This window comes from Roseibium salinum (assembly GCF_026240905.1).
Taxonomy (GTDB): domain Bacteria; phylum Pseudomonadota; class Alphaproteobacteria; order Rhizobiales; family Stappiaceae; genus Roseibium; species Roseibium salinum.
The window spans coordinates 2,689,577-2,747,247 of the sequence record NZ_JAPEVI010000003.1 but is presented as its reverse complement, the minus strand read 5'-3'; the positions used below and the strand labels follow the sequence as shown (position 1 = coordinate 2,747,247).

45 protein-coding genes and 1 pseudogene (2 of these 46 running past the window's edge) are annotated in these 57,671 nt (G+C 61.5%); 30 read left to right on the top strand and 16 right to left on the bottom strand.

Annotation, left to right across the window (positions count from 1 at the left end; all coding sequences use genetic code 11):
* Window positions 1-417, bottom strand: the 5' end (the start) of a protein-coding gene (locus ON753_RS17245; protein WP_265963841.1) for an L-serine ammonia-lyase. Its footprint begins 978 nt before the window's first position; the window shows 417 of its 1,395 coding nt (coding positions 1-417); it begins with the start codon at window positions 415-417; its stop codon lies off the left edge, out of view.
* 276 nt (window positions 418-693) lie between these two features.
* Here ON753_RS17245 and kynU point away from each other — a divergent pair, with 276 nt between their 5' ends.
* The 11 genes and pseudogenes from kynU (at window position 694) to ON753_RS17190 (ending at window position 11,733) form a co-directional block, all read left to right on the top strand.
* Window positions 694-1,914 (top strand): kynureninase, encoded by a 1,221-nt coding sequence (kynU, locus tag ON753_RS17240; protein WP_265963840.1) that lies wholly within the window; start codon window positions 694-696, stop codon window positions 1,912-1,914.
* Window positions 1,915-2,226: 312 nt separating this feature from the next.
* On the top strand, window positions 2,227-2,997 hold the full coding sequence (locus ON753_RS17235) for an ABC transporter ATP-binding protein (protein WP_265963839.1): 771 nt from the start codon (window positions 2,227-2,229) through the stop codon (window positions 2,995-2,997).
* Window positions 2,994-3,695 (top strand): annotated as a pseudogene (locus ON753_RS17230) (ABC transporter ATP-binding protein); the annotation flags it as partial. The gene ON753_RS17235 and the pseudogene ON753_RS17230, both read left to right, overlap by 4 nt.
* A gap of 10 nt (window positions 3,696-3,705) precedes the next feature.
* Window positions 3,706-4,578, top strand: coding sequence for a branched-chain amino acid ABC transporter permease (locus ON753_RS17225; protein WP_265963838.1), 873 nt, complete (start codon window positions 3,706-3,708; stop codon window positions 4,576-4,578).
* A 13-nt stretch (window positions 4,579-4,591) separates the two neighbouring features.
* Window positions 4,592-5,557, top strand: coding sequence for a branched-chain amino acid ABC transporter permease (locus ON753_RS17220; RefSeq protein WP_265963837.1), 966 nt, complete (start codon window positions 4,592-4,594; stop codon window positions 5,555-5,557).
* Window positions 5,558-5,755: 198 nt separating this feature from the next.
* Window positions 5,756-6,961 carry an ABC transporter substrate-binding protein gene (locus ON753_RS17215; protein ID WP_265963836.1) on the top strand — a complete coding sequence of 402 codons (1,206 nt, stop codon included), beginning with the start codon at window positions 5,756-5,758 and terminating at the stop codon, window positions 6,959-6,961.
* Between the two features lie 136 nt (window positions 6,962-7,097).
* Complete coding sequence (locus ON753_RS17210; RefSeq protein WP_265963835.1) at window positions 7,098-8,276, top strand: BaiN/RdsA family NAD(P)/FAD-dependent oxidoreductase; 1,179 nt, start codon at window positions 7,098-7,100, stop codon at window positions 8,274-8,276.
* A gap of 99 nt (window positions 8,277-8,375) precedes the next feature.
* A complete protein-coding gene (locus tag ON753_RS17205; RefSeq protein ID WP_265963834.1) occupies window positions 8,376-9,434 on the top strand; it encodes a LacI family DNA-binding transcriptional regulator in 1,059 nt (352 codons plus the stop codon).
* A gap of 112 nt (window positions 9,435-9,546) precedes the next feature.
* Window positions 9,547-10,011 carry an Rrf2 family transcriptional regulator gene (locus ON753_RS17200; protein WP_265963833.1) on the top strand — a complete coding sequence of 155 codons (465 nt, stop codon included), beginning with the start codon at window positions 9,547-9,549 and terminating at the stop codon, window positions 10,009-10,011.
* A gap of 368 nt (window positions 10,012-10,379) precedes the next feature.
* On the top strand, window positions 10,380-10,595 hold the full coding sequence (locus tag ON753_RS17195; protein WP_265963832.1) for a hemin uptake protein HemP: 216 nt from the start codon (window positions 10,380-10,382) through the stop codon (window positions 10,593-10,595).
* Window positions 10,596-10,983: 388 nt separating this feature from the next.
* Entirely contained in the window at window positions 10,984-11,733 is a 750-nt protein-coding gene (locus ON753_RS17190) for a GGDEF domain-containing protein (RefSeq protein ID WP_265963831.1), read from the top strand.
* A 45-nt stretch (window positions 11,734-11,778) separates the two neighbouring features.
* Here the strand turns inward: ON753_RS17190 and ON753_RS17185 are convergent, their stop codons facing one another.
* Window positions 11,779-12,039, bottom strand: coding sequence for a hypothetical protein (locus ON753_RS17185; protein ID WP_265963830.1), 261 nt, complete (start codon window positions 12,037-12,039; stop codon window positions 11,779-11,781).
* On the opposite strand from ON753_RS17185, the gene ON753_RS17180 reads away from it, so the two are divergent.
* From ON753_RS17180 to ON753_RS17160, 5 genes are all read left to right on the top strand, one after another.
* Window positions 12,026-12,646 (top strand): L,D-transpeptidase, encoded by a 621-nt coding sequence (locus tag ON753_RS17180; protein ID WP_377047171.1) that lies wholly within the window; start codon window positions 12,026-12,028, stop codon window positions 12,644-12,646. The genes ON753_RS17185 and ON753_RS17180 overlap by 14 nt on opposite strands.
* Before the next feature lie 346 nt (window positions 12,647-12,992).
* Window positions 12,993-14,384 (top strand): TolC family protein, encoded by a 1,392-nt coding sequence (locus ON753_RS17175; protein WP_265963829.1) that lies wholly within the window; start codon window positions 12,993-12,995, stop codon window positions 14,382-14,384.
* A 63-nt stretch (window positions 14,385-14,447) separates the two neighbouring features.
* Window positions 14,448-16,559 carry a type I secretion system permease/ATPase gene (locus ON753_RS17170; protein WP_470424748.1) on the top strand — a complete coding sequence of 704 codons (2,112 nt, stop codon included), beginning with the start codon at window positions 14,448-14,450 and terminating at the stop codon, window positions 16,557-16,559.
* A gap of 4 nt (window positions 16,560-16,563) precedes the next feature.
* Window positions 16,564-17,895 (top strand): HlyD family type I secretion periplasmic adaptor subunit, encoded by a 1,332-nt coding sequence (locus tag ON753_RS17165; RefSeq protein ID WP_323054748.1) that lies wholly within the window; start codon window positions 16,564-16,566, stop codon window positions 17,893-17,895.
* Window positions 17,895-18,524, top strand: a complete 630-nt coding sequence (locus ON753_RS17160) for a ribbon-helix-helix domain-containing protein (protein ID WP_265963827.1) — start codon at window positions 17,895-17,897, stop codon at window positions 18,522-18,524. The genes ON753_RS17165 and ON753_RS17160 overlap by 1 nt, the downstream gene beginning before the upstream one ends.
* 288 nt (window positions 18,525-18,812) lie before the next feature.
* Here ON753_RS17160 and ON753_RS17155 read toward each other — a convergent pair whose 3' ends face one another.
* Complete coding sequence (locus ON753_RS17155; RefSeq protein ID WP_265963826.1) at window positions 18,813-19,895, bottom strand: transglutaminase-like cysteine peptidase; 1,083 nt, start codon at window positions 19,893-19,895, stop codon at window positions 18,813-18,815.
* A gap of 265 nt (window positions 19,896-20,160) precedes the next feature.
* On the opposite strand from ON753_RS17155, the gene ON753_RS17150 reads away from it, so the two are divergent.
* The 3 genes from ON753_RS17150 (at window position 20,161) to ON753_RS17140 (ending at window position 32,448) form a co-directional block, all read left to right on the top strand.
* Window positions 20,161-30,441 carry a DUF5801 repeats-in-toxin domain-containing protein gene (locus ON753_RS17150; protein ID WP_265963825.1) on the top strand — a complete coding sequence of 3,427 codons (10,281 nt, stop codon included), beginning with the start codon at window positions 20,161-20,163 and terminating at the stop codon, window positions 30,439-30,441.
* 204 nt (window positions 30,442-30,645) lie between these two features.
* Window positions 30,646-30,993, top strand: coding sequence for a hypothetical protein (locus tag ON753_RS17145; protein ID WP_265963824.1), 348 nt, complete (start codon window positions 30,646-30,648; stop codon window positions 30,991-30,993).
* A gap of 465 nt (window positions 30,994-31,458) precedes the next feature.
* Window positions 31,459-32,448, top strand: coding sequence for a type 1 periplasmic-binding domain-containing protein (locus ON753_RS17140; protein ID WP_265963823.1), 990 nt, complete (start codon window positions 31,459-31,461; stop codon window positions 32,446-32,448).
* Between the two features lie 224 nt (window positions 32,449-32,672).
* Here the strand turns inward: ON753_RS17140 and ON753_RS17135 are convergent, their stop codons facing one another.
* The 5 genes from ON753_RS17135 to betI form a co-directional block, all read right to left on the bottom strand.
* On the bottom strand, window positions 32,673-33,269 hold the full coding sequence (locus ON753_RS17135; protein ID WP_265963822.1) for a hypothetical protein: 597 nt from the start codon (window positions 33,267-33,269) through the stop codon (window positions 32,673-32,675).
* Window positions 33,270-33,629: 360 nt separating this feature from the next.
* Complete coding sequence (locus tag ON753_RS17130) at window positions 33,630-34,913, bottom strand: adenylate/guanylate cyclase domain-containing protein (RefSeq protein WP_265963821.1); 1,284 nt, start codon at window positions 34,911-34,913, stop codon at window positions 33,630-33,632.
* Between the two features lie 138 nt (window positions 34,914-35,051).
* Window positions 35,052-36,515: a betaine-aldehyde dehydrogenase gene (gene betB / locus ON753_RS17125; RefSeq protein ID WP_265963820.1), complete on the bottom strand. Its 1,464-nt coding sequence runs from the start codon at window positions 36,513-36,515 to the stop codon at window positions 35,052-35,054.
* 72 nt (window positions 36,516-36,587) lie between these two features.
* Entirely contained in the window at window positions 36,588-38,246 is a 1,659-nt protein-coding gene (betA, locus tag ON753_RS17120) for a choline dehydrogenase (protein ID WP_265963819.1), read from the bottom strand.
* 58 nt (window positions 38,247-38,304) lie between these two features.
* A complete protein-coding gene (gene betI / locus ON753_RS17115; RefSeq protein WP_265963818.1) occupies window positions 38,305-38,907 on the bottom strand; it encodes a transcriptional regulator BetI in 603 nt (200 codons plus the stop codon).
* Between the two features lie 430 nt (window positions 38,908-39,337).
* On the opposite strand from betI, the gene ON753_RS17110 reads away from it, so the two are divergent.
* The 3 genes from ON753_RS17110 (at window position 39,338) to choV (ending at window position 42,302) form a co-directional block, all read left to right on the top strand.
* Window positions 39,338-40,240 carry a choline ABC transporter substrate-binding protein gene (locus ON753_RS17110; protein WP_377047371.1) on the top strand — a complete coding sequence of 301 codons (903 nt, stop codon included), beginning with the start codon at window positions 39,338-39,340 and terminating at the stop codon, window positions 40,238-40,240.
* A 179-nt stretch (window positions 40,241-40,419) separates the two neighbouring features.
* Window positions 40,420-41,262 carry a choline ABC transporter permease subunit gene (gene choW / locus ON753_RS17105; RefSeq protein ID WP_265963816.1) on the top strand — a complete coding sequence of 281 codons (843 nt, stop codon included), beginning with the start codon at window positions 40,420-40,422 and terminating at the stop codon, window positions 41,260-41,262.
* Window positions 41,259-42,302, top strand: a complete 1,044-nt coding sequence (gene choV / locus ON753_RS17100; RefSeq protein ID WP_265963815.1) for a choline ABC transporter ATP-binding protein — start codon at window positions 41,259-41,261, stop codon at window positions 42,300-42,302. The genes choW and choV overlap by 4 nt, the downstream gene beginning before the upstream one ends.
* A gap of 117 nt (window positions 42,303-42,419) precedes the next feature.
* Here choV and ON753_RS17095 read toward each other — a convergent pair whose 3' ends face one another.
* Entirely contained in the window at window positions 42,420-42,632 is a 213-nt protein-coding gene (locus ON753_RS17095) for a cold-shock protein (protein WP_141188395.1), read from the bottom strand.
* A 642-nt stretch (window positions 42,633-43,274) separates the two neighbouring features.
* On the opposite strand from ON753_RS17095, the gene ON753_RS17090 reads away from it, so the two are divergent.
* The gene (locus ON753_RS17090) at window positions 43,275-43,664 is read left to right on the top strand and encodes a BA14K family protein (RefSeq protein ID WP_377047372.1); all 390 of its coding nucleotides are present in this window, start codon (window positions 43,275-43,277) and stop codon (window positions 43,662-43,664) included.
* A 141-nt stretch (window positions 43,665-43,805) separates the two neighbouring features.
* Here the strand turns inward: ON753_RS17090 and ON753_RS17085 are convergent, their stop codons facing one another.
* Window positions 43,806-44,267, bottom strand: coding sequence for a YaiI/YqxD family protein (locus ON753_RS17085; RefSeq protein ID WP_265963814.1), 462 nt, complete (start codon window positions 44,265-44,267; stop codon window positions 43,806-43,808).
* A complete protein-coding gene (locus ON753_RS17080) occupies window positions 44,264-45,487 on the bottom strand; it encodes a TIGR03862 family flavoprotein (RefSeq protein ID WP_265963813.1) in 1,224 nt (407 codons plus the stop codon). Before ON753_RS17080 ends, ON753_RS17085 begins: the two co-directional genes overlap by 4 nt.
* A gap of 181 nt (window positions 45,488-45,668) precedes the next feature.
* Between ON753_RS17080 and ON753_RS17075 the strand changes: the two genes are divergently transcribed.
* A complete protein-coding gene (locus ON753_RS17075; RefSeq protein ID WP_265963812.1) occupies window positions 45,669-46,859 on the top strand; it encodes an HD domain-containing phosphohydrolase in 1,191 nt (396 codons plus the stop codon).
* A 39-nt stretch (window positions 46,860-46,898) separates the two neighbouring features.
* Here the strand turns inward: ON753_RS17075 and ON753_RS17070 are convergent, their stop codons facing one another.
* Both ON753_RS17070 and ON753_RS17065 read right to left on the bottom strand, forming a co-directional pair.
* Window positions 46,899-47,708, bottom strand: a complete 810-nt coding sequence (locus ON753_RS17070; protein WP_265963811.1) for a glycosyltransferase family 2 protein — start codon at window positions 47,706-47,708, stop codon at window positions 46,899-46,901.
* Between the two features lie 132 nt (window positions 47,709-47,840).
* A complete protein-coding gene (locus ON753_RS17065) occupies window positions 47,841-49,511 on the bottom strand; it encodes an alpha-glucosidase (protein WP_265963810.1) in 1,671 nt (556 codons plus the stop codon).
* A gap of 563 nt (window positions 49,512-50,074) precedes the next feature.
* On the opposite strand from ON753_RS17065, the gene ON753_RS17060 reads away from it, so the two are divergent.
* The 6 genes from ON753_RS17060 to ON753_RS17035 all read left to right on the top strand — a co-directional run bounded on the left by ON753_RS17060 (window position 50,075) and on the right by ON753_RS17035 (window position 56,361).
* Window positions 50,075-51,241, top strand: coding sequence for an acetyl-CoA acetyltransferase (locus ON753_RS17060; protein ID WP_265963809.1), 1,167 nt, complete (start codon window positions 50,075-50,077; stop codon window positions 51,239-51,241).
* Window positions 51,242-51,538: 297 nt separating this feature from the next.
* Complete coding sequence (gene cysG / locus ON753_RS17055; protein WP_265963808.1) at window positions 51,539-53,002, top strand: siroheme synthase CysG; 1,464 nt, start codon at window positions 51,539-51,541, stop codon at window positions 53,000-53,002.
* Window positions 53,003-53,023: 21 nt separating this feature from the next.
* Window positions 53,024-53,323, top strand: coding sequence for a DUF2849 domain-containing protein (locus ON753_RS17050; protein WP_265963807.1), 300 nt, complete (start codon window positions 53,024-53,026; stop codon window positions 53,321-53,323).
* Between the two features lie 63 nt (window positions 53,324-53,386).
* Entirely contained in the window at window positions 53,387-55,045 is a 1,659-nt protein-coding gene (locus tag ON753_RS17045; protein ID WP_265963806.1) for a nitrite/sulfite reductase, read from the top strand.
* The gene (locus tag ON753_RS17040; RefSeq protein WP_265963805.1) at window positions 55,032-55,793 is read left to right on the top strand and encodes a phosphoadenylyl-sulfate reductase; all 762 of its coding nucleotides are present in this window, start codon (window positions 55,032-55,034) and stop codon (window positions 55,791-55,793) included. The genes ON753_RS17045 and ON753_RS17040 overlap by 14 nt, the downstream gene beginning before the upstream one ends.
* A 34-nt stretch (window positions 55,794-55,827) precedes the next feature.
* On the top strand, window positions 55,828-56,361 hold the full coding sequence (locus ON753_RS17035; RefSeq protein WP_265963804.1) for a DUF934 domain-containing protein: 534 nt from the start codon (window positions 55,828-55,830) through the stop codon (window positions 56,359-56,361).
* 81 nt (window positions 56,362-56,442) lie between these two features.
* Here ON753_RS17035 and ON753_RS17030 read toward each other — a convergent pair whose 3' ends face one another.
* The 3 genes from ON753_RS17030 to ON753_RS17020 all read right to left on the bottom strand — a co-directional run.
* Window positions 56,443-56,850, bottom strand: a complete 408-nt coding sequence (locus ON753_RS17030; protein WP_265963803.1) for an MAPEG family protein — start codon at window positions 56,848-56,850, stop codon at window positions 56,443-56,445.
* A gap of 61 nt (window positions 56,851-56,911) precedes the next feature.
* Window positions 56,912-57,292: a VOC family protein gene (locus ON753_RS17025; protein WP_265963802.1), complete on the bottom strand. Its 381-nt coding sequence runs from the start codon at window positions 57,290-57,292 to the stop codon at window positions 56,912-56,914.
* A 123-nt stretch (window positions 57,293-57,415) separates the two neighbouring features.
* A protein-coding gene (locus ON753_RS17020) for an RNA polymerase sigma factor (RefSeq protein ID WP_265963801.1) crosses the window boundary here: on the bottom strand, window positions 57,416-57,671 show its end. It continues 983 nt past the right edge of the window; only the last 256 of its 1,239 coding nucleotides appear in the window; its start codon lies off the right edge, out of view; its stop codon occupies window positions 57,416-57,418.

Sequence of the window (57,671 nt, the reverse complement as noted above, 5' to 3'; positions counted from 1 at the left end):
GGAGCCGGCTGCATCAAGAAGATGGAAGGTCATGCCGTTGGCATGCAGCGGCAGCGCCGGGCCGTAATCGAAAATGACGTCCTTGTCCGGGTCGAAGTGCAACTCCGGCAGGCCGGCAATTCTCAGGCGCTTTTCCTGCCGCAAATCCTCCAGCATCGGCTCCACGTCATCCGGGTCCAGCGTGTCCGGCCTGGCCCCCATGAGACCGAGGCAGACCGCCTTGTCGGTCGCGTGACCCTTGCCGGTAAAGGCGAGCGATCCGTGCAGGGCGACGGTGATGCGCGAAGCGCGCGCTTCCGCCCCCGCAAGCCCGCGGATACGGTCCAGATACCGGCGAACGGCCACCATGGGCCCGACCGTGTGGGAACTGGAGGGGCCGATGCCGATTTTGAATATATCGAAGACGCTGATGAACATCTCTGGTCTGGACTTCTGGTTTCTGGAATCTGGAGCCTGCGAGCTCTCGCTCAGGCCAACGGCACCGGTATAACAGATAGTGCTTTGTGCACAGGCATTCAAACGCGCATTTTTGTGTCAATTGCGACATCGGCCGCGACTGACCGCCCGGCAGGTCGGGGCCTGGGCGACATAAACACCTTGCGGAAAATGTTGTTCGCCGAATTTGGACTTGCTAGCTTGCGCAATCCTTCACGGGGCATGGCCCTGAAGTTCCCGCCCTGACAAGAGTTTTCGATGACCTCGCAGCATCCCTACGATCTAAACGACGTGTTGAGTTCCAAAAGAGGCGCCTTTCGAATTCCCGAAGGCGTCATTTATCTCGACGGCAATTCGCTCGGAGTTCTGCCCGCCCACGTGCCCGCCCGCCTTTCCGAGGTCATCAACGAGGAATGGGGCACAAGCCTGATCCGCGCCTGGAACACCCACAGCTGGATCGACCTGCCGGTTCGCACAGGCGCACGTATCGGCCGTTTGATCGGCGCCCCGGCCGGCACGGTGGTTGCCTGTGACAGCACCTCGGTGAATGTCTTCAAGGTCCTGTCGGCGGCCCTGTCCCTCAGGCCGGGCCGCAAGGTCATCCTGTCGGATACCGGGAATTTTCCGACGGACCTTTACGTCGCCTCCGGTCTGAAGCAACTCCTGGACAAGGGGCTTGAACTGAAGGTGGTCGCGCCGGAAGAGGTGAAGGCGGCGATTACCGAGGAGGTCGCCGTTCTGATGCTGACCGAGGTCGACTACCGCACCGGCCGCCTTCACGACATGAAAGACCTGACCAGGGCGGCCCACGAAGCCGGCGCCCTGGCGATCTGGGATCTCGCCCACTCCGCCGGAGCCATTCCGGTGGATCTTGCCGGGGCAGGTGCGGATTTCGCTGTCGGCTGCGGATACAAATATCTGAACGGCGGTCCCGGCGCTCCGGCTTTCCTCTATGTCGCTCAGGAACATCAGGACAAGGTGGCCTCACCGCTGACCGGATGGATGGGTCACGAGGCGCCCTTCGCCTTCGATCTGGATTACCGGCCGGTCTCCGGCATCGGCCGGATGACCGTCGGCACCCCGGCGGTCCTGTCGCTCTCCGGCCTCCATGCCGCTCTCGATGTGTTCGAGGATGTCGACATGGCCGATATCCGCAAGCAGTCGATTTCGCTCAGTGAGCTGTTCATTGCCGAGGTCGAAGCCAGATGTCCGCAGCTCGTCCTGGCCAGCCCGCGCGATCCACAGGCCCGCGGCAGCCAGGTGTCGTTCCGCTTCGAGGAAGGCTACGCGGTCATGCAGGCACTCATCGCCGCCGGCGTGATCGGCGACTTCCGGGCGCCGGACGTGATGCGCTTCGGCTTCACGCCGCTCTATCTCTCGCATCAGGACGTTGTCGACGCTGTCGGCATCCTGGCCCAGATCCTGGAGACCGAAAGCTGGAATCGGCCCGAGTACAGGACGCGCGCCAAGGTAACGTAACCGGCCGCGATCCCGCGCAGAGCCGGTCCGGACCCGGAATCATCCGAATACCGGCCGGTTTTTGAGATTATCCGTTTCCGCAACATGCGGATTTTGAAAAATCTTGCCCTATCTGCTGTTGAACCCGGTGATTATGAGTTGATTGCGCTGCCAATGAAGCTAGAAGGGCTAGGGTGCGGACTCACCAATCCGGACATCAGATGCTGCGCAGGAACTGGCCGTTTTGTGCCTGCTCCGCCAAGCCTGAACAACAAGGCAGACGTGGCCAAGACGAAGAAGAATGACCGCTTTGGGGGGCGGCGAGGAGCGTGAATGCTGGAGCTTGACGAGCTCATTATGGATTTTGGCGGATTCCGGGCGGTGAATGGCTGCTCGTTCCGCGTCGAAAAGGGCAGCATAACCGGACTGATCGGACCCAACGGGGCAGGGAAGACCACGCTGTTCAACATGATCGCCGGGGCCTTGAGGCCGACAAGCGGCAGGATCCGCTTTCTGGGGGAAGACGTCACCGGTCTTGCCAGCCACCAGCTGTTTCACAAGGGACTGGTGCGCACTTTCCAGATTCCGCAGGAATTTCACAGGCTGACGGCCCTGGAGAACCTGATGATGGTGCCGCCGTCACAGCCGGGTGAGCGCCTGTTCGCCAACTGGTTCGGCTGGGGCAGGGTCAGGGCCGCGGAAGGCGATGTCGAAAGGCGGGCCTATGAAACCCTGGAGTTTCTGGAACTGACCCATGTCGCGCACGAGCGGGCGGGCAATCTTTCCGGCGGCCAGAAGAAGCTTCTTGAACTCGGCCGCACCATGATGACCGACGCGAAGCTGGTGCTGCTGGACGAGCCGGCCGCCGGCGTCAACCGCACGCTGCTGCGCAAGCTCGAATCCAAGATCGAGATCCTGAACAAGGAGCGCGGCTACACTTTCATCCTGATCGAACACGACATGGAAATGATCGAGAAGCTGTGTGCTCCGGTCATCTGCATGGCTGAAGGCACAGTTCTGATCGAAGGGGACTTCCAGAGCGTGCGGTGCAATCCGCAGGTGCTGGAGGCCTATCTCGGCGAAACCGTGGGAGACGCCGCATGAGCGCGCTGCTTTCCATGGAAGACGTCACCGGAGGTTATGGCGACGCGGATATTCTGGAGAATGTCTCCCTGAATGTTTCCCAGGACGAGATCGTGGTGATCGTCGGACCGAACGGGGCCGGCAAGTCGACGGCCATGAAATCTGTCTTCGGGCTTCTGACGATACGCGGCGGCAGACTGCTGTTCGATGGCGACGACATTACCCGCTGGGCCCCCAACCGGATCGTCCAGCGCGGGATCTGCTACGTGCCGCAGGTCGACAACATCTTCCGGGAAATGTCGATCCACGAGAACCTGGAAATGGGCGGCTTCCTGAAAACCGGAGATCTGTCCGCAGCTTACGACCGCGTCTACAGCCTTTTTCCGGACCTGAAAGAACGCCGCAAGACCATGGCGGGCCGTCTTTCGGGCGGCCAGCGCCAGATGGTGGCGATGGGCCGGGCGCTGATGCTGGATCCCAAGCTGCTGCTGCTCGACGAGCCGACGGCGGGCCTGTCGCCGCGCTACATGGAGCAGATCTTCCAGATCTGCCGCGATGTGCGCGACGCGGGCGTTGCTATTCTGCTCGTGGAGCAGCACGCCAAGCAGGCGCTCGCCTTTGCCGACCGGGGCTATGTCCTGGCCGCCGGCAGGAACCGTCACGAAGGCACCGGAGCGGAGCTCCTGGCCGACCGTGAAGTCGCCGAAATGTTTCTGGGGGCTGAGCGGCATGGATCTCTTCGACCTTATCAATTTCTACGTCATTCCGGGCATCGTGCTCGGGTCCATCTACGCCCTCGGCGCGGTCGGCATCACGCTCATCTTCGCGATCATGCGGTATGCGCATCTCGCCCATGGCGACCTGGCCACCCTCGGCGCCTTCATCGCGCTGGCCGCCGTCACCAGCCTCGGCATTTCGCCGATGGCCGCCCTGCCGATCGCCATCATCGGAACCGCCGGCGTTGCCGTGGGCATCGACAAGCTGTTCTACGAGCATCTGCGCGAGCGGCCCAAGATCGTCACGGTCATGGCCTCGCTCGGCATCGCGCTGATGGTGCGCTCGGTCATCCAGGTCGTCTGGGGCGTCGACACGCAGACCTATTCGCGCGGCATCGTCCGCCCGGAAGACTATTTCGGCTTCAGGATCCGCGATCGCGAGTTCTATACGGTGATTGCCATGCTGGTCCTGGTCGGCGGCCTGCAGCTGTTCCTGACCAGGTCCAAATGGGGCAAGGCGATGCGGGCAATGTCCGACAACCCGAACCTGGCGCTGCTCTCCGGCATCGACAACAAGAAGGTCGTCATCCTCACCTGGATGATCGCCGGCGGCCTGTGCGCGGCGGCCGGGTTCTTTCTCGGGTTCAACACCGAACTCAAGTCGATGATGGGCTGGCACATGCTGCTGCCGATGTTCGCCGCCGCCATTCTGGGGGGCGTCGGCCGCGTCGAGGGCGCCGTTCTGGGCGGGCTCATCGTCGGCATCGCCGAAGAGCTGTCGGTGCTGGTGCTGCCGAGCGAATACAAGGCCGCCATGGCTTTTGCCATATTGTTGTTCATGCTTCTTGTGCGGCCCACCGGGCTGCTCAGGGGCAAGGTGCTGTAAGGGGGATCCGAACATGGAATTCCTGGGTCTCGTCAACTACGGCGTGTTCATGGCGACCTTCATCGCCATCTATGCGCTGCTGGCACTCGGCCTGAACATCCAGTGGGGCTATGCCGGCCTCTTCAATGCCGGCATTGCAGGCTTCTTCGCGGTTGGCGCCTACACCTCGGCGATCCTTTCCACGCCGGACGATCCCGGCCGCATCGGCGGCTTCGACCTGCATTTCCTGCTGGGCTGGATCGGCGCGATGCTCGCGGCGGCCCTGGTGGCCTGGCCGATCGGCAAGATCTGTCTGCGCTTCCGTTCCGACTATCTGGCCATCGCCTCCATCGGCGTCGCGGAGATCATCCGTCTGGTGATCAAGTCCGAACCGGGGCTCACCAACTCGGCGCGCGGCATTTCCGGGGTTCCCCGCCCGATGGGAGACCTCGGCTACATGGAATCGCAGATCGCCTACCTGATCATGGTGCTGGCGGTGCTGCTCGTGGCCTATCTGCTTGTGGAGCGCCAGTTCAATGCGCCCTGGGGCCGGATGATGCGGGCGATCCGCGACAATGAAGGGGCGGCCAATGCGATGGGCAAGGACGTCGAATTCCGCCGCCTGGAGGCCTTCATCTTCGGCTCCGCTCTCATGGGGCTGGGCGGCGCGCTTTTCGTCCATTTCAATCGTTCGATCACACCGGAAGCCATCGATCCGATGGTGGCGACATTCCTTGTCTGGATCATGCTCATCCTGGGCGGATCGGGAAACAACCGGGGCGCAATCCTGGGCGCCGCGGTTGTCTGGATCATCTGGTCGGTTTCAGAGATTGCAACCGACCAGCTTCCGGCAGAATATGCTATCAAAGCAAAATACATCCGCCTGTTTCTGATCGGCCTCATGCTGCAGCTTGTTCTGCGCTTCCGGCCCGAAGGGTTGCTTCCCGAGCCCTTGAGAGGGGACCTGCGGACTGCAAAATCAGGTTCGGACCGCAAATAGGCCCGTTCCGGCAGATCAACCTGCATTCAGGTGGCACAACCTGACCGCAGACAAGTTGATCGCCTTAAAAGGGATAGAGCATCCTGTCGGCGTTGTGCCGAGCGCAGGATGCTCTAGGCGCTCACTCGACCTGTGAGTGCAGCGTCAGGAAGTTTAAAAAAGCCCGGCGAAGACCGGATAATTGAGGAGGTATTTTACATGAAGACCAAGATTCTTGCGCTCGCAGCCGGTTTGATGACGGCAACCGCTCTGGCATCCGTCCCGGCACACGCCGACGTGAAAATCGGCCTTCTGGGAGGAATTTCCGGTCCGATCGCCGCCATGGCCCCGGCCATGATCGACGCGGCTCAGCTGGCCGTGCAGCAGGTCAACGAGCAGGGCGGTATCGGCGAGGGCGAAAAGCTGGTCGGTGTCGTCGGCGACAGCGCCTGCAACCCGCAGAACGGCACGGACGCCGCCACCAAGGCAGTGAACATCGAAGGCGTTGTCGGCATGGTCGGCCCGCATTGCTCGGGCGCCGTTCTGGCCGCTGCCGGTTCCGTCACCATTCCGGCCGGCGTGACCATGATCACCCCGTCCGGCACGTCTCCGGAAATCTCCAATCTGGAAGACAACGGCACCGTGTTCCGCACCGTTCCCTCCGATGACTTCCAGGGCCGTGCACTGGCACGTACCCTGAAAGAGCAGGGCTACGGCAAGGTCGCAGTCGCTTATCTCAACAACGACTACGGCACCGGTCTCGCCAATGCGTTCAAGGCGGAATATGTCGATGAACTCGGCGGCGAAATCACCGGTTTTGCGGCTCATGAGGAAGGCAAGGCGTCCTACCGCTCCAACCTCGCCGAACTGGCAAGCGGCGGCGCGGACACGCTGGTCATCTTCGACTATGGCGACGGCACCGGCCTAACCATCCTGCGTCAGGCCCTCGAAAACGGCTTCTTCGAGAAATTCGTTGGCGGCGACGGCATGAAATCCGACGCGGTCATCAGGGAACTCGGCGCTGAAAACCTTGAGAACTTCGTGTCGTCTTCCCCGGTGGGCGAAAAGTCCGAATCCCTGGACCTGTTCAACGAAGCCTTCAAGGCCATGGGCCAGGATCCGGATGCGATCTTCGCAACCACGTCCTATGACGCTGCCTTCATGATGGCGCTGGCCCTCGAAAAGGCCGGCGGCAAGAAGGAAGGCGTTGCAGACGCCATGATGGAAATCTCCAGCGGCGAAGGCGAGCCGATCCGTCCGGGCGAATGGCAGAAGGCCAAGGAACTGATCGCAGCCGGCACGCAGATCGACTACAAGGGCGCGGCAGGCGACCATAACTTCGATGAAAAAGGCGACGTTCCGGGCACCTACGCCCTATGGAAGGTCGGCGCCGACGGCTACGAAGTCATCACCGAAATGGAATAAGCTTCTTCGTCAGGAGAGCTTTTTGAGGAAGCCGGCGGCTCGGAAGGGCCGCCGGTTTTCGTGTGGAGGCAGAGCAGGCTGACCGTGCTTAAAGTTCTCCTTACTCATCAACCCCAACCCGTGTATAAGCCCGCCCATGCATGATCTGGATGTACTCGTGCTCGGCGGCGGGGCCGCCGGGTTGATGTGTGGGATTGAGGCGGCGAAGCGCGGGCGCAGGGTGCTGGTGGTCGATCACGCCGCAAAGCCTGCGGAGAAGATCCGGATCTCCGGGGGCGGGCGGTGCAATTTCACCAATCTCAACTGCACGCCGGCAAATTTCCTGTCCGCGAACCCCCGTTTCTGTATTTCCGCGCTGAAGCGCTATACCCAGCACGACTTTTTGGCGCTGGTGGAAAAGCACCGGATTGCCTGGCACGAGAAAACCCTCGGCCAGCTTTTTTGCGACGGCAGTTCGAAGGAGATCATCCGGATGCTGCTCGCCGAGTTGGCGGCGGCCGGCGGCGTACTGCAGCTGGACACGGAGATTAAGGCTGTCAGCAAGCCGGACGAGCGGTTTTCCGTTGCGACCTCAAGAGGAACACTGCAGGCAGCCTCGCTGGTCGTGGCCACCGGCGGGCCGTCGATTCCCAAGATGGGGGCGACCGGGTTCGCCTATGAGCTTGCCCGCCAATTCGGCCTGAACGTGATCGCACCGCGTGCCGGCCTGGTGCCGCTGACGTTCTCGGACGCCAACAAGGAACTTTGCAGCCGGCTTTCCGGCGTTTCGGTGGATGCGAAAGTCTCGTTCCAGAAAACCACTTTCCGGGAGGGCCTGCTGTTCACCCATCGCGGCCTCTCCGGCCCCTCGATCCTGCAGATTTCCTCCTACTGGCAGGAAGGCCGGCCGATTTCGGTAAACCTGGTCCCGGATACGGATGCCTTCGAAACGCTCCGCAGGGCGCGACAGGAAACGCCGAAGCAGGACCTGAAAACGGCCATCGGCCAGATGCTGCCCCACCGGCTGGCGGAAGAGCTTTCCCAGGCCTTTCAGCTCAAGGGAAGGCTGGCGGACCAGTCCGACAAGGTGCTGCGCCGCGCTGCGGAGCAATTGGGCAGCTGGCAGCTCACGCCCGTCGGCACGGAAGGCTACCGTACGGCGGAAGTCACTCTCGGCGGCGTGGACACCTCGGAACTTTCTTCCAGGACGATGGAAAGCGCCCGGGTGCCCGGGCTCTACTTCATCGGCGAAGGCGTCGATGTGACCGGCCATCTAGGCGGGTTCAATTTCCAGTGGGCCTGGTCTTCCGGGCACGCCGCAGGGCAGGTGGTCTGAGCGGCCGCCGGCACTGTGCAAAGGAATTTCACGCACTGCAGCATTTTTTGATGACCGTCCCTCATCCCTCGCTATACTGACCCGAAACAGGGAGGCGACATGCGGCGTGTGACGATCCATGACGTGGCCGATGCGGCCGGCGTCAGCCTTGCAACGGTGGACCGGGTGCTGAACGGGCGTCCGGGCGTTCGCAAGACCACGATCGAGAAGGTCAAGCAGGCGGCGGAAACGCTCAATTACAAGCCGGATGTCTTTGCCGCGGGCCTTGCCAAGAAACGGCTCTACAGGCTCTACTTTCTGCTGCCCAATGGCCCCAACGCCTTCATGGAGGACCTGACCCGCGAGGCCCTGTCGCACGCCGAGACGATGAGCGGCGACCGCATGCATGTCCATATCGAGCCGATCGACGCTTTCGACGGCCACCGGGTGGCCGGAACGCTGGCCGTGATCGACCGGACCGTCTGCGACGGGGTCGCGGTGGTCGCGCCGGCCTTTCCGGAAGTGCGGGCGGCGATCGACCGGCTGCAGGAGCGCGGCGTGCCCGTGGTGACGCTTGTCTCCGACCATCCTTCCTCGACCCGGCGGCATTTCGTCGGCATCGACAACATTGCCGCAGGCCGCACGGCGGGCCGCCTGCTGGGCAGGCTCGTGGCGGCACGGCCGGGCAAGATCGGACTGATCGCCGGCTCGCTGGGTCTGCGCGACCATGCCGACCGGTTCTTCGGCTGCCGGCAGGTGATCGAGGCGGACTATCCGCATCTGGAATTGCTGAAGGTCCGCGAGGGCAGGGACGACAACGAGCGCAACGCGGATCTGGTGCGCAAGCTCCTGGACGAGCATCCGGACCTCGCCGGCCTCTACAACATGGGCGCGGGCAACCGGGGCACCATCTCGGCCCTGACCGCCTCCGGACGGGCGCGCGACGTCGTCTTCGTCGGCCATGAATTGACACCCTACACCCGCGATGCCTTGCGGGCCGATGTCCTGGATGCGGTGATCGCCCAGGATCCCGGCCACGAGATCCGCAGTGCCATCCGGGTGCTCAAGGCGCTCTGCGATGGCGCGGCGATCATCGAGGGTCAGGAGCGGATCGGCATCGACGTGTTTCTGAAAGACAATCTGCCCGGCGACGCCGACACGGCGGAGGCCGCGGAATAGTCCTCACGCCGGGACGCGTGGGGGAGCTGCAGGGGGGTGCCTTCCAAAAAGTCGCATGCTACACTCAAATTTATGCATTGACGTTTGCACCCTGACACCGCATATCTAGATCATGCGTTTGACACAACAGACAAACTATGCCGTTCGCGCGCTGATGTATTGCGCGGTGAACCCGGACAAACCCAGCAAGGTTGCGGATATCGCTGCCAGCTTCGACATGTCCGAAACCCATCTGTTCAAGATCATGAAGGTTTTGGTGGATGCAAATCTCATCAAGACCATCCGTGGCCGTAACGGCGGTGTCATGCTGGCCCGTCCCGCAGAGCAGATCCTGGTCGGCGAAGTGGTGCGCGCGGCGGAAGAAAGCTTCCTTCTGGCGGAATGCTTCGATTCCGGCCGCAAGGATTGTCCGCTCATCATGTCCTGCGGCTTCAACGGCCTGCTGCATGAGGCGCTGGAAGCCTTCATGGAAGTGCTGGACACCAAGTCCATCGCGGACCTGTCGGAAGACAGATTCGGCATGCGCGATCTGTTGAAGATCGACGTGGCAAAGCCGCCGCTGGCTGCGAACGCCTGACAAATCATCTGACGAGAATTCAGGAGGCGCCACCGTCCGGGTCGGCGCCTTTTTTGTTGGCCGGGCGCCCTCGGGAGAGAAACGCCTGGCTGGCTGGCCGCTGAGGGAGAGGAGAGGGCGGTTGGCTTGCCTGGCATTTAAAACCTCCGAAGAGTTCGGAGGTCCTGTCTCAACCGGAACCAGAGGACGCGATTTCCAGTTCCGTTTCGATCAGGCATTGCCTTGATAGGAAAACTTGAGTATGAGTGTCAAGTATAAAATTGACTTTGATACTCACCTTGATGATCCGCTGTCGAAACGCTCACGCAGGTTCACCCGACAGGCCTGCCGCAGGTGAGCAAACTGAAGGCCAAGGACCGATTGTGCGCATGACACCGACCGCTAACAGCCAGAAGAACCGCCTTTCCCTCGCTTCCGCCGGCCGCACCCGGAACGCATTTGCCGTCAAGCCGCGGCATGAACCCAGGACGAATTTCGATTCCAGCGAATTGTTCGACGGCGTCCGCCAGATTCACATTCACCACAATGACGAAACCTACCGCCTGTCCATCACCAAACAGGGCAAGCTTATTCTGACAAAATGATTCTGACGGCCGAAGGGCGGATGAGCTCCCGCCCCTCGAGCCTCCTCACGCCATCTCCGGCAGGCGGCCGCGTTCAGCGCAGGCAATTTTGTGACAGCGTACCCCTGTGAGCATTTTTGCCCATGTCTCCGCTGGCCGTGAATGCAATCTTGAATTGCATGTGCGTTGTGCGGCTGACGCATGGATCCCGGCGGAGCAGTGTTTCGACGCGTCGAATAGATAGAATTTTAATGAGTTTTCTAAACGTTCGGTAGGCAATCCGGGTCTAGGTTGCCGGCAAACTACCGGTTGAAAGGTCGCTTTTCCTGTGGCGCGGCCAGCCGGAGATCTGTCAACATGACCTGGGTGCAGGTATCGTCGTTTGGAGCATGCGATGCGGGAAACCGGAATGCGATGGAAGGACATCGTCCTCTTTCTTGGAGGCGGGGCGTTGGCGTCTTTGGCTCTGTCGATCGGCTTGAACTACCTTTTCCTGTTTTCCGACGCGCTCACCCCCTTCGCCCGCAGCGCGCTTACTGCGGTCATCGTGCCGGTCAGCATCGCCGTTCCGCTGCTGGCATGGGTCCTGGTTCTCAGGCGCCAGGTGCTCCATCACCGGAACCAGGTCAATCATCTCGCTTCGCACGACCGGATAACAGGTCTTCCCCTTGGCGATGCCTTCTCCTCCATCGTCGACCGGAGAAGGAAATCTGGCCTGGCGCAGAATGACAATTCGGGGGCCTTCCTGCTCATTCGTGCCAATATTCCCGAAAACCGGTACGCCGAATATGGCTTTCATGCGAGCGACGAAGCCGTCAGCCTGACGGCCGCGACAATCGTTTCTGCGGTCAGATCGACCGACGTTGTCGGAAGACTGGGCCCGGATCTCTTTGCAGTCCTGTTGTGGGGCGCGGATGAGGAAGAGGCACGCATCGTCGGCAAGCGGATTTGCGAAAATGCCAGTCATGTTCAGCTGGTCGTGGACGCCCCCGGTGGAACGCTTGACGTCCGTGCAGGCGGTGTCCTGTTCGAGGGTGAACCCGATATCGATCAACTGTTTCGGGAAACCAGCGGCCAGCTGTTCCTAAAGAACGAGCAGATCAAGATCCCGTCCTACCTGTCCGCGGACAATTCTCCCATGAAGGTGGTCAGGCACTGATCGACGTCACTGCCGCCGGGGCTCGGGCGGAGCTGGTATCTTACGTCAGGCGAGCACGCCGAATGAGCTCGTTCCAGCGCCGGATTGATTCGGCGGCGAAGCGTCATCTGCGTCACATTGCATAATTTCGGAAGTCCGGGCTACATTGAGCAGGCTGGAAACGGTGCTGACTTTGCGGAAGAGATCGGCATTTGTAGTTTGCCTTTTTCGCACGCGGCGGAGAAGATCGGCCGTGATTTTTTGAAACAGTGGCGCCTTCATGAAAAATGTCTGTCTCTCTTTGAGAATTTGCTTGAGAATCGCCATAACGGCGGTGTTTGTGGTTCTCGCTCTGGGGCCGGATCTTCCCTGGCAGTTGCCAGCCCAGGCGGAATCGGTCCTGGTTTTTGATCCCGCCCGCAACGCCTGGGTCCGCAAGGAAGGGGAAAAAGTCCGCCCCGGATTCGGGGTCTACGGCAAGAGCCCGGTCGAGCGCGAAGTCGTGGCCATTGATGGCAGCTACAGGGCCGGAACCATTATAATCGACACTGCGGAGCGGCGGCTGTACCGCGTCGAAGGCGATGGAAAGGCCACCCGCTACGGCATCGGCGTTGGCCGGGAAGGGTTCGCCTGGAAGGGCAAGGAAACCATCTCGCGCAAGGCCGAATGGCCGTCCTGGACGCCTCCGGCCGAGATGCGCCAGCGGGAAGCGGCACGGGGCGTTACCCTGCCCGCCCGCATGGAAGGCGGCATTGAAAACCCGCTGGGGGCGAGAGCGCTTTACCTTGGCAACACGCTTTACCGGATCCACGGGACGAACCAGCCATGGACGATCGGCCAGGCCGTTTCGTCCGGCTGCATTCGCCTCACCAATGAGGATGTGGTCCATCTTTACAGCAATGTCCGGGTCGGCGACCTTGTCATTGTCCGCTAGGAGGACGGCCTCTCAAAGCTGAGCGGGCGGCGTCAGAACGGCAGGGAGCGGGGACGAGAAGTCCGAACCTTGATGCCGATGCACGCGGCCAAGCGCTCTGGTGCTGCTGCTTGCAGCCGTCTTGGCGTCCGTACCCTCGGGTAGGGGACAAGCCCTCTTTTTGCTTTTCTTGTGTTGTTTTATGGCCACAATGTTTAAACTTGTTGCAACGGCGCCTTGCCGCCGGTTGCCTTAACGGCAGCTTGCTGTATAGAAATGCTGTTCGATGATTATGTCTGATTCAGAGATTCTGGGGTTGGGATTCATGCCTAAGGGAATTAAGTGGACAGTGCTTACGGGTGCTCTGATGTGCTCGGTTGCACTCGGGACCCCTGCGGGTGCCATATCGCTCCACGAGGCCGTCGGCACTGCCGTCGAGAGCAACCCGGAAATCGGTCAGGCGGCTCAAAACCGCGAAGCCATTGAATTCGAACTTCGGCAGGCGCGCGGCCTGTACATGCCCAGGATCGATCTTGAAGGGTCGGTCGGCGTGCGGAGGCTGGACAACGACTCACGGCGGGCCCTGGGAACCGAAGATGACGCCCTGACGCCGACCGAGTTTTCGGCGGTGGTCACCCAGACGCTGTTCAATGGCGGCGGCCGCCTTGCGGAGAAAAATCGTCAGGCAGCACGTGTGGACAGCGCCTCTTTCCGCGTGATGGAGCGCAGCGAATATATCGGTCTGCAGGTCGTTCGCGAATATCTTGAATATCTTCTGCAGGTGAAAATTGTTCAGGCAACGGCAAGCAACCTGAGCTACCATCGCCGCATTCAGGAAAACATTTCCTCCTCCATTTCTGCAGGTACCCTTACGGAAGCCGATCGTCAGCAGGTGCTCGAGCGTGTCCTGGCCGCCGAAGCGCGTATGCAGGAAGCGGAGCGCGAGCAGGCGGCGGCGGAAATCCGCTTCCTGAAGCTTGTCGGCAAGCCGCTCGGCAATGCCAGCATGCCGCCGAGCGTTTCCAACAGGGTGCCGGGCACGCTCGCGGCCGCGATCGGCAAGGCCAGGTCGCAGAACCCGCGTGTCCACCTTGCGAATGCCGATATTGACGTTGCCGATGCTGAAGTCGATGCGGCGCGCGCCGGCCAGTTTCCGGAATTCTTCCTCGAAGGCCGGGCCCGTACCGGTTACGACATCGATGGCGATGACGGACGCACGCACGATTTCCAGGCACGGCTCGTCGGACGCTGGCGGATCTACAACGGCGGCATCGCGAAGGCCAATACGCAGGAACACGTTCGCCGTGCCAGCGAAGCGCGCCTGGTCCTGCACCAGACCCATCGCGAAATCGAGGAATCAGTCCGTGACGCCTGGGATCAGCGCAGCCGGATGGCGGAATTGGCCCAGACGCTGCGCCGCCAGGCCAACCAGAGCGCGTTGCTGGTGAACTCCTACAGTGAGCAGTTCGACGTGGGCCAGCGGTCGCTGCTCGATGTTCTGGATGCCCAGAACACCCGCTACAACGTGGAAGTTCTGGCCAATACGGCTCAATTCAGCTCCTACTTTGCGGATTACAAGCTCCTGGCCGCGACAGGCTCCCTGCTGACCACGCTCGGGTTGTCTTCCCGCCAGCAGGCAGAACCCTATGCTCGCGAAGAATTCAACGTACCGCCCACGCAGCCGACCGAAACCTATGCCCGGGTACCGTCCCGGCAGGAAAGCGGCCTGCCGTTGGATCTTCTGGCTCCGATCCGCTAAGGGCTAAGGGCTAAGGGCTGAGCGCGGGCCCGGCTCCGGGAAGGGCGATAGGTGTGGTTGAAATTGGATAACAACGCCGCGGAAATCGGCCCTGCTCGTTCTGAAATAAGCACAGAAAGCCTGAAGCGGGGCATACGCCGGATTGCCCGACATTTCGGCCGGCCGGACTCGGACACGATCCTGTTTTCGGGTGTGCCCGAGTTTCAGACCGATATTGCCGACAATATCGTCTGGCTGCTGGAGCGGATAGGCGTCGAAGCGCGTTTTTCCCCCGGCACCCGGCATATGTCGGATGCCTCGCATTATCCGTGCCTGGTCTGGTACGACGACGGAACGTTCCAGTTTGAACCGGCCAAGCCTGTTGCGCCCATGGCGGGGAACCGCCGTGTTCTGGGGACGTTTTCGCTCTTCCTCGTTTACCTGAATGACGCGGCGCGGGCCACTGCGGAAGGGTCGACGCGGATCGAGCGCAACCACTGGCTTTTCGGCCCCATGCAGCGCTTCTGGCGCGGCTATGTGAGCATCGGCGTTGCGGCTTTCTTCATCAACACGCTGGCGCTGGCCTCGCCGCTGTTCATCATGAACGTCTATGACCGCGTTTTGCCGAACAAGGCGACATCGACCCTGCTGGCCCTGGCCGTCGGCGTCGGCCTGGCGATGGTGTTCGATTTTCTGCTGCGGACCGCGCGCTCGTCCATTATCGACAAGACCGCCCGCGAGCTCGACCGCAATCTGTCCTACCGGCTGTTCGACAAGGTCTTGCACTCCAAGCTGGAGGAGGCCTCCTCCTCGACCGGGGAGTATGCCAGCCGAATCAGCCAGATCGAGTTCGTGCGGGAGTTTTTCGCGTCGAACACGCTGGTAACGCTGATTGATGCCCTGTTCATCTTCGTCTTCCTGGTGGTGATTTATCTGGTCGCGGGCTGGCTGTTCATCATCCCGGCGATCGCCTTTGTGCTGGCGACCGCTGTCGGGCTGGTGGCCCAGGCCCGGATCGGCCGCAAGGTGGCGCGTGCGGCAAACGAGTCGTCGCAGCGCCAGTCCCTTCTGGTGGAATCCCTTTCCACGCTCGAGACCATCAAGTCCCTGCGCGCGGAAGCCGCGCTGCTGGCAAACTGGACCTTGCTGACGAAAAACGCCTCCGGCACATCCGAGGAAATCAAGGGTTTGTCCTCGGGCGTGCTCAATCTGACCCAGCTCATCCAGCAACTGGTGTCCGTATTCGTGGTGATTGCCGGGGCTTACGAATTTTCCGAAGGCAATCTGACCACCGGTGCGATCATCGCAACCGTCATGCTGTCCAGCCGGACAGTGGCCCCGCTTTCCCAGATCGCGATGACGCTGGCCCGTCTGAAGCAGGCCATCCTGTCGCTGAAGATCCTTGACGGCATCATGTCGCAGTCCGAAGAACGACCCTCGGGAATCGGTTTCGTGAACAGGCCGGTCGTGTCCGGCGACTTTGCCTTTCAGAATGTGACCTTCAGGTACCCGCGAACGGATACCGATGTCTTGAACAAGGTCTCGTTTGCCGTGAAGACGGGGGAGCGGGTCGGGATTATCGGCAAGATCGGCTCGGGCAAGACGACGCTCGGGCGGATCCTCACGAATCTCTACAGTCCGGCGGACGGGCGTATCCTCATCAACGGCATCGATGCCCGCCAGTACCACCCGGCGGAGCTGCGGTCTGCGATCGCCTATGTCGGCCAGACGGTCGATCTGTTTACGGGCACGTTGAAATACAATCTGCAACTGGCGAACCCCGGTGCAAGCGACCAGGAACTCATCGAGGCCGCCCAGAAGACGGGCGTCGACGAGTTTGCCATGCAGCACCCGCGAGGATACGATCTCATGGTTGGCGAACGCGGATCGAGCCTGTCCGGCGGTCAGCGCCAGGCGGTCGCCTTGACCCGGCTTCTGCTGGCCAAGCCGAAAATCGTGTTTCTGGACGAGCCGTCGGGCTCGCTTGATCTGGCGACCGAACGCCGGCTGATCGGAAACCTCGCGCGCATATTCGGTCCGGACGTCTCGCTCGTCATTTCGACGCACCGCTACAGCCTGCTTGAGCTCGTCGATCGTCTGATCGTGCTCGACAGGGGCAACATCGTCGCCGACGGTCCCAAGGACAAGGTTCTGGAGGCTATGAAAGCCCAGGCCAGATCGGTGCAGGCGCAGTGAAGCCATGAAACAGGATGCCCACAAAACCCGCATGAGCAACGCGGAAGCCATCGTGGCAAAGGACGGCACGGCGCTGGCGTCCCGCCGCATCGTGGTCATTCTGTGCGTCCTGCTGCTGTCTGCCGTCACCTGGGCCTACTTTACCCAGGTGGAGGAGATCACCCGCGGCGAAGGCAGGGTCATTCCGGCCTCCCGGACGCAGCTGGTGCAGGCGACCGAACCCGGTGTCGTGAAGGACATCGCCGTGCGCATCGGCGAGACCGTGAAAGCCGGTGACCTGATCATCCGGCTGGACGACACGGTGTCCACGTCCGATCTCGGCGAGGTGCAGGCCAAGTTGCGGGCACTGAGGGCAAAGGTGGCCCGGCTCAGCGTGGAAGGGGCGGGAGACACGGTGGAGGCCTTTGTATGTCCGCAAACCGTTGCGTCGAGCGCCCCGCAGATCTGCGAAAACGAAATCAGCCTGATGGAAACCCGGCGCAACGCTTTCCGGTCCACGCGCGGCGTTCTGGAGCAGCGGTTGCTGCAGCGGCAAAAGGAACTCGATGAAACGAGAGCGGACCTCGCCCGGCTGAAGGGCAATCTGGTCATCAGCGAGCGGGAACTGGAAATGCTCGCTCCGATGGCCGAAAAACGCCTTATTGCGCAAACGGAACTCATCCGCGTGCAACAACAGGTGAACGACTATCAGGGGCAGATCAACGTCCTTGAGGAGTCGATTCCCAGGATCGAGGGCGCCATCGCGGAGGCCAGGTTCCAGCTTGAAGAGCTGGATCTCAAATTCCGGCAGGAAGCGCTGACGGAGAAAACCGCCGCGCTGGCCGAATTGTCGGTTCTGGAGCAGTCGGAAAGGGGCCAGTCGAACCGCGTTGAACGGACGGACATCCGCTCGCCCGTCGACGGCATCATCAACGCGCTGGAAGTGAACACCGTCGGCTCGTTCGTGAATGCCGGCGACCAGGTTGCCGAAGTGGTGCCGACGTCGGACGAGCTTCTTGTTGAAGCCCGGATTTCGCCCAAGGACGTGGCGTTCGTCGTGCCAGGGCAGGAGGCGCTGGTGAAGATCTCGGCGTTCGATTTCTCCATTTACGGCGGGCTCGAAGGCGAAGTCGTCAATGTCAGCTCCGATTCCTTTGTGGAGGAGCGCACCGGCGAGCCCTATTTCGAGGTCAGGGTGCGCACCAGGAAGGCCTACCTGGAACGGAACGGCCGGCGCTTCATGATCACCCCGGGAATGGTCTGCACGGTCGACATTCTCACCGGCCAGAAGACAATCCTTCAGTACCTCCTCAAGCCGGTGAACAAGGCCAGGGAAGAAGCATTCACGGAGCGCTGATGTCCGACGACTTCATGGCCGCCTTCCAGGAGCTGGTCGAACGCGCCCGCCCGGATGCGTCTGCCCCCGTTTTCAAGGCGCTGACCGTTCCGGACGGCCGGCGCGCCATGCGGCTGGAGCGCTCCTTCTGGACGGCCCTGGAATTCATCGCAACGGAATACCGGCTCTCGGTCGGTCAAGTCGTCGCTGCGATCGAGCAGGCGCACCTCAACGAGACAAATCTCACCTCCGCCGTCAGGCACACCTGCATTCATGCCTTGAGCGAAGAACTGGGGGAGGCGCGGTCGTGGTTCTCCGAAAACAGCGTCCAGCATCTGGTCAACGCCTGCCCGTCCCCCGTTTTCGCGCTGTCGGCGAGCCGCAAGCTGCGCTACACGAACCAGGCCTTCCTCAAATACGTGCGCAACAACTTTGTCGGCGCGGACACGCAAGCCCCCGACGCATCCCTGCGGCTGCAGATCGACACGCCCATGGAAGACCTGATCACCCGATTGCAGCAAGGCCGCAACCAGCCGATAACCGTCGGTTTCGCCATCGGCCTGAACGAACGCCGCGTGAGGGGCAGCATCAACGCGCTGCTGGCCCCGGAATGGCAGCATCAGACGATCCTGGGCTTCGTGGTCTCCTGAACGATCTTCCGGGAACTCGCCTCTAGGGTGCGGACCCATAAATGAGGACGAAATGGCATGAGAAATGGCGAAACGCCGTTAGGAAGGGTGCGCAGAGCGGGCTGTGTGCCCGGTCAAGCGCGCTGACGAAGCGGGGTGAAGCCATTTTCATGTCCTTCGGATTTGACCGGATTGCGCCTCCTCTACGTCGCGGAAGGCTTGAAAATGAACCACATTTCCTACGCTTCCGCTTCTTGAGGACGCGCAATCCGCCTCAAACCATTTCATCCTCATTTATGGGTCCACACCCTAGAAACGCTCGACCGGATAGATCTCCGACCAGTCGCTGCGGCTCAAAGGCAGCCGAGATGCGGACCGGTCCGTGCCCGGGGCGATCTGAGCAAGCGAGGAAACCCGTTGCGGCGCGGCATCCGTCGGCAATCCGTGAATCCAGGATCTGTCCGTGGAGAAGGAGAACATCGGCCGATAGTGCGGCACTTCCTTGTCCAGATAGACGCGGCTCGCCACGTTGTCGAGGATGAAATGACCCTTGTTGGTGCTCACCGCGAGAACGGCGTGAAACAGGTCGCGCTTGAGGTCCTTGAGAACGACCAGGGACATGCTGGAGGCCGGCACGCCGGCTTCGAGCAGCAGGGCGTATTTGAGGATTGCGAAGTCCTCGCAGTCGCCGGCGCCGTTGCGAACGGTCTCGTCGGCGGTCGCCCAATAGTCCAGGCGCTTGTAGGTGACCTGGTCTTCCCGGTATCTGATATTCTGGTTGACGACGCGGTTGGCCTTTTCCAGCGTCGCGAAGAACGACCCCTTGTCGGCCGAGCGCGAGAAACCGACAAGCACGACCGCCCGCTCCCTGCAGTCATCCGTTGCACAAAATTCCGGCCCGGTGCCGCCGATGCGCTGATGCTTCACCCGGTTCCAGTCCTTCGCCGAGGCGATGTTGCTGAAGCGGATTGCCTTGGTTCCGAAGAAACTCAGGCCAGCGGCCTGCCGGCTGGCATCGGACCGGCCCTTTTCGCGCAGGTGCCCGGTCGCAAGTCCGGCGCTGCGGACGGGTTTGGGTCTCGGCGTCACGATCCGGGCGGAACGGGTCTGCACCCGGCCGGGGGACCGCAGCGTGCGGGGAAGCATGAATGCCGGCTCAGTGCCGCTCAAGCGCTGCTGCGCCTCCTGCGGGAACGGAACCGCCGGTGTCGCCAGGTCCGCGCCCCGAAGGGTGATCGCAACGCGCATGGCGCTGTCCGGGCCTTCCTCGCGCATGTCGTCTGCCGCCAGCGCCGCGCTTCCCTGCGCGGCCAGAAGGGCGCCGGAGAAAAGGGTGCACGACACAATCAAGCAGAAACGGAATGCGCGGTTCGGTCCTGAAAATCGCTTCATGGAGTTCTGTCCTCGTTTGAGCACGAGGCTAGAAAAACCGCATTAACGTGTCGTTCAGAAACGTGGCAAATTGCAACTGAAGGTATATGCTAAAATTTTATGTAATTTTTTAGGTTAGTAACTGGGTATATATAATTATACGTTCCCATTAACTTTAAATTAAAATTGTAGGCTTTTGCATATCATAGTATGCTTTTACGTAAAGGAACTCTTGCAACGGACGCGAATTGGGATTTACCTGCCGTTAAGATTACGGAGGGTTATCATGTCCACAGAAAACACCAGCAGCGAATTCACTTCCAGCCCCGCATCGTGGGAGGAAACGGCCCCTCAGGAAGGCGCGCCGAGCCAGAGCGCCGAGAACGATTCGGCTGCCGGTGAGGCGCTCGTCGTTGCACAGGCGGATGGCGAGGATATTTCCCCCGTTGACGCGGAAGACGCGGCAGCCACGGATCAGCCTGCGGCCGAGGGCGAGGAAGGCTCCCAGCAGACCGTCTTCACTGCCAACGACCAGAACCAGGTCGTTCTGCCCGCCAATGTTTCTCTGGACAATGCCATCATCGAGGGCGCGAACCTCGTCTTCATTCAGCCGGATGGCACCGAAATAACCATCGAGAACGCCGCCCTCAACGTTCCGACCTTCCTCATTGACGGTGTCGAAATCCCGCAGGAGACGCTGGTCGCGGCTCTGCAGGAAAGCGGCATCAACGTCGCCGCCGGCCCCGGCGGCACCCTGGTCGCCACCTCGACCCCCGACAGCTCCGGCGGCGATTTCGATGTCGTCAACGCGAACCTCGGCGACGCCGGCCCCATCCTCGGCCTCCTGGGCCCCACGGCCCTGCAGTTCCCCGAGCTCACGGGCGAGGAACTGGCAACGGACTTTCTGCTTGAGGAAAGCGACCCGGTCATCACTCCGCTCACCATCATTTCGATTGATCCGACCGGAGATACGAATCCGGGGAACCTGTTCGATCCGGACCTTGACGCGTCGGGAACGAACCCCAGCGGCGACGGGGAAACCACGAGTTTCGTTGCGACAATCCAGGCAGGTTCGTCCAGCGTTACGGACGTGGTTTTCAACCCCTATAACGGCGGGACCGGTGATCTGTCACTGATGACGACCAACGTCACCGGCGAATCCCTCACGGCTGACTTTACGTATGAACTGTCGGTCGACGCTCACACCCTGACAATCCTTGCTGACGGCGTTCCGGTCGTCGAACTGGTCATCGACTTCACGCCGGGTGCGGACGATATCGCGCCGCAAACGGTCGGTACCGTCTCGATCAACGTGACGCTTCTTGAAGGCTTCCCGCACGAATACGCCACAGAACTGGATGCCTTGATCGAGGGTATCCGGATCCTGGCCGAAGACGCCAACGGCTTCACGGACGTGGGCACTTTTGATTTCACGATCGTGGACGATGTGCCGACAATCCAGGTGGTTCAGACCACCATACCGGCGCTGGTGACGGATGACTCGGATATCACCGACAGTGCAGGTCCGGTGTCGTTTGCTTCGCTGTTCACGTCAGTATTCGGCGCCGACAGCTTCAAGGACACTGACGACGACAACGTTCAGGACGTCGACGCAATAAGCTATGCGCTGAGCGTCAATGGCGGCGACGGTGTCGACAGCGGCCTGAACGACACGCTCTCCGGGAACAACATTCTGCTGCGCGTCAACGGCGACAGCATCGAGGGCTATCTGGAAGGCGCGACCGGTACTCTTGCGTTCGTGATTTCAGTTGACCCGGCTACGGGCGACGTGACTCTGACGCAGAACCGTTCGATTTTCCATGACAACAAAAACGATCCCGTCGAGACAGGTGTGGAAGCAGAGACGCTGAACGCGAACTTGATCCAACTGACGGCGACAATCACCGATGGCGATGGCGATACGGCCAGTGCGACGGCGGACATTACAGGTGCGTTTGCGTTTGAGGATGATGGTCCTTCTCTGACGGTTGTTGCCGATGCGAATGCGGGCGATTCCCTTGGAATGGAGCTCGACGAGACCGAAGGAACGGACCGGGCGAACGATAGCGGCGAAACCGCCGACGGCAACACGGATGACGACGGCCCCGGCCTTGGTCAGGTAACTACCAATGTGTCCGGCGGCCTGACGTCGCTGTTCACGACCGGAGGAGATTTCGGTTCTGACGGCGCGGGCACGACGGCGGGTTTGTTGAGTTTTGTGGGTCTTCCGACCAACGGTGATCCGGTTGCAACGACGCTTTCGGCGACGGATGGCGGTGCGATCGACCTGACCTACGTGTCATCGACGCAGATCAAGGGTGTCGACCAGGACGGCCACACGGTCTTCACGATCGAGATCGTGGATATGGGTGGCGGTGTCTATCAGCTTCAGACGACATTGCTGGAAGCGATCGACCACGGCTCTGACGGCAATCTGTTCGATGCGAATCTTGCACTTGAACTTGCCGATGCGGGCGCGGTGCAGCTCCAGTATGAAGTGACCCGGACCGATGGCGACGGCGACTCGGTTACGGTTGCGGAGCAGATCGACCTGGTGACCGATAGCGGCTCGCTGATCTCCTTCGACGACGATGGTCCTACCCTGACGGTCGAGGCGGTTGCCAATGCGGCTGACGAGCTTGTCATGGAGCTTGACGAGACCGAAGGAACGGACCGGGAGAACGATAGCGGCGAAACCGCCGACGGGAACACGGATGACGACGGCCCCGGCCTTGGTCAGGTAACTACCAATGTGTCCGGCGGCCTGACGTCGCTGTTCACGACCGGAGGAGATTTCGGTTCTGACGGCGCGGGCACGACGGCGGGTGTGTTGAGTTTTGTGGGTCTTCCGACCAACGGTGATCCGGTTGCAACGACGCTTTCGGCGACGGATGGCGGTGCGATCGACCTGACCTACGTGTCATCGACGCAGATCAAGGGTGTCGACCAGGACGGCCACACGGTCTTCACGATCGACATCGTGGATATGGGTGGCGGTGTCTATCAGCTTCAGACGACATTGCTGGAAGCGATCGACCACGGCTCTGACGGCAATCTGTTCGATGCGAATCTTGCACTTGAACTTGCCGATGCGGGTGCATTGCAGCTGCAGTATGAAGTGACGCGCACGGATGGCGATGGAGATACGATCACGGTTGCGGACCAGATCGACCTGGTGACGGATAGCGGCTCGCTGATCTCCTTCGACGACGATGGTCCTACCCTGACGGTCGAGGCGGTTGCCAATGCGGCCGACGAGCTTGTCATGGAGCTTGACGAGACCGAAGGAACGGACCGGGAGAACGATAGCGGCGAAACCGCCGACGGCAACATGGACGACGACGGCCCCGGCCTTGGTCAGGTAACTACCAATGTGTCCGGCGGCCTGACGTCGCTGTTCACCATCGGGGGCGATTTTGGCTCCGACGGCGGCGACAGCACTGTTGGCGACCTGACCTTCGTCGGCTTCCCGTCGAACGGCGATGGGCTGGCGACCAACCTGGAAGCCACGGATGGCGGGGCGATCGAACTGACTCTGAGTGTCGACGGCAAGACGATCACCGGAGAGGACACGGACGGCCATCCGGTCTTCACGATCCAGATCATCGACCTTGGCGGCGGCAATTATCAGCTTCAGACGACGCTCTTTGAGGCGATCGATCATGGTGACGACAGCAACCTTCACGACAGCGAGCTGGATCTTCTGCTGGACGCCGCCGGCGCGGTGCAGCTTCAGTATGAAGTGACCCGGACCGACGGCGACGGCGACACGGTCACCGAAGCCGACCAGATCGACATCATCACCAACAGCGGCTCCATCATCAGCTTCGACGACGACGGGCCGATCGCGAAGAATGATGCTTTCGTGCAAGCCGGTGAAAACGCAAATGTCACGGGCAATGTGTTGAGCAACAACGGCAATGGCGAGGACGATTTCGGGTCGGACGGCCAGGATACGCCGGCGGTTGAGCTTGTCGCGAACTCGCTTTCTTCGACAGACACGAATGGTCCTGGCATCCTGACGCTCAATGCGAACGGTAGCTTCACCTATGAGCCGATTGACGGTGAAGAAGGCACGGTCACATTCGACTACACAATTACGGATGGTGACGGCGACACTTCACAGGCGACCGTGACGATCACGCTTTCTCCCGACTCCACACCCACGGTCGAGAGCACGACCGACCTCGAAGTGGACGAGGACGGCTTCGCCTTTGCCAACGACGACACGACAACGCCGCGCAACGACGAAACAGACTCCACGGAAAGCCTGACCGACGGTTCCGGCGAAGCGATCGTCTCCTTCGGTGACGATGTTCCGGCCGATCTGCTGGGGTCGATCGTCCTGGTCGACACCGCAGGCCTGGACAACCAGTTTCAGACGCTGGACGGCCAGAACGTGACCTTCGCCCTGAACAGCGGCGATCTGGTCGGCACGGTCAATGGTGGCGCTACGGAAGTGATCCGCATCGAGATCACCGGCGCCACCGCCGGTCCGGCTGCGGACGAGGTGACCTACAGCTACTCGACGACCCTGTCCCAACCGGTCAAGCATGTAGACGGGAATGTCGAAAACAGCGAATTCCTCACTGGCGTCACCTTTGAAGTGACCGACAGTGACGGCGACAAGGCGCAGGGGACTTTCGACGTTGAGGTCGTGGATGATGTTCCCTCTGCGAGCGATGTGACGGCGACGCCGGTTCTGGACGACGATGCGCAGTCCGGCGGCAATCTGGGCGGCACTGGCGACGTTGACAACAACGCGACGGCGAGTGGAGCAGCGGGTGCGTTGTTCACGGCGGGTGCTGACGGCGTGCAGTCGATCTCCATCACGGGCCCGTCGATGACGGCGATCTATGTTGACGGCGATGGCGTTGCGACGCAGGAAGCCGTGAGTTGGAATGCGGTGACCAATGCGGACGGGTCGGTGACCTACACGGGCTCGAGTGCGAGCATAGCGACGGTTGCGGTTCTGACGGTCAATGTGGACGGTTCGTATGATTATACGCAGTCCGCACCCGTGGTCAGCAGCGCGTCCGGCACGCCTGGTACTGAAGAGACGGATGACTTCGTGTTCACGGTTACCGTTACGGACGGCGACGACGACAGCGACAGCTCCGATCTGACGATCCAGATCAATGATGACACGCCTGTTGCGAGCGATGTGACGGCGACGCCGGTTCTGGACGACGATGCGCAGTCCGGCGGCAATCTGGGCGGCACTGGCGACGTTGACAACAACACGACGGCGAGTGGAGCAGCGGGTGCGTTGTTCACGGCGGGTGCTGACGGCGTGCAGTCGATCTCCATCACGGGCCCGTCGATGACGGCGATCTATGTTGACGGCGATGGCGTTGCGACGCAGGAAGCCGTGAGTTGGAATGCGGTGACCAATGCGGACGGGTCGGTGACCTACACGGGCTCGAGTGCGAGCATAGCGACGGTTGCGGTTCTGACGGTCAATGTGGACGGTTCGTATGATTATACGCAGTCCGCACCCGTGGTCAGCAGCGCGTCCGGCACGCCTGGTACTGAAGAGACGGATGACTTCGTGTTCACGGTTACCGTTACGGACGGCGACGACGACAGCGACAGCTCCGATCTGACGATCCAGATCAATGATGACACGCCTGTTGCGAGCGATGTGACGGCGACGCCGGTTCTGGACGACGATGCGCAGTCCGGCGGCAATCTGGGCGGCACTGGCGACGTTGACAACAACACGACGGCGAGTGGAGCAGCGGGTGCGTTGTTCACGGCGGGTGCTGACGGCGTGCAGTCGATCTCCATCACGGGCCCGTCGATGACGGCGATCTATGTTGACGGCGATGGCGTTGCGACGCAGGAAGCCGTGAGTTGGAATGCGGTGACCAATGCGGACGGGTCGGTGACCTACACGGGCTCGAGTGCGAGCATAGCGACGGTTGCGGTTCTGACGGTCAATGTGGACGGTTCGTATGATTATACGCAGTCCGCACCCGTGGTCAGCAGCGCGTCCGGCACGCCTGGTACTGAAGAGACGGATGACTTCGTGTTCACGGTTACCGTTACGGACGGCGACGACGACAGCGACAGCTCCGATCTGACGATCCAGATCAATGATGACACGCCTGTTGCGAGCGATGTGACGGCGACGCCGGTTCTGGACGACGATGCGCAGTCCGGCGGCAATCTGGGCGGCACTGGCGACGTTGACAACAACACGACGGCGAGTGGAGCAGCGGGTGCGTTGTTCACGGCGGGTGCTGACGGCGTGCAGTCGATCTCCATCACGGGCCCGTCGATGACGGCGATCTATGTTGACGGCGATGGCGTTGCGACGCAGGAAGCCGTGAGTTGGAATGCGGTGACCAATGCGGACGGGTCGGTGACCTACACGGGCTCGAGTGCGAGCATAGCGACGGTTGCGGTTCTGACGGTCAATGTGGACGGTTCGTATGATTATACGCAGTCCGCACCCGTGGTCAGCAGCGCGTCCGGCACGCCTGGTACTGAAGAGACGGATGACTTCGTGTTCACGGTTACCGTTACGGACGGCGACGACGACAGCGACAGCTCCGATCTGACGATCCAGATCAATGATGACACGCCTGTTGCGAGCGATGTGACGGCGACGCCGGTTCTGGACGACGATGCGCAGTCCGGCGGCAATCTGGGCGGCACTGGCGACGTTGACAACAACACGACGGCGAGTGGAGCAGCGGGTGCGTTGTTCACGGCGGGTGCTGACGGCGTGCAGTCGATCTCCATCACGGGCCCGTCGATGACGGCGATCTATGTTGACGGCGATGGCGTTGCGACGCAGGAAGCCGTGAGTTGGAATGCGGTGACCAATGCGGACGGGTCGGTGACCTACACGGGCTCGAGTGCGAGCATAGCGACGGTTGCGGTTCTGACGGTCAATGTGGACGGTTCGTATGATTATACGCAGTCCGCACCCGTGGTCAGCAGCGCGTCCGGCACGCCTGGTACTGAAGAGACGGATGACTTCGTGTTCACGGTTACCGTTACGGACGGCGACGACGACAGCGACAGCTCCGATCTGACGATCCAGATCAATGATGACACGCCTGTTGCGAGCGATGTGACGGCGACGCCGGTTCTGGACGACGATGCGCAGTCCGGCGGCAATCTGGGCGGCACTGGCGACGTTGACAACAACACGACGGCGAGTGGAGCAGCGGGTGCGTTGTTCACGGCGGGTGCTGACGGCGTGCAGTCGATCTCCATCACGGGCCCGTCGATGACGGCGATCTATGTTGACGGCGATGGCGTTGCGACGCAGGAAGCCGTGAGTTGGAATGCGGTGACCAATGCGGACGGGTCGGTGACCTACACGGGCTCGAGTGCGAGCATAGCGACGGTTGCGGTTCTGACGGTCAATGTGGACGGTTCGTATGATTATACGCAGTCCGCACCCGTGGTCAGCAGCGCGTCCGGCACGCCTGGTACTGAAGAGACGGATGACTTCGTGTTCACGGTTACCGTTACGGACGGCGACGACGACAGCGACAGCTCCGATCTGACGATCCAGATCAATGATGACACGCCTGTTGCGAGCGATGTGACGGCGACGCCGGTTCTGGACGACGATGCGCAGTCCGGCGGCAATCTGGGCGGCACTGGCGACGTTGACAACAACACGACGGCGAGTGGAGCAGCGGGTGCGTTGTTCACGGCGGGTGCTGACGGCGTGCAGTCGATCTCCATCACGGGCCCGTCGATGACGGCGATCTATGTTGACGGCGATGGCGTTGCGACGCAGGAAGCCGTGAGTTGGAATGCGGTGACCAATGCGGACGGGTCGGTGACCTACACGGGCTCGAGTGCGAGCATAGCGACGGTTGCGGTTCTGACGGTCAATGTGGACGGTTCGTATGATTATACGCAGTCCGCACCCGTGGTCAGCAGCGCGTCCGGCACGCCTGGTACTGAAGAGACGGATGACTTCGTGTTCACGGTTACCGTTACGGACGGCGACGACGACAGCGACAGCTCCGATCTGACGATCCAGATCAATGATGACACGCCTGTTGCGAGCGATGTGACGGCGACGCCGGTTCTGGACGACGATGCGCAGTCCGGCGGCAATCTGGGCGGCACTGGCGACGTTGACAACAACACGACGGCGAGTGGAGCAGCGGGTGCGTTGTTCACGGCGGGTGCTGACGGCGTGCAGTCGATCTCCATCACGGGCCCGTCGATGACGGCGATCTATGTTGACGGCGATGGCGTTGCGACGCAGGAAGCCGTGAGTTGGAATGCGGTGACCAATGCGGACGGGTCGGTGACCTACACGGGCTCGAGTGCGAGCATAGCGACGGTTGCGGTTCTGACGGTCAATGTGGACGGTTCGTATGATTATACGCAGTCCGCACCCGTGGTCAGCAGCGCGTCCGGCACGCCTGGTTCTGAAGAGACGGATGACTTCGTGTTCACGGTTACCGTTACGGACGGCGACGACGACAGCGACAGCTCCGATCTGACGATCCAGATCAATGATGACGTTCCAACTAACAACTCGGCAATCGAAACGGTGACCGTTCATGAGGACGCCCTGAAGTTTCCGACAAACCTTTCCCAAGGCAATCGCGAGAACGCCTCTCAGACAACGACCGCTTACATCACCTCGAGTGCTCTCGCTGCACTGGTCATGTTTGGCGCGGATGGCGCAGGCGCATTCACTCTTAATACAAGCATCTCCGGTGATACCCAGCTTGATTCAAAGGGTGAAGATGTCATGTGGAACGTCAATGGCAGCACTATCGAAGGTGTTGCGGGCGTCCGCGTGGTTTTCTCCATCGAAGAGGTTGCCAATGGCACCCCGGAATACGATCAGGCGGTCGTTGACGGTTTGATTGTGGATGGTGATCAGTTGTTCCGGTTCGAGCTCAACGATCAGATTGATCACTTCCCGTCTGGAGCCGGGGACTCTGATACGGAGACGCTCGACATAGCCAGTGCCTTCGTTGCCACCGACGGTGACGGCGACTCTGTCGTGCTTGATGCCGGCTTGACAGTTGCCATCGAAAACGACGTGCCCGTATTTACACTCGTAAATGATGGGGACGGAGACGGAGTTGTCAGCCTCTCAGCTCTCAATCCATCAGTCGACACCACTTATTATGGTCAGTTCGCGGAATGGGATTATGGTGCAGATGAGTTCCAGTCCATAACTGCGACAGGAACAAATGTTTCGATTGCGTCACAGTCGGAAGGACAGATCGTCCTCAACCTACTTGAGAACGGTGACATCGTCGGTGTGCTGACATTGAATGCCGATGGTACGGATTCACTTGAAGTACTGCACCGTGATGGTGAGACCGAGTTTATCCCGATTACTGATCTGTCTGCGGTTGCAGGGGGTCCGATAAATCCGATAACGGTTGACCCTGGCACAGCTGCCGATTTCAACATAGTCATCAGGGGTAGCGACGGAGATGCCAACTTCCTGGAGGCGGACGATCAAGTCAACACCAGTAATCAAGGTTGGGGGGTCAAGGGAAGTTCCGGTCAGACACTCGACACGAATGAATCACTGAGATTCTCATTCGTAGACGATACAAATGGTACGCCATATTCTGTCGATGACTTCAGATTCGCAGCAACCGGTTTTACCGGTGGCGGCGGTACGTCGCGGACGGTTACCATCAGAGTTTACCTTGATGCCGCATTGACCCAGTACGATGAGGTGACATTGAGCACAACGAGTGGCGCTGTCCTTCAAGTAACGTCGATCGATTGGTCAGGTGCAGGCGGAAACGCTTCTTACATTTCGGGCAATGACATCTATGGCGTCGAAGTAATAAATACCGGAAGCGGCGGTTATCGTGTAAATGGCATTGAGATCGGCGAGCAATCCAACACTCCGCCAGCGGATCTCGACTTCGACGACATTGTCGTGACAATCACCGACGGTGATAACGATACAGACACCCTTTCTCTCGATGTTCATATCAGCGGAACAACAGGAGATGCATTGACGGTCGAAGCCACCGCAGGCACATCGGGTAATGATATATTGAATGGAACTTCCGGAAACGACGTCCTGATCGGTGGCGCTGGTAACGACACCCTGGACGGTGGCGCTGGTGAAGACACCCTGGACGGTGGTGCTGGTAACGACATCCTGAACGGTGGCGCTAGTGACGACACCCTGGTTGGAGGGTTTGGCGAGGACACGCTTGCCGGCGGCTTGGGAACCGATACTCTTTGGGGTGGTGAACTTAATGGCACTGGTGACGGTGCGGTTGACACCTTTGTCATCGATGACGCCACAGCCACAGACATCATTGGCGACTTTGAGGCAGGTATTGACGAAGTCGATCTGAGTGCGCTGCTAACGCTCGCGCTTGGTACCGACGTTGAAGGGGATGGCGCAGCCGGCGGGACGCCGGACTATGTCCACTACAACTCGGTCAATGGCGATCTGACCGTCGACCAGGCTGGCAATGCAGCCAGCGGTGGTGGGGATGTCGTTGCCAATCTGGGTGCAGGCCTGGGCAACGAGACCATCAAGATCCTCTTCGATGACGGCGCTGGCGGAACGGGGACCGACACCGTCTGACACAAACCAAATCAAACCACCGGCGCGGACGGGGAGGCCCGTTCGCGCCGGTGGTATTTTGGGGAAACTGTTGTCAATGAGCCACAGCTGCGGAATTCCGTATGCCGATCCGCCCCGGTTCCCGGGGTGGGAGGGCGTGGTCCGATTGACCTGGGAACTTACTTAAGGTTAAGTCCTGATAGATCTTAGGCGTGAGGGAATGGAATGAAGAGATTTTTATGTGCCCTGGCACTGCTGACCCTGACCGTGCAAGGGGCTGGTGCCGCGGATCTTTACGGCGGTTTGTGCCGGCTGGTTCAGCCGTCGCAGCTTCTGACCATCGACAACAACACGCAGCTGTCCGACGAGGTCGTCCGCATGATGACCGAGGCGGTGAACGTTGCCGACGACGACAAGTGGGTCGCCTCGACCAGCCCGACATTCACCTGGGCATCCGAGGCGAAGGCGGCGTGCGGCATCGCCTATGGCTACCTGCGCACCAGCACGCGTGACGAGGATTCCCTGAACCGGTGCGAGTGCTTCCATCAGCGGATGGTCAGCTACATGTACTGACCCGATCGGGGAAGCGGTACGGTCAGGATCGATCATGCGTTTCCCTGAGGGACTTTCGTTCCGGCGAGGAACGCGGGAGAAAGGCGGTGCTGCATCGGCGCTGCCGGCGGACGCTGGAGCGTGACCGGTCGCCCGCGCGGGTCGCGGCGATGCCTTTCAGGCGAATTGCCGTCGGGCAGCGTCAGGGCTGACTGATTTGCGTGCCGCCGGGGAGTTGACAGGTCTCCCTCCGGCGGCTTTTCTGCGAAGGGGCGGCTGCGGACGGTCAATCGCCGGATTGTGTACAAAAACAGAGGCAATGGGCCTGCCGGACCTCTCTTGGACAGTGCAAACCTGAAAACCCGACAATTTCCATCAGAGACAGAACCGGTCATTTCCAAGAACATGAAAATCCACCTGCGGCCGATAGCGGCCTTTCTGTCCCTGATCTGGCTGTCTGCGTGCCAGTATGCGGGGGAGACGACGGTGAGCGAGCCTGAGGATGTGGGCCCGCCGCTCAATGCGGAAGTGATCGGCGGCGGCGAGACCACCCTTGCCCTCGTCCTGCCCTTTGCCGGCAGCGATGCCCTGACCGCCAAGCACATCCGCAACGGCGCGCTCCTGGCCCGGGAAATGCTGTCCGACAACAAGCTCGCCCTCGCCGTCGAAAACGGTGCAAACCCGGATTACGAAGCCCTGAAGAACCCGGCCCTGGTCGCGCTCTACGCGCCGGACGGGAAACTCTCCGAAACGCCGCCGCAGAGGTCCGTGACGATCACCATCGGTGAGGCGCCGCTGCGCGAGGGCGGCCTGTCGCTCGTTGCCAGCGACATGGACAGTCTGATCGCCGGCTTGCGGTATGCCGCCCCTTCGGGCGCGCCGGTCGCCGTTCTCGCGCCGGAAAGCCAGTCGGACGCAAGCCTGGAAAGAATGGCAAAGGCCATCGGCGGAACGGTCCAGGTCGTCACATACAAGTCTTCCGAGAGCGCCGGCGATCTTATCGAACTGCTGAAGGGCGCAGAAGATGTCGCCGCCGTCGGCTTCGTGGAGAGTGACCGGAAGATTGCCGAAGTGGCGGCCGCGCTCAAGAGCCGGAAGTCGGCACCGCTGGTCGTCGGTCATACCGGCTGGGGAACGGCGCTGGTCGGCGACCCGAAGCTTGAAGGCGCCGTTCTCGCCCGGCCCGGAACGTCCGGTCACGCCGTCGTCTCCGAGCGTTACAGCGAAAAGTTCGGCAGCGCACCGACCGAGATGAGCCTCTACGGCTTCGACATCGTCGCCGTTGCCTCGGGGCTGGTCCGCCAGCACGGCAGCAAGGCGATCACCCGCAAGCGCCTGACCAACAGCACCGGCTTCAAGGGGGCCACGGGGACTTTCCGGTTCCGGGAGGACGGAACGGTCGAGCGGCTTTACGAGATCAACAAGATCGTCGGCGGCAAACTGAAAGTCATTCAGTCGGCTCCGTCCGGGTTCTGACGCATTGCTCCAGTGAGATCGATTCGAGGTGAGTCCATCCCTCGCACGCCCAGGCTCATCGCGCAGCTGCAAGGTCTCGACGTGAACTCTTGTCGCGTGAGTTCGTATGTCTGATTGCAGGTCAGCGTGTCCGCGCAATGCGACGCGGACACGAAAGTTGGCCAGCCATGCTCAGGAGATTCCCTCACCTGGAGAGGCTGGATGTGTGGCTGGTGCACCATGGCCTACTGCATCGCCTGGCACATCTGGACGAGGTCCCGATCCCAGCTGTTGGCATTGCTCAGTATATCCGCGCACATCACCTTGTAGCGGGCGATCTGCTTGTCCGTCAGGCCGTCAACTGCGCGCCGTGCCGCATCGTCGCGGTCGCCAGCGAACATTCTGCTGAAGAAGCCACTGTTGCCACTGCCGCTTTCCCCTTCTTCTCCGCCGGTGGTGCCGATGGTGAGATTGGCATTTGCGCTGCCGGTGCCGACCGAGGCGCCGACATTGGCCGAAGTGATGCCGACAGACGCCGTGGTATTGGAACTGGCCAGGTTTTCACTGCCGCCCACAGTTGTGCGGCTGTTGGCTGAAAGTGAGCCGACATTGGCGTTCGTGTTGGAATCGACGAGGCTGCCGCTGCCGCCAATGCTGTTGCTTGTGCGCGCACTGGCGCCGCCAAGATTGGCACCTGCATCGACATTGACGCCGTTAGCGGTGCTTACCGAAGCATTGGCCACGCCGAGATTGAGATCGATTGCAGCCGCTGGCAGGATCAGAGCGAAGAAGAAGCCACTGCTGAATAATCCTACGAAACATTTTCCAAGAAGACGGTTCATAACATCCCTCCTACTAATATGATGCGAAACATGACGTAGAGTTAAAGAAATAGTACGTAATAAGATTAGGTAAATGGCAAAATTGGAATTTGGTTAATTTGCATGCCAGTTCATGGTTGTTCATTCATGAGATGTTGCGGAACCTTAATCATGTTTTCGACCAGGTAATTGCTTTTCATATGGGTTCAAAAAAACGTGAAATGGCCGCCTTGGGATTGCGTGGTGGTATTGTTCGCGGCATGTCCGGGGCCTTTGCCGATATTCCAGCAAGGATGCAACAGTCTCTCGGCCGCGGCGCCGCCGGCCTTTTCAAATGCACCGGCGTTCGCTCGAGTGAAGCCGGCTCACTCGCAGCCTCGATCAGGCGGAGAAGATCGCGACCGGCTTGCCGACACCGCGCAGCACATGTTTGCCCATGGCGACCAGGCCGGTCTGCAGCTCCCCTGACAGGGCATCCCGCACCGGTGCCGTCAGAAGCAGTTCCTGGCCCAGTGGCTTGCAGAGGGATTCCACGCGGCTGGTTTCGTTCACCGCCCGTCCGATCACGGTAAAGTCCAGCCGTTCCCCGCCGCCGACATTGCCGAAGAAGATCTCGCCGTGATGAAGGCCGATGCCGATCTTCAACGGGTGCCAGAGCGCAGGGTCGGGCAGGTCCTGCGGCGGGGCTTCGTTGAGGGCGTCGATCGACGCCAGCGCGGCCTTGGCGGCCGTCACGGCCGCGTTGGCCGCCGCGGTCTGACCGAAGGTCTTCTGGTCGAACACCGCCAGGAGGCCATCGCCGATGAACTTCAGAATATCGCCGCCATGGTCCAGAACGGCGCTGGAGATCCGGTCGAAATAGGCATTCAGGAGGGCGGTGACTTCCGGCCCGCTCAGCCGGTCGGCAAGCTGCGTGAAGCCGCGCATGTCGGACATGAAGACCACCGCCCTGATGGCCTCGCCGTCGCCGCGCTTGATCTCGCCGTCCAGCACGCGCTTGCCGGCAATGGGGCCAAGATAGGTATCGGCGACATTGCGCGCGATCCGCCGCACGATATGCCGCTCCACATGGAGCGCAAGCAGATCGATCAGTCCGCGGATCTGCTCCTTCTGGTCCGGCGGGAAACCGCCCGGAACCATCGTTGCCAGCGTCATGGCATTGCGCTTTTCGCCCGACGAGCTCAGCGGCAGGGCGATATAGCTAGTATATCCCTCGTCGGCGAGTTCGCGCATCAGCGGGGCGGAACCGGCGCCCTCGTCGCTCTCCAGGTCCACCTTGATCGTCCGCCCCTCGTTGATCACCCTGGAAAGCGGGTTCAGCGTGAATGCCTTCTGGTCGACCGCGCCGGCGTCGGCGGCCACCTCGTCGCACAGCTTGTCCTGGCTGTTCCAGACCCAGGAAAAGCCGATGACGCGCGGATGCAGGGTGCCGATATGCAGGGTGGAACGGTCGATGCTGAGCCCGGCCGCCTTGCAACGCCACATGAACTCCTCGAACATCAGCATCACGTTGTCGATCCGGGCCGCCTCATGCAGCAGCCACGAGCGGACATCCTCAAGGCTCTGCTCCGCCGGCGCACAGTCAGGCCCCCGGCCGGACCGGTCGAGCAGATAGACATGAGAAACGTAGCTGCGCGGCGAGGGGTCAAGCACAGGTCGGGTCATGCGGTCTCCGGAAGATGAGGTATCAGCCTAATCTGGCTCCGGGACCGGGCAAGTTCAATCTGGAAAGACAAATAAGGGTCTGCCGTCACCCGGCGGCCCGGGTGACAGCCGAAACCAGATAGGCAAGCGAAAAGCGCCTTAAAACGCCGCGTCCACGCCGCCCATTTCCACATAGACGCTCTTGATCTGGCTGTAATACTCGATGGCCGCATGGCCGTTTTCGCGGCCGATGCCGGACTTCTTGTAGCCGCCGAACGGCATTTCGATCGGCGTCAGGTTGTAGGTGTTGATCCAGCAGGTGCCGGCCTGCAGCTGGTCGACCACCCGGTGGGCCCGCTGAATGTCTTTGGTGAAGACGCCGGCGGCGAGGCCGAAATCGGTGTCGTTGGCACGCGCGATCGCTTCGTCTTCGTCGGTGAAATCGAGCACGCTGAGCACGGGTCCGAAGATTTCCTCGCGGGCAATGCGCATGTCGTCCCTGACATCGGCAAAAACCGTCGGCTGCACGAAGTAGCCGTCCGGGAAGCTGTCGACCGTGGCCGGTCCGCCGCCGCAAACGAGGCGCGCGCCTTCCTCCTGGCCTGCCTGCATGTAGTGCAGCACCTTGTCCAGCTGCTGCCTGGACACCAGCGGGCCGATGTTGGTGGCCTCGTCCAACGGATCGCCCAGAACGGCGCCCGACGTGCGCTCCGCAAGGCGGGCAAGGAACCGTTCCTTGATGGCGGCCTGCACGAACACCCGCGTGCCGTTGGAGCAGATCTGCCCGGTGGAATAGAAATTGGCGTTGATTGCCGCCGAGACCGCATTCTCGATATCCGCATCGTCAAAGACGATCAGCGGAGACTTGCCGCCGAGTTCCAGCGTGGTCTTCTTCAGGTGTTCGCCGGCCAGCGCAGCGACCTTTGCGCCGGTCGGCACGGAGCCGGTCAGCGACACCTTGGCGATATCGGGATGCGAGACCAGCCTGGCGCCCACATCGCCGAAGCCCTGGATGACGTTGAAGACGCCGTCGGGCAGTCCGGCCTCGGTCAGGGCCTCGGCAAGCTTCAGGGCGCTCAGCGGCGTGATTTCCGACGGCTTGAAGATCATCGCATTGCCGCAGGCAAGGGCAGGCGCCGCCTTCCAGCAGGCGATCTGGATCGGATAGTTCCAGGCGCCGATGCCGAAGCAGATGCCGAGCGGTTCGCGCCGGGTATAAGCAAAGGACCCGCCAAGGTCGATATGTTCGCCGGTAAGCGTTGCCGCCAGGGCGCCGAAATACTCCAGGCAGTCCGCACCCGAGGCCGCGTCGGCAATCAGCGTTTCCTGCAAGGGCTTGCCGGTGTCCAGCGTTTCCAGAACCGACAGCTCGTGGTTCCTCGCGCGCAGGATTTCAGCCGTCTTGCGCAGCACCCGGCCGCGTTCGGCCGGCGGGGTCGCCGCCCATGTCTTCTGGCCTTCCTTCGCCGTCAGGATGGCCGCTTCGATAACCGCATCGTCCGCGGCCTTGATGCTGGCGATCACTTCTCCCGTTGCCGGATAAAGGGAGTCGAAGGGCGTTCCGCTCTGGCTCTCCAGATATGAGCCGCCGATATAGTGCGAGGCTTGCGGTTGGGCGCGCATGAGGTGAGCTCCTGATTGTTGTCTGCGGACCGGCCGGGCCGGGTATTCATGATTGCTCGATCTGCTTGTGGTCTAGCGCTGACTGCTTTCCCAGTCCGGATGGATCCACGGCTCCTGATTGGAGGCCGGCAGCGGATCCTTGCCGAGGATATGGTCAGAGGCCTTTTCTCCCACCATAATCGACGGAGCGTTGAGATTGCCATTGGTGATCTGCGGGAAAATGGAACTGTCGGCGACGCGCAGGCCCTCCACCCCGATCACCCGGCACTGCGGATCGACCACGGCCATCGGATCGTCCTTGGCGCCCATCTTGCAGGTGCCGCAGGGATGGTAGGCGCTTTCCACATGTTCGCGGATGAAGCCGTCCAGCGCCTCATCGCTCTGCACCTGGTCACCCGGCTGGATCTCCTTGCCCCGGTAGGGCGCAAAGGCTTCCTGGGCGAAGACCTCGCGCGTCAGGCGGATGCAGGTGCGGAAATCTTCCCAGTCCTCTTCATGGGACATGTAGTTGAAGACGATGGACGGCTTGGCGCGCGGATCGCTGGAGGTCAGCTTCACATGGCCGCGCGACTTGGAGCGCATCGGCCCGACATGGGCCTGGAAACCGTGGCCTTCGGCCGCCGCCTTGCCGTCGTATCGCACGGCAAAGGGCAGGAAATGGTACTGGATGTCCGGATACCTGACCCCGGGCTTGGAGCGGATGAAGGCGCAGCTTTCGAACTGGTTGGAGGCTCCCAGCCCCTGTTTCAGAAACAGCCATTGCGCCCCGATCACTGCCTTGGACAGGAGGTTCCAGTGCTTGTAGAGCGTGATCGGCTGGGTGCAGGCCTGCTGCAGGTAGAGTTCCAGGTGGTCCTGCAGGTTGGCGCCGACGCCGGGCCGGTCGGCAACCACCTCGATGCCCATTTCGGCAAGGTGTGCGGCCGGGCCGATGCCGGACTGCATCAGGATCTTCGGCGAGTTGATGGACGAGGCCGCCAGGATGACCTCGCGGCCTGCCTTCACCTCGCGGATCTCGCCGCCGGTCTCGAATTCCACCCCGACGGCGCGGCCGTTCTCGATCAGCACCTTGCGCACCAGCGCGCCCTTGATCAGCTCCAGATTGCCGCGCTTGAGGGCGGGTTTCAGATAGGCATTGGCGGCCGACCAGCGCCGGCCCTTGTGAACCGTCATTTCCATGTCGGCGAAGCCTTCCTGGCGTTCGCCGTTGTAATCGGCGGTTACGCCGTAGCCGGCCTGTTCGCCCGCGCGCTTGAAAGCGTCGAACAGCGGGTTCCAGCCGGTACCGCGCTGGACATGCAGCGGTCCATCGGTGCCGCGCCAGCCCTCCTGGCCGCCATGGCTGGTTTCAAGGCGCTTGTAATAGGGCAGCACATGGCGGTAGCCCCAGTCGGAGGCGCCCAGTTCTTCCCAGGTGTCGAAATCGCAGGCATGGCCGCGTACATAGACCATGCCGTTGATGGATGAAGAGCCGCCGATCACCTTGCCGCGCGGTGTTGCCAGGCGCCGTCCGCCCAGATGCGGCTCCGGTTCGCTCTCAAGCCCCCAGTCGTAGAGGGCCATGTTCATCGGATAGGAGAGGGCGGCCGGCATCTGGATCAGCGGCCCGGCATCCGTGCCGCCGAATTCCAGCACCAGCACCCTGTTTCCCGGGTCTTCCGAAAGCCGGTACGCCATGGCGCAGCCGGCCGAACCCGCGCCTACGATGATGAAGTCAAACTGGTCTGTCATTACGTCGTGCACTCGAGACTGTGATTGAACGGATCGGGGGCGGATCGCGCGGCGCCGATCAGTGGTCCGCATCCGGCCCGCGATGTGCGGCGATCTGGGTTTCCACATAGTCCTCGACCATGCCGATCGCGGCGCTGCGGTCCGTCTTGGCGCCGCTGAGCGCCTGCCGGATCCAGACGCCGTCGATCATGGAAGCCGTGCCTTCCGCGACGCGGCGCGCCTCGGCCTGGGACATGAAGGCCCGCAGGTTGAAGGTCAGGTTGGACGCCAGACGGGACGCATAGACCCGCAAGAGGCGCTTGTTGTTTTGCGTGGTCCGGGACTGCACGTAAAAGGCCAGCCAGGCCGCAATGACCGCGGGCTGGAACTGATCCACGGCGAAGTTGCCTTCAATGATTGCCGAGATCCGTTCGCGCGGGGTCTGCGCCCTGGAAAGCCCGTCGCTGATGGCGCGCCCGAGCTCCGTCAGCAGGTGGCGCATGGTCGCGGCAAGTAATTGATCTTTCGACCCGAAGTAATGATGTACCAGGCCGCCGGAGACGCCCGCGCGCTTTGCGATCTGCGCCATGGTTACGTCGCTGTAGCCATGCTCGTGAATGGCATCGACGGTCGCGTGGATAAGGCTCCGTCGCCTTTCGGCCTCCATTCCGACTTTCGGCATATCAATCTCCTGTCGAACTACTCGAGTCTTATTTTTAATTGATCAATCAATCAACAAAAACTTGCAAAATTCTGTCCAAGATGTTTGGATCGTGTCCGGGTCATGGTGAGGATCTAACCAATTTGCCGGTTCGCGTGAAATTGTTCAGGATCGGTGCAGGATGAGAAATTGGCCTGTCCTGAACAGATCTCACGCAATTCCGGTCGGGATGCAGCGCCATTCGCGCTCTTGCTGGCTCGAGACGGACCAGGCCGGCACAATGGTCAAATCCTCACCAGGACCTGGGCAGATTGTCGATGGAGAAAAATGACAGGCTGAAACGCCGGGAACGTTATACGCTCCATCCATTCGTAACCATAATCAACTTTCCGAAGGAGGTATATCCATGAATATCGCAGCGAAACTCGCTGGAGGTCTGGCGCTTGGGCTGATGCTTTCAGGCACCGCCGCACTCGCGAACGATCCGGAGAGCTGCAAGACCGTGCGCTTCTCCGATGTCGGCTGGACCGATATCACCGCCACCACGGCCGCCACCTCGGTGGTCCTGGAAGCCCTCGGCTATGAGCCGGACGTCAAACTCCTGTCCGTTCCGGTGACCTATGCATCCCTGAAGAACAAGGACATCGACGTCTTCCTCGGCAACTGGATGCCAACCATGGAAGGCGACATCAAGAAATACCGTGAGGACGGTTCGGTCGAAACCGTGCGCGCCAACCTGGAAGGCGCGAAATACACCCTCGCCGTGCCGCAATACACCTATGACAAGGGGCTGAAGTCCTTTCAGGATATCGCCAAGTTCAAGGACGAGCTGGACGGCAAGATCTACGGCATCGAGCCGGGCAACGACGGCAACCGTCTGATCATCGAGATGATCGATCAAAACACCTTCGGCCTTGAGGGCTTCGACGTGGTCGAGTCGTCCGAGCAGGGCATGCTGGCCCAGGTATCGCGTGCCGCCAGGCGCGAGAACGACATCGTCTTCCTCGGCTGGGAGCCTCATCCGATGAACGCGAATATCGACATGGCCTATCTTGAAGGCGGTGACGAGGTCTTCGGCCCGAACTATGGCGGCGCCACCGTCTATACGAACGTGCGCGCAGGCTATACCGAGGAATGCCCGAACGTCGGCAAGCTCCTGGAAAACCTCGAGTTCTCGCTCGCGATGGAAAACGAGATCATGGGCGCGATCCTGGACGACGGGCAGGACCCGAACAAGGCGGCTGCCGCCTGGCTGAAGGCGCATCCGGAAGCCTTCGAAAGCTGGCTGGAAGGCGTAACCACCTTTGACGGCGGCGAAAGTGTTCCGGCAGTCAAAGAGGCGCTCGGCCTCTAAGACCTGCAACTTCTCGGGACGCCGGCTCGCGAGCGTCTCGTTCGCGTTCTGATGAACGCGGATGAGATGCTCGAGCACTCCAGCGATCTGCTTTCCTGTGTTCAGCTCATTCGACCTGGACACAGGCCGATCCGGCGCCGGCGTCTTCGTTTCAAACAATGGAAATAAGAGGTGGCGGATTGAACTGGCTGACGGACAACAAGCTGCCGATCGGGCGTTGGGCTGAAACCCTTGTCGATTGGCTGACCGCAAACGCTGCGTGGGTGTTTGACGGGATTTCTGCTTTTCTCGCGACGTTGATCGATGGAATCCTGTGGCTTCTTCAGGCTCCCCATCCGCCGATCATGGTCGCCATCGTAACGATATTGGCCTATGTGGTTCACCGTACCATCGGCTTTATGGTGCTGGTGGCGATCTCGCTGCTTCTCATCATCAATCAGGGCTATTGGGAGCAGACGACCGAAACACTGGCCCTTGTCATCGCGGCTTCCGTGGTGTGCATGGCGGTTGGTGTTCCTGTGGGGGTTCTTGCAGCCCACAAACCGCGGTTTTATGCGGTCCTGCGTCCCATACTCGACCTGATGCAGACGCTCCCGACCTTCGTCTATCTGATCCCGGCTCTCATCCTGTTCGGCCTCGGCATGGTGCCGGGCCTGATAGCAACGGTTATCTTCGCAATCCCCGCTCCAATCCGGCTGACCCAGCTCGGCGTCTCATCGACACCGACCGCGCTCCTGGAAGCCGGCGAGGCCTTCGGAGCAACCAAGTCCCAGCTCCTGTGGAAGATCGAGTTGCCTTACGCCCTGCCGCAGATCATGGCCGGTCTCACGCAAACGATCATGTTGTCCCTGTCGATGGTGGTGATTGCGGCTCTTGTCGCCGCGGACGGCCTCGGCGTGCCGGTCCTGCGCGCGCTCAATACGGCTAACGTCGCATTGGGGTTCGAAGCCGGTGTGTGCATCGTCCTGATCGCCATCGTGCTCGACCGGTTCTTCCGTACACGTGAAGGAGGCAAGCGATGAGCGAAGTGGAAAGATCACCGATCGTCTCCTTCAAGAATGTCGACATTGTCTTCGGTGAAAACCCGCAATCGGCCCTGCCGCTGATCGATGCCGGCAAGACCCGGCAGGAGATCAAGGTCGAAACCGATCAGATCCTCGGCGTGACCGGAGCCACGTTCGACATCTACGAAGGCGAGGTCCTCGTTCTGATGGGACTTTCCGGATCCGGCAAGTCGACCCTGCTCAGGGCTGTGAACGGCCTCAATCCGGTCATCCGGGGCGAAGTCCAGGTCCATGACGGGCAGGGTTACGTCAATCCCGAAACCTGTTCGGAGCAGGACCTCAGGCAATTGCGCCGGCACCGCATCGGCATGGTGTTTCAGCAGTTCGGCCTTCTGCCCTGGCGCACGGTTGCCGAGAATGTCGGACTGGGGCTGGAGCTTGCGGGCATGCCGGTCAAGGAACGGGCCGCGAAGGTCGAGGCGCAGCTGAAGCTGGTCGGCCTCACCGGCTGGGGCGAGAAATATGTCCATGAGTTGTCCGGCGGCATGCAGCAGCGCGTCGGCCTTGCCCGTGCCTTTGCCACCGATGCTCCGCTTCTCCTGATGGACGAGCCTTTCTCGGCGCTCGATCCACTGATCCGGGACAAGTTGCAGGACGAGCTTCTGGATCTTCAGAAGGAATTGAACCGGACGATAATCTTCGTCAGCCACGACCTGGATGAAGCGGCCAAGATCGGCTCGCGCATCGCGATCATGGATGGCGGACGGGTGATCCAGCTCGGCACGCCGCAGGAAATCGTCAAGAAACCGGCCAACGACTATGTGGCCGACTTCGTCAGCCACATGAACCCGCTGAACGTCCTGCGTGCCCGAGACATCATGGTGCCGCCGGGCAGCCTGCCGGGGTCCCTGGCAAACGGCCTGACCTGCGATGCCGACACCCCGGTCCGGGACGTCGCCAAGCTGAAAAAGTCCAGTGCGGAGCCCATCGTCATCCAGTCAAACGGCAAGATCGTCGGCGTGGTTGGCGAAGGGGAACTGCTGGACTGCATGCTTTGAGCGGGAGCCCTGCTTGACGTCGGTCAAAAAAAACGGGGCCCTCGGGCCCCGTTCTCATGAGGTCGTTCGCGCCGGGTGAGGCTGGATGCCGAACCGTCGCAAACAAGGTTGCAAAGCTTAGAGCAGCTCGAGCTGAGCGGCCTGCTTGCCGCGGCCGCGGCGGTCGTCTTCAGCGACGAAAGAAATCTTTGCACCTTCAACAGGCGTTCCGATCCCGGCCTGCTCAAAAGCAGTCACGTGGACGAACACGTCCTTGCCGCCGTTTTCCGGTGTGATGAAGCCGAAGCCGCGGTCGTGGTTGAAGAATTTAATGGTGCCGTTCTCACGCATGGAGAAACCTTTCCGTCAGTTGGGTGCGTCTGCCCGTTCCCGGTCAGAGCGCGGATAAACGAGCAGTCAATTAGAAACGGAAAGCTTGGAATTTCAGAGCAAAGCTTGATGGAGCATTGCCGAAGTCAGTCTAACCGGGTCTACGTCATGTCCCGTACGGCACAACGCGTGCCGATGCCGGGTAATGTAGGTCGCCGCGGGCCAACCGGCAAGTAAAAGATGTGAACGATTATCAAACATGCGCTTCAAGCGGCACAAAACAGGGAGATTCCGGCACGCCGCCAGCCTCCTGAGCACCGCAAAAACCTCGCCCGAACGGATCCCGAGGTCCGCCCGCGGTCCTCAGGCCGGAATGTCATCGGGCCAGAAAAGCTGGTTGCCCCGGCTGTCTGCTTGCGGTGCGATACCGGAGATGCCGGGCGGATATCCTGCCTGGCCGGCCATGTCCGTTTTCCTCCTTGCCACGAAATGTCTGAAAATGGGCCACAATTCCAGCGTTTTCGATTTCTACAATACCGGCAAAGGCTCAGGACCGGTTTTCAAAGCGCAAACTTGTGACCTCGATCACAACGCTTGTGACGCAACCGGGATAGGGTTCTCATGAATTAAAGCGACGGCATGGCCTCGCAGACACGAACGGACATAGACATGTTCAAGAAGATCGCAATCACGACAACGGCGCTGGCATTGATTGCTGGTGCAGCCCTGACCACACAGACCCAGTCCGCACACGCCGCAGAAGGCTGGCAAGTCGGGGTTGGTATCGCTGGCGGCCTGGCCGCGGGTGCGATCCTCGGTTCCGCACTGTCGCAGCCGCGCTACTATGGACAGCCGCGTTACTATGCGCCGCCGCCGCCTCCGGTCTACGCAGCTCCGCCGGCCTATTATCCGGCTCCCGCTCCGGTGGTCGTCTACCGGCCGGCCCCGTGGAGCCCGGCCTGGTATGAGTACTGCAGCCGCAAATACCGGTCGTTCAACCCGAATAGCGGCTATTTCCTAGCTTATTCCGGTGAATATCGCTTCTGCCAGTGATGCGGAGTACCTAATCAACAGGGGTCGGTCGCCTTCATGCATTCCTGGACGAAAGCAAGACCACCGATCCCGACGATCTTAAGCCGGTAAGATCCGGCTGCTCCCTGCAAGGTGACCTTCCTCCCCAGCCTTGCGGGGAGTTCATTTGTCTTCGGCCATCCGCCGTGCCGCCCGCATGACCGTTTCCAGCTGATTGAGAAAACGCGACCGGTCCCCCTTCGAGAAGGCCGGACCGCCTTCCCGGATTTCGCCCGTTTCCCGGAGATGCGTGTTCAGATCGCGCATGGCGAGGCGCATGCCGATGCCTTCTTCCCGGAAAGGCTTTCCGGTGTGTGAGAGGACAAGGGCGCCGTTCTTCACGCAGCGCGCAGCCAGCGGAACGTCGGCAGTCACCACCACGTCGCCTTTGCCGGCCCGCTCCGCGATCCAGTTGTCGGCCTCATCGGGGCCTTCCGGGACCACGACCCGCTCGATCAATTCGCCCTCGGGCAGGCGCATCCAGCTGTTGGACACGAACCTGATCGGCACCTTGTGCCGCTCGCCGACCCGGATCGCCTCGTTTTTCACCGGACATGCATCCGCATCCACGTAAAGCACCGTCATCTTGCCTCTACTCCGTCGCCGGTCTTCAGATAGGCGGCAATGCCGGCCGCGGCCCTGTGCGCCGTAGCAAAGCAGGCCTGCAGCAGATAGCCGCCGGTCGGCGCTTCCCAGTCCAGCATTTCGCCGGCGGTGAAGATGCCGGGCAGTTTCCGGAGCATCAGAGCGTCATCCACTTCCTCAAGGGATATGCCGCCGGCGGATGAAATCGCCCGGTCGATGGCATATGGCGCCTCGCACCTCAGCGGAATGGCCTTGATCCCGGCCGCAAGGGCGGCGGGATCCTGCGGGATCGGTCCGGCTTCGCGCAGGAGTGCCTGTTCCACCGGATGGAGATTGAGCACCTTTCTGAGATAGGTCGACATGGATTTCTTGCCGCGCGGCTGCGTCAGCTTCTGCACCAGGTCCTCAACGCTCATGGCGGGGCGCAGGTCGATCTGGAGGTCCGCGGATCCCTGCCGGTTGATTGTCTCGCGTATCTGCGCGGAAAGGGCGTAGACGGCACCGCCTTCAAGGCCCTGCCCGGAAACCACAGCCTCCCCAAGGACCGGATCTCCGCCGAGGCGCAATGCGATGCGCTTGAGCGGCGTTCCGGCAAACCGCTCCTTCATCAGCGCGCTCCAGGCGACCTGAAATCCGCAATTGGCAGGCTGGAAGGGTGTGATCCGGACGCTCCTTTCCTCCATGTACGGGACCCATGCGGCATTGGAGCCGAGCTTCGGCCAGCTCGCCCCGCCGAGGGCGAGCAGAACGGCACGGGCGGGGAGGGCGATAGGCAGCCCCGCCTCGGGCCGGATGAGCGCCGTTCCGTCCTCGGAAAGCCCCTCGAAACCGTGCCGTGTCATCAGTCTCACACCGTTGTTTTCCAACCGGCGCAGCCAGGCCCGCAGCAGGGGCGATGCCTTCATGGACCTGGGAAAGACCCGGCCGCTGCTGCCGACAAAGGTCTCCTCGCCGAGTTGATGGCACCAGTCCCTTACGGCCTCGGGCGGGAAGTCGCGGATCATCGGCGCGAGAAACGCCTCCGCCTCACCGTAGCGGCTGAGGAACGTGTCGAGCTCTTCGCTGTGGGTCAGATTGAGGCCGCCCCGCCCCGCCATCAGGAACTTCCTGGCCGGGGAGGACATACGGTCGGCCACCGTGACGGACAATCCTTCGGCAGCGAGCCGGTCCGCTGCGTAGAGTCCGGCCGGGCCGGCACCGATAATCAGAACATCAAGCATGGCGTCTTATAATTCGGCGGAACCACAAAAGACCACCACAGAATTGCGGGCCCCCGGAACACGTCCCCGACCCAAGAGAACCTGCAAGCATTTGTTATTGATCTTGTGAGAAAATCCCTCTCAGGTTGAAAGCGGGACATGTGCACCATCGGTCCTGCTTTGCCGCAAATGGAGCCCGTGCATGGACAAGCCCACGGACCTGATCGTCGTCGCGGACCCGGACCCGAATGTACAATCCGGCTTCCAGCGCCTGTTCGGCGAACGGTTCGATATTGCCTGCTTTTCCGATTCAGACGAAGCCCTTGCCTATCTGAGGCAAAATCACGGCGTTGCCGTCATCTTTTCCTGCTACAATCTGCCGGGCTGCGGCGGGGCGGCATTTTTCCGCGTCGCCGAAACCATCCTGCCGCAGGCCGCAAGGGTCATGCTGACGCGCGAGAAATCCATTGAGGCGGTCAAGAGGGCCCTGAACGAAGGCCATGCCTTCCTCTTCCTGGAAAAACCCTGCCAGCCCAATGATCTCACCGCTGCAATGGAAGCGGCGCTGAACCATCACCGCCAGCAGGCCAAGGACCGCGCCCTCCTGGAGCGGACGGTCGCCGGTTCGGTGAAGCTCCTGATCGACATGATGGTCCTGTTTCACCCGGAAGCCTTCCGGCGAACGGGAACGGTGCGCAAGCAGGCGCTCAAGCTGGCCAGACGGCTGGGCATGAAAAAGACCTGGGAATTGGAAATGGCGGTGATGCTGTCGCCGCTCGGCGAAGCGCTGCTGCCGAAACAGATCCTCGCCCGCTACCGCGCCGCCCGCAGCCTGACGGAACAGGAGCGGGACATCCTCAACAGGTCTCCCGCGCAGACCCGCGAACTCCTGAAGAACATTCCGCAGCTGGAAAGGGTATCGGAGTACCTCTATCTGTCCGCCCGCGGCTTTGACGGTTCCGGTTTCCCGAAGGACGGGCCCAGGGGCAAGGACATTCCGATGGTCGCCCGCATCATCAAGCTGCTGACGGACCTGTGGCATGCGAGCCCGGAAGGCGGCCCGGATGCCGCCGCCTTCGAGGCCCTGACGATCAACAAGCGCAAATATGATCCGATGCTTCTGGAAATTGCCCGCGAGGCCCTGATGGACGACATCCCCGAGGGCAAGAAGAAGCTCATCGCCCAGTGCCACATCCGCTCGCTCCAGCCGGGCGACGTTCTGGTCGACGACGTCCTGACGGAGAACAGCCACGAACTCGTCCTGTCACGCGGGCACCCGCTGACTCCGACCACGATCCGTCGCCTCGAGCATTTCCACCAGACCTCGGGCGTGCGCCAGCCGATCCGCGTGGAACGTCACCCCTCGGAAGAGGTTATGACCAGCACCGCGTGAGACATGTTGGGCAAGGCCTGCAGCTTGCCGCCGGTGCACTCAAGTCTGTGGGCCCGCATCCTTCGGTCTTCCGTTCCGCTGAAGGAGTTCCGCCTCATACGCCTTCGCCACGCGCAGGAAACGGGCGTGGGCGTAGTTCATCGACAGGATCAGGCCCCACCAGCCGTATTTGCGGTACTTTCGCACAAAATAGGCCTTGAAGAAGCTCACCGGAAATTCCGTCAGAAGGCGGCTGCGGGGCAGTTTGCGGCCCCGGACGCGCATGTCCTCCACCTGCACGGCCGAGTAGCGGTTGTATTTGGAAACCTGAAAATCCAGCGAACGGATCGAGCGGTGCGCCATGATCCCGGAGAGGTTCGCGATTTTCGCGCCTTCCTCGGGCCGGACCGTGTCATGCACGATGGAGTCCGAGAACCGGCCCTGGCGCCGGTCGTAAAGACGGATCTGGTGATAGCCGTAAGCCCAGGGCGCCGGGGCATTCTCGTGGGCATACATGTCGCGGATCATGATGCGCCAGCCATCGGCCTCCCGATAGCTTCCGTCGGCGAACTTCGCCCGGATTTCAGCCGCCAGTTCCGGCGTGACTTCCTCGTCGGCGTCCAGGTTGAGAAGCCAGTCGTTGCGGCACTGGTCCTCACCGAAGCGTTTCTGCGGACCGTATCCCGCCCACTCGTTGTGAACCACCTTCGCCCCGAGGCGCTCGGCGACCGCAATCGTCCCGTCGGTCGAGCCGCTGTCGATGACGACAACCTCGTCGACCCATCCCCTGACGCTTTCGATCGGCCGCGCAATCCGGTCGGCTTCGTTCCTGGCGATAATGAAGGCGGAAAGCGGCAGGCGGTCTGTCATCGGATGTCCGGCGTTGGTTGTTTGACCGCCGGAACAGGTCCGGCGCGACTATTTAGAGCCTTTCCCGATCAAATTGAACCATTGATCGGGAAACGCTGTCGCCGCGCCGAAAGATGTTTGGAAGGGTGGAAATCAGGATTTTACCCTGGCAAACAAAGCGTCCAGACCGTCCAGTGTGATGCTGTTGCCGCCGACCGTGCCGGTGAAACCGGGCGCATTCAGGTTCTCAAGGGTAAGTTCCTCGAGAGTGAAGGTCTCCTGAGCATCGCCCAGATTGAAGGCGCACAGCACTGTCTCGCCGTCAAAGCTGCGGGTGAACACCAATGTTTCTCCCGGGCTATCGAGGAAGGTCATGTCGCCTTTCTTCAGCGCGTTCTGACCTTGCCGCCAGGCATAGAAAGCCCGGTTGCGATTGAGAACCGAGGCCTCGTCCTTTTCCTGTTCGTCGACGGCCTGCTCCAGGTGCTCCGGGGCAACCGGCAGCCAGGGCTCGGCATCGGAAAAGCCGCCATTGGGCTGGTCCTTGGCCCACGGGATCGGCGTGCGGCAGCCGTCGCGGCCCTTGTATTTCGGCCAGAAGCGGATGCCGTAGGGATCCTGGAGCTTTTCGAACGGGACGTCTGCCTGTCTGAGACCAAGCTCCTCGCCCTGGTAAAGGCAGGGCGTGCCGCGCAGGCAGGCGCACAGAGCCGTTTCCAGCGGTGCAAATCTTGCAATGTCCAGACCTTCGCCCCAGCGGCTGGCCACACGGGGGACATCGTGATTGGACAGGGCCCAGCTGGCCCAGCCGGATCCGATCCCGCCGTTCATGTTCTGCACGCAGCCGCGGATATATCCGGCCGAACACTGCGGCGTCAGCAGCTCGAAACTGTAGGCCATGTGGATGCGCTTGTCGGCTTCCGTGTAGGAGGCGGTCAGCTCCACGGCCTGGCCGTCGGCACCGATTTCGCCGACGGAGGTCGTGCCCGGATATTGATCGAGCAGCGCCCTCAGTCTTTCCAGGAAGACAAGGTTTTCCGGCTGGGTCTTGTCATAGAGGTGGTCCTGATAGGCGTAAGGGTTGGTCGGATCGACGGTGGTCGGCACTTCGGTAGTGCTCAGCGGCGGATTGTCCCGCAGCCGGGCGTCGTGGAAATAGAAATTCACCGTGTCCAGGCGGAACCCGTCGACGCCCCGTTCAAGCCAGAAACGGGCCGCGGACAGCACCGCATCCTGCACTTCCCAGTTATGGAAGTTCAGGTCCGGCTGGCTGGCCAGGAAGTTGTGCATGTAGTACTGGCAGCGGCTGCTGTCCCACTCCCAGGCCGATCCGCCGAACAGGGAGAGCCAGTTGGTCGGCGGCGTGCCGTCCGCCCTTGCATCGGCCCACACGTACCAGTCGGCCTTGTCGTTGTTCTTCGATGACCGGCTTTCCTTGAACCAGGGATGCTGGTCGGATGTGTGCGAGATGACGAGATCGATCATCACCTTGAGGCCGCGCTCATGGGCGGCCGCGATCATCCGGTCGAAATCCGCCAGGGTGCCGAACATCGGATCGACGTCTTCATAGTCGGAAACATCATAGCCGAAATCGTCCATCGGCGAGGTGAAGAAGGGCGAGAGCCAGATCGCGTCCACGCCGAGCGAGGAGATATAGTCCATGCGCTCGCACACGCCGTTCAGGTCGCCGATACCATCACCATTGGTATCGTTGAAGGAGCGCGGATAGATCTGGTAGATCACGGCACCACGCCACCAGTCCGGGTCCTTGGCCATTTTCACCGGCATTTCAGTCTCCAGGCCCGTTTCGGCTTCTTCGAACATTCCCCGTCTCCGCTTCGCCTCTCGGGCGTCTGACAGCGCTTCAAAGCGCTTTGAATCGCTATATGCGGCAAGTCCCAAGGTCAAGTGACCTGCAAAGGTTTTCCGTTTGAAATGTTAATCGAACTGCTGCGCCTTGCGTTCCCCAAAGAGGCGGCGAAACGCAAAAGCCGGTCCTGCAGGGCAGGACCGGCGGAGCTACTGAAAAATCTCGAAACACGATTTTGTCCGGAACGAATCCTTTATACACCGCCATCGTGACAAGGACGTGAAGCGGAAAACGCCGGAACGTGAAATCGACGCGGGTCCCTGCCGCATTGCGTAAATCAGGGTTGAACGATCGTCGATTTTGCGCCAGTGGTTATGGATATAACTATTTATAATAAAAGGTGAAACTATAAAGTTATTACGTAAAGGTCAATTTCCTCTTGCAAAGCAGCATCGAAGCTGGGACTGTCATTCCCAACTGACGTTTCGCGAGGTGGAATTTCACGAACGGCGATCCGGCCCCTGGACTTGCCGGCCGAGGTTACCACCTTGCAGGAAAGTGAACTGGAGGAAATGTCATGACTGCAGCCATGGTGGGGTGGGCGCATTTGCCCTTCGGCAAACATGCCGAGGAAACTGTCGAGAGCATGATCGTCAACGCGGCGAGCGAGGCCATTCACGATGCCGGCATTTCGCCGGAAGACGTGGACGAGATCCTTCTCGGCCATTTCAATGCGGGGTTCTCCGCCCAGGACTTCACGGCGTCGCTCGTTCTTCAGGCCGACCCGGCCCTGAGGTTCAAGCCGGCTACGCGCGTGGAAAATGCCTGCGCGACCGGATCCGCCGCGGTTCATCAGGGCGTGCGCGCCATCGCATCCGGCGATGCCCGCTTCGTTCTGGTCGTCGGCGTCGAGCAGATGACCACGACGCCCGGACCGGAAATCGGCAAGAACCTGCTGAAAGCCTCCTATCTCAAGGAAGAAGGCGACATTCCCGCCGGCTTTGCCGGCGTCTTCGGCAAGATCGCCGACGCCTATTTCCAGAAATACGGCGACCAGTCCGACGCGCTGGCGCGGATTGCAGCCAAGAACCACAAGAACGGCGTCGGCAATCCTTATGCGCAGATGCGCAAGGACCTGGGCTTCGACTTCTGCCGCGCCGAAAGCGACAAGAACCCGTTCGTGGCCGGTCCCCTCAAGCGCACCGACTGCTCGCTGGTCTCCGACGGTGCCGCCGCGCTGGTCCTGACCGATCCGGCGACGGCCCTCGGCATGAAGAAGGCAGTCGCCTTCCGCGGCCTGGCGCATGTGCAGGATTTCCTGCCGATGTCCAAGCGCGACATCCTGAAATTCGAAGGTTGCTCAAAGGCCTGGGGCGAAGCCCTGGGCGATGCCAACCTGGCGCTGGAAGACCTGAGCTTCGTCGAAACCCATGACTGTTTCACGATCGCCGAACTGATCGAATACGAAGCCATGGGCCTGACCAGGGAAGGCGAGGGCTCCCGTGCGGTCCTGGAAGGCTGGACCGAAATGGACGGCAAGCTTCCGGTCAATCCCTCCGGCGGCCTCAAGGCCAAGGGCCACCCGATCGGCGCGACCGGCGTCTCCATGCACGTGCTCACCGCCATGCAGCTCACCGGTTCGGCCGGCGACATTCAGGTAAAGAACGCGGAAATCGGCGGCATCTTCAACATGGGCGGCGCGGCCGTGGCCAACTATGTCTCCGTACTGCAGGCGATGAAGTAACGCCTTGTTTTAGGATCGTATTCTGAACAGCAGCCCGGACCGGTTTTTTGGCGGCCCGGGCTTCTTGTTATCGACCGTCCGGATACAACCAGTCCGGTTCCTCCTCCTGCGCGCCGATTAGCATGAAATTTCCAATTGCCGGTGGGAAGCCAGTCCTCCGGGAATGGCTATTGGTCAAACAGATCAATCACAAAAAACTATTCCGCATATTCGCAAAGCTTTGAAATCCGGTGCCCGGCGCTCGGCTGGGCTGATCGTTACATTAGAGCCATCACACTGGGATTGGAGACCCTCAAGATGGCCGGGCGCCGTGAAGACATTGCGAAGACACTGAAAAAGCCGGATGCCCGGCTGGACGTGTTTCCGGCCTTCATGAAGGTCGCCGGCCGAAAGGTGCTGGTCGTCGGTCATGGCGCGGAAGCCGCCGCCAAGGTTCGCCTGCTGGGCGAAACCAATGCCCGCATCACGGTCGTTTCCGAAACGGTCGAACCGCCCCTGCAAAAGGCGATCGATCTCTTCGAAGCCGAGCACGTCGCCGAAGCGTTCCTTCCTGCGCACCTCGAAGGCGCCGCGCTGGTCTTTTCCGCGCGCGAAGACTGGGACCTCGACAAGTCCGTCGCCGATGCCGCCCGGGCGGCCGGCGTGCCGGTCAATGCGGTCGACAAACCCGACCTCTGCGATTTCTACACCGGCGCGCTGGTCAACCGGGCGCCCATCGCGGTTGCCATCACCTCCACCGGCGTCGGGCCGGTGCTCTCCCGCCATATCCGTGCGCGCATCGAAGCCATGCTGCCGCGTGCGACGGGCGAGCTGGCACGCCTGGCCGAAAGCTTCCGCGAGGCGGCCGCCCGGGTGATCCCGGACGACGGTTTGCGCCGGACGTTCTGGGCCCGCTTCTTTTCCGGTTCCGTTGCCGCCAATCTCTACGCCGGCAAGGCCGGTGCCGCCCGCTCCGAGGCGCAGCGCCTGCTCAACGGCATGGCGGGGGACGCGGGCTTCGTCTGGCTGGTCGGCGCCGGTCCGGGGGCGGAAGACCTGCTGACGCTGCGCGCGCAGCGCCTGCTTCAGGAAGCCGACGTCATTGTTCATGACGCACTGGTTCCGGCCGATGTGGTTGCCATGGGCCGGCGCGATGCCGAACGCATTTCCGTCGGCAAGCGCAAGGGCGCGCATTCCGTTCCGCAATCCGAAATCTGCAAGCTGCTGGTCGAGCTGGGCGGCAAGGGTCTGAAAGTCGTGCGCCTGAAAGCCGGGGATCCGATGATCTTCGGCCGGGCCGCGGAAGAAATGGAGGCGCTCCGCGCCGGGGGAATTGGCTTTGAAATCGTGCCCGGCGTGACAGCAGCCTTCGCCGCTGCGGCTTCGGCGCAAATTCCGCTAACCCTGCGCGGGGTCGCCTCCAACCTGGTCTTTGCGACCGGCCATAATGCCAAATCCGAAACGCTGCCCGACTGGGCGGGCCTTGCGCTGAAGGGTGCGACGGTTGCCGTCTATATGGGCCGCACCGTGGCCGCCGCCGTTGCGGAAAACCTGATCGGGGCCGGCCTCGCACCTTCAACCCCGGTCGCCGTGATCGAAAACGCGGCGCATCCGTACGAACGCCAGTTTGCCGGGTCCCTTTCCGATCTGGCGGTTCTTTCGAACCGCGACGAGATCGACGGCCCGGTTCTGATCGTGATCGGCGAGGCCGTCGGCCATGCCGCCCTGGTCAAGGCTGAACCGCTGGCACCGCGTGACGCGGCCCGGTTCGCAGCCGCCTGAGAGTAAGTGAGAGTGGACGCGATGAAAGTCATTACCGCCAACCGCCTTTTGAAAGGCGATGTTGTCTGGCTCGGGGAAAGCGGCACCTGGGTCGAGCGCATCACCCTCGCCAGGATATTCGAGGGCAAGGAAGCCGTGGCCGAGGGCCTGGCCATCGGCGCTGAGGCCGAAAGCCGGCAGGAAGTCGTCGGCGTCTATGAAATGGACGTGACGGTCGAGGACGGGGTCATCGTTCCCGTGCGCCTGCGCGAAAAGATCCGTGCCACCGGGCCGACCACCCATCTGAATCTGGGCAAGCAGGCCCAGGCCGTTTCCGCGTAATTCAAGGACCAGAAGGGCAGCGCCGGATCACTTTGATGGCAGCGCCCCGTTAGGAGATCAGACATGTATCGCTACGACGAATTTGACGCGAGTTTTGTCAATCAGCGCACCGAACAGTTCAAGGATCAGGTCCGCCGCCGCCTGGCCGGTGAACTGACCGAGGACGAGTTCAAGCCGCTGCGCCTGATGAACGGTCTCTACCTGCAGCTTCATGCCTACATGCTCCGCGTCGCCATTCCCTATGGCACGCTGAACAGCCGGCAGATGCACAAGCTGGCCCATATCGCCCGCACCTACGACAAGGGCTATGGCCACTTCACCACGCGCCAGAACATCCAGTACAACTGGCCGAAGCTGGAAGACACGCCGAAGATCCTGGAAGAGCTGGCGGAAGTCGAGATGCACGCCATCCAGACCTCCGGCAACTGCATTCGCAACGTGACCGCGGACCATTTCGCCGGCGCGGCCGCCGACGAGATCGCCGACCCGCGCCCCTATGCGGAAATCCTGCGCCAGTGGTCGTCGCTGCATCCGGAATTCTCGTTCCTGCCGCGCAAGTTCAAGATCGCCATCACCGGCGCGCCGAGCGACCGTGCCGCCGTCCAGGTGCATGACATCGGCCTGCAGCTGGCCCGCAATGACAAGGGCGAGATCGGCTTCGTCGTCTTTGTCGGCGGCGGTCTCGGCCGCACGCCGATGATCGGCCGCAAGGTGCGCGACTTCCTGCCCGAAGAAGACCTTCTGGCCTACTCGGAGGCGATCCTGCGCGTTTACAACCGCTATGGCCGCCGGGACAACAAGTACAAGGCGCGCATCAAGATCCTCGTGCATGAGACCGGCCTGGAAGAACTGAAGGCGGACATCGAGGCGGAATTCGAGAAGATCCGTTTCGGCGTGTTGCGCCTGCCGGACGAGGAAGTGCGCCGCATTGAGGCCTATTTCGCTCCGCCGCCGCTGGAAGTCGGCTCGCCGACCTCCGCGGCTGTCGAGGCGCGCCGCGACAGCGATGCCGCCTTTGCCCAGTTCGTGGCGCATAACCTCAACCCGCACCGGGTGCCGGGCTACACCTCCGTGACGCTGTCCATGAAGCCGATCGGCGGCATCCCGGGCGATGCGTCGGCCGAACAGATGGACGCGATCGCGGACCTGGCTGAAGAATTCGGCCATGACGAACTGCGCATCAGCCATGAGCAGAACGTCATCCTGCCGCATGTGAAGCTCGATGACCTTCCGGCCCTGTTCGACAAGCTGGTCGCAGCGGAAATCGCCGAAGGCAATGCCGGTCTCATCACCGACATCATAGCCTGCCCGGGCATGGACTACTGCGCGCTGGCGACCGCCCGGTCCATTCCGGTGGCGCAGCGCATTTCCGAGCGTTTCGGCACGGCGAGCCGCCAGGCGGAAATCGGTGAGCTGAAGATCAAGATCTCCGGCTGCATCAATGCCTGCGGTCACCACCATGTCGGCCATATCGGCATTCTCGGCCTGGAGAAAAAGGGCGAGGAATTCTATCAGGTGACGCTCGGCGGCTCCGCCGACGAAAACGCATCCATCGGCGAAATCATCGGCCGCGGCTTCTCGTCCGAGGAAGTGGTCGAAGCAATCGAGAAGCTGGTCGATACCTATCTCGGCCTGCGCTCAGGCAAAGAGGAGACCTTCCTGGAGGCATATCGCCGTATCGGGGAGGCGCCATTCAAGGAGGCCCTTTATGGCGCTGCATGAGACATTCAGCCTAGGCGTTGATCCGGACCTGGGTCTGCAGGCGGAAGTCGCCGCCCTGAACGCCCAATACGAAGATGCGACCGCCCAGGAGATCCTGACGGCGGCCATCCGGGACCAGTTTGCCGGCGGCATTGCCATGGTCTCCAGCTTCGGTGCGGATTCCGCCGTGCTCCTGCACATGGTGGCACAGGTCGATCCGTCGACGCCGGTGCTCTTCATCGATACGGTGAAGCTGTTTCCGGCAACGCTGATCTATCGTGACGAGCTCATCGAGCGGCTCGGCCTCACCAATGTGCGCACTCAGAAGCCGGACGGCGAAGATCTCGCCAGGAACGATCCGGCCGGCATGCTCTGGATGAACGACACCGACACCTGCTGCCATATCCGCAAGGTTCTGCCGCTGGAGCGGGCACTCGACGGGTTCGATGCCTGGATTTCGGGCCGCAAGCGTTTCCAGAGCGCCACGCGCGCCACGCTGGAGTTCTTCGAGATCGATGCGGGCCGGGTGAAGGTCAATCCGCTGGCGAACTGGACACCGGCCGATATCCTGGACTATGCCAGGACCCACGATCTGCCGCCGCATCCGCTGGTCGCGCAGGGCTATCCCTCCATCGGCTGTCTGCCCTGCACCAGCAAGGTCGCGCCCGGAGAGGACCCCCGTGCCGGACGCTGGCGCGGCCAGGACAAGACGGAATGCGGCATTCACTGGCCGACCCATGGCAAGGAAGTCGACGGCAGCGGTATCTGAGCACTGCCGCATTTGGATTTTGAGGACGCAAAGAATGGCAACGATATTCAAGGACGGCGAGTTCGTCGAGGAAAGCTGGCTGCGGGTCGACGCGGAAACCGGTGCGGCCGCCGAAGGCGATGCGCTGGTGCCGCTGACCCTCTTCCTGGCGGACGCGGAAGCTTATCTTTCCCGCGGCGGCAAGACCGCCGTGGTGGTCGAAGCCGGTGACGATGTCGCGAAGCTCGAGCCCTACCTGGATCGCCTCGCACTCGTTGCCGTTGATTTCCCGAGCTTCTCCGACGGCCGCGGCTTTTCCGCCGCCCGCATCCTGCGCGAGCAGATTGGCTACAAGGGCGATATCCGTGCCCTCGGAAAATACATCCTCGACCAGGTGCCGCTCGCCCGCCGCTGCGGCGTGAGCTCGTTCGAGATTTCCAAGCCGGAAGTGCTGAAATCCCTGCAGGCGGGCGAATGGCCGGAAGTGACCAAATACCTGCAGCCGGTCGGCACCGTGGACGAAATCCCGGAGGGTACCCGCCCCTGGGCCCGCCGCTCGCACCGTGATATCGCCGTCGCCGCGGAATAAACCTGGACAGACCACAAATCCGAACAAGCTGAAATCGGCCGGGACTTCGTACCCGGTCGATTGTTTTTTGCCTGCCTGAAGTCAGAGCGTCAGTCCTGCAACCGCCAGAAGCACATAGGCCGGGAAGACGAAGAGAGGCGTCAGCGTCAGGATCATACCGACCGCGCGGCCGTTGCCGAATGGCGAGGTGACGAGCGTGCCGTAGTGCAGGAGGCGGCCGGCAAGCAGCACGCTGCCGCCTGTCCAAAGGAGCAGAGGCGGGGCGCCTGCAGTCTCGGCGGCGGCCATGGCAAGCAGCGTCATCGGCACCGTTTCGGTGAAATTGCTGTGCGCGCGCATGCGCTGCAACAGGATCTGATCGCCGCCGTCGAGGAAATGAATGCCGGTTTTCACCCGGCGCAGGCCGACGGCAACGGTGATCGGGATCTGCAGCAGCGCAAACACCGCAATGAAGATAACGGTCACCGGAATTGAAGACACCAGTTCCATCTTGAACTCTCCGGAAGGGCCGACCGGTTCGGGACCGGCCGGACACTGCAATCAGACTGATCTAGGCAGAAGGCGCTTCATAGGTGATCAGGGCGATCACGCCGCCGACAGGATCGTTGAGGATGGCGAAGCGGCCGACCTGCGGAACGTCCATCGGTTCGCTGGTGACGGTCGCACCGAGGGACCGCGCCTTTTCGACACGGGCGTCGACATCGTCGACCGTGACATAGGGCAGCCAGCGGGGCGTGTCCGCCGGCATGTCCGGCAAGCCGCCGATCTTTTCTCCGCCGTTGGTGACCATGGTGTAGGGGCCGACGCCGACATCGACGGTCTCGCTGCCCCAGCCGAGAAGACTTGTGTAAAATGACTTTGCCTTGCCCGCATCGTTGCAATGCAGTTCCATCCAGCTGAAGGCGCCATGGGTTTCTGACGGATTGCTCATATGTTCGATCCTCTTTGTGAAATGCTGCCTGGAAGGTCCAGGTATCCAGAGGACGGGCGGGCCCGCATCAAACCGACAGGCGATCGGAAATTTTTCGGCGACCCGCATGGAAAGGGCAGCCGGTCAGGACAGTTCCTTCAACTTCGCCCTGACGTGTTCGCGTTCGGCCTCGGTTCCGGCAAGATCGAAGGCCAGCTCAAAGGCGCGCCGTGCTTCCTCCATCCTGCCCAGATCGGCCAGGAACGATCCCTTGACCGCATGGAAATTGGCATAGCGTTCGAGCGGCGCGGCGATCGCGTCGAGGCGGGCGAGGGCAGGGGCGGGGCCGTGCAGCCGCGCGAGAACCACGACCCGGTTGAGGGCGACGACGGGGGAGGGT

Excerpts from the sequence above, each read along its gene's own strand:
- kynU (WP_265963840.1), top strand. The coding sequence starts at position 694 with ATGACCTCGCAGCATCCCTACGATCTAAACGACGTGTTGAGTTCCAAA.
- ON753_RS17235 (WP_265963839.1), top strand. The coding sequence starts at position 2,227 with ATGCTGGAGCTTGACGAGCTCATTATGGATTTTGGCGGATTCCGGGCG.
- ON753_RS17225 (WP_265963838.1), top strand. The coding sequence starts at position 3,706 with ATGGATCTCTTCGACCTTATCAATTTCTACGTCATTCCGGGCATCGTG.
- ON753_RS17220 (WP_265963837.1), top strand. The coding sequence starts at position 4,592 with ATGGAATTCCTGGGTCTCGTCAACTACGGCGTGTTCATGGCGACCTTC.
- ON753_RS17215 (WP_265963836.1), top strand. The coding sequence starts at position 5,756 with ATGAAGACCAAGATTCTTGCGCTCGCAGCCGGTTTGATGACGGCAACC.
- ON753_RS17210 (WP_265963835.1), top strand. The coding sequence starts at position 7,098 with ATGCATGATCTGGATGTACTCGTGCTCGGCGGCGGGGCCGCCGGGTTG.
- ON753_RS17205 (WP_265963834.1), top strand. The coding sequence starts at position 8,376 with ATGCGGCGTGTGACGATCCATGACGTGGCCGATGCGGCCGGCGTCAGC.
- ON753_RS17200 (WP_265963833.1), top strand. The coding sequence starts at position 9,547 with ATGCGTTTGACACAACAGACAAACTATGCCGTTCGCGCGCTGATGTAT.
- ON753_RS17195 (WP_265963832.1), top strand. The coding sequence starts at position 10,380 with ATGACACCGACCGCTAACAGCCAGAAGAACCGCCTTTCCCTCGCTTCC.
- ON753_RS17190 (WP_265963831.1), top strand. The coding sequence starts at position 10,984 with ATGCGATGGAAGGACATCGTCCTCTTTCTTGGAGGCGGGGCGTTGGCG.
- ON753_RS17185 (WP_265963830.1), bottom strand. The coding sequence starts at position 12,039 with ATGGCGATTCTCAAGCAAATTCTCAAAGAGAGACAGACATTTTTCATG.
- ON753_RS17175 (WP_265963829.1), top strand. The coding sequence starts at position 12,993 with ATGTGCTCGGTTGCACTCGGGACCCCTGCGGGTGCCATATCGCTCCAC.
- ON753_RS17165 (WP_323054748.1), top strand. The coding sequence starts at position 16,564 with ATGAAACAGGATGCCCACAAAACCCGCATGAGCAACGCGGAAGCCATC.
- ON753_RS17160 (WP_265963827.1), top strand. The coding sequence starts at position 17,895 with ATGTCCGACGACTTCATGGCCGCCTTCCAGGAGCTGGTCGAACGCGCC.
- ON753_RS17155 (WP_265963826.1), bottom strand. The coding sequence starts at position 19,895 with ATGAAGCGATTTTCAGGACCGAACCGCGCATTCCGTTTCTGCTTGATT.
- ON753_RS17150 (WP_265963825.1), top strand. The coding sequence starts at position 20,161 with ATGTCCACAGAAAACACCAGCAGCGAATTCACTTCCAGCCCCGCATCG.
- ON753_RS17145 (WP_265963824.1), top strand. The coding sequence starts at position 30,646 with ATGAAGAGATTTTTATGTGCCCTGGCACTGCTGACCCTGACCGTGCAA.
- ON753_RS17135 (WP_265963822.1), bottom strand. The coding sequence starts at position 33,269 with ATGAACCGTCTTCTTGGAAAATGTTTCGTAGGATTATTCAGCAGTGGC.
- ON753_RS17130 (WP_265963821.1), bottom strand. The coding sequence starts at position 34,913 with ATGACCCGACCTGTGCTTGACCCCTCGCCGCGCAGCTACGTTTCTCAT.
- betB (WP_265963820.1), bottom strand. The coding sequence starts at position 36,515 with ATGCGCGCCCAACCGCAAGCCTCGCACTATATCGGCGGCTCATATCTG.
- betA (WP_265963819.1), bottom strand. The coding sequence starts at position 38,246 with ATGACAGACCAGTTTGACTTCATCATCGTAGGCGCGGGTTCGGCCGGC.
- betI (WP_265963818.1), bottom strand. The coding sequence starts at position 38,907 with ATGCCGAAAGTCGGAATGGAGGCCGAAAGGCGACGGAGCCTTATCCAC.
- ON753_RS17110 (WP_377047371.1), top strand. The coding sequence starts at position 39,338 with ATGCTTTCAGGCACCGCCGCACTCGCGAACGATCCGGAGAGCTGCAAG.
- choV (WP_265963815.1), top strand. The coding sequence starts at position 41,259 with ATGAGCGAAGTGGAAAGATCACCGATCGTCTCCTTCAAGAATGTCGAC.
- ON753_RS17095 (WP_141188395.1), bottom strand. The coding sequence starts at position 42,632 with ATGCGTGAGAACGGCACCATTAAATTCTTCAACCACGACCGCGGCTTC.
- ON753_RS17085 (WP_265963814.1), bottom strand. The coding sequence starts at position 44,267 with ATGACGGTGCTTTACGTGGATGCGGATGCATGTCCGGTGAAAAACGAG.
- ON753_RS17080 (WP_265963813.1), bottom strand. The coding sequence starts at position 45,487 with ATGCTTGATGTTCTGATTATCGGTGCCGGCCCGGCCGGACTCTACGCA.
- ON753_RS17075 (WP_265963812.1), top strand. The coding sequence starts at position 45,669 with ATGGACAAGCCCACGGACCTGATCGTCGTCGCGGACCCGGACCCGAAT.
- ON753_RS17070 (WP_265963811.1), bottom strand. The coding sequence starts at position 47,708 with ATGACAGACCGCCTGCCGCTTTCCGCCTTCATTATCGCCAGGAACGAA.
- ON753_RS17065 (WP_265963810.1), bottom strand. The coding sequence starts at position 49,511 with ATGTTCGAAGAAGCCGAAACGGGCCTGGAGACTGAAATGCCGGTGAAA.
- ON753_RS17060 (WP_265963809.1), top strand. The coding sequence starts at position 50,075 with ATGACTGCAGCCATGGTGGGGTGGGCGCATTTGCCCTTCGGCAAACAT.
- cysG (WP_265963808.1), top strand. The coding sequence starts at position 51,539 with ATGGCCGGGCGCCGTGAAGACATTGCGAAGACACTGAAAAAGCCGGAT.
- ON753_RS17050 (WP_265963807.1), top strand. The coding sequence starts at position 53,024 with ATGAAAGTCATTACCGCCAACCGCCTTTTGAAAGGCGATGTTGTCTGG.
- ON753_RS17045 (WP_265963806.1), top strand. The coding sequence starts at position 53,387 with ATGTATCGCTACGACGAATTTGACGCGAGTTTTGTCAATCAGCGCACC.
- ON753_RS17040 (WP_265963805.1), top strand. The coding sequence starts at position 55,032 with ATGGCGCTGCATGAGACATTCAGCCTAGGCGTTGATCCGGACCTGGGT.
- ON753_RS17035 (WP_265963804.1), top strand. The coding sequence starts at position 55,828 with ATGGCAACGATATTCAAGGACGGCGAGTTCGTCGAGGAAAGCTGGCTG.
- ON753_RS17030 (WP_265963803.1), bottom strand. The coding sequence starts at position 56,850 with ATGGAACTGGTGTCTTCAATTCCGGTGACCGTTATCTTCATTGCGGTG.
- ON753_RS17025 (WP_265963802.1), bottom strand. The coding sequence starts at position 57,292 with ATGAGCAATCCGTCAGAAACCCATGGCGCCTTCAGCTGGATGGAACTG.